59 protein-coding genes, 1 pseudogene and 1 riboswitch (2 of these 61 cut by a window edge) are annotated in these 54,897 nt (G+C 71.0%); of the genes and pseudogenes, 28 read left to right on the top strand and 32 right to left on the bottom strand.

Features of this window, described 5'->3' with window-relative positions:
* From KBO27_RS09500 to KBO27_RS09455, 10 genes are all read left to right on the top strand, one after another.
* A protein-coding gene (locus tag KBO27_RS09500; RefSeq protein WP_210969586.1) for an SDR family oxidoreductase crosses the window boundary here: on the top strand, window positions 1-137 show its final stretch. The gene continues 1,618 nt to the left of window position 1, outside the view; the window shows 137 of its 1,755 coding nt (coding positions 1,619-1,755); its start codon lies beyond the left edge, outside the window; its stop codon occupies window positions 135-137.
* A gap of 8 nt (window positions 138-145) precedes the next feature.
* Complete coding sequence (locus KBO27_RS09495) at window positions 146-1,027, top strand: metal-dependent hydrolase (RefSeq protein ID WP_210969585.1); 882 nt, start codon at window positions 146-148, stop codon at window positions 1,025-1,027.
* Window positions 1,028-2,062: a PDR/VanB family oxidoreductase gene (locus KBO27_RS09490; protein WP_210969584.1), complete on the top strand. Its 1,035-nt coding sequence runs from the start codon at window positions 1,028-1,030 to the stop codon at window positions 2,060-2,062.
* A gap of 132 nt (window positions 2,063-2,194) precedes the next feature.
* Complete coding sequence (locus KBO27_RS09485) at window positions 2,195-2,836, top strand: pyridoxamine 5'-phosphate oxidase family protein (RefSeq protein WP_210969583.1); 642 nt, start codon at window positions 2,195-2,197, stop codon at window positions 2,834-2,836.
* 62 nt (window positions 2,837-2,898) lie between these two features.
* Entirely contained in the window at window positions 2,899-6,174 is a 3,276-nt protein-coding gene (gene fdh, locus KBO27_RS09480; RefSeq protein WP_210969582.1) for a formate dehydrogenase, read from the top strand.
* 2 nt (window positions 6,175-6,176) lie between these two features.
* Window positions 6,177-7,040 carry a 4Fe-4S dicluster domain-containing protein gene (locus KBO27_RS09475; protein ID WP_210969581.1) on the top strand — a complete coding sequence of 288 codons (864 nt, stop codon included), beginning with the start codon at window positions 6,177-6,179 and terminating at the stop codon, window positions 7,038-7,040.
* Window positions 7,037-7,933 carry an NrfD/PsrC family molybdoenzyme membrane anchor subunit gene (gene nrfD, locus KBO27_RS09470; RefSeq protein WP_307870310.1) on the top strand — a complete coding sequence of 299 codons (897 nt, stop codon included), beginning with the start codon at window positions 7,037-7,039 and terminating at the stop codon, window positions 7,931-7,933. Before KBO27_RS09475 ends, nrfD begins: the two co-directional genes overlap by 4 nt.
* A 422-nt stretch (window positions 7,934-8,355) precedes the next feature.
* On the top strand, window positions 8,356-8,973 hold the full coding sequence (locus KBO27_RS09465) for a LysM peptidoglycan-binding domain-containing protein (protein WP_210969579.1): 618 nt from the start codon (window positions 8,356-8,358) through the stop codon (window positions 8,971-8,973).
* Between the two features lie 811 nt (window positions 8,974-9,784).
* Window positions 9,785-11,179, top strand: coding sequence for a Mur ligase family protein (locus KBO27_RS09460; protein ID WP_210969578.1), 1,395 nt, complete (start codon window positions 9,785-9,787; stop codon window positions 11,177-11,179).
* Entirely contained in the window at window positions 11,176-11,901 is a 726-nt protein-coding gene (locus KBO27_RS09455; RefSeq protein ID WP_210969577.1) for a type 1 glutamine amidotransferase, read from the top strand. Before KBO27_RS09460 ends, KBO27_RS09455 begins: the two co-directional genes overlap by 4 nt.
* A gap of 1 nt (window position 11,902) precedes the next feature.
* Here KBO27_RS09455 and murJ read toward each other — a convergent pair whose 3' ends face one another.
* The gene (gene murJ, locus KBO27_RS09450; protein WP_307870309.1) at window positions 11,903-13,576 is read right to left on the bottom strand and encodes a murein biosynthesis integral membrane protein MurJ; all 1,674 of its coding nucleotides are present in this window, start codon (window positions 13,574-13,576) and stop codon (window positions 11,903-11,905) included.
* A 66-nt stretch (window positions 13,577-13,642) separates the two neighbouring features.
* Between murJ and KBO27_RS09445 the strand changes: the two genes are divergently transcribed.
* The gene (locus tag KBO27_RS09445) at window positions 13,643-14,119 is read left to right on the top strand and encodes a YkvA family protein (RefSeq protein WP_210969576.1); all 477 of its coding nucleotides are present in this window, start codon (window positions 13,643-13,645) and stop codon (window positions 14,117-14,119) included.
* Here the strand turns inward: KBO27_RS09445 and KBO27_RS09440 are convergent.
* Together KBO27_RS09440 and KBO27_RS09435 are read right to left on the bottom strand one after the other, a co-directional pair.
* Window positions 14,113-14,574, bottom strand: a complete 462-nt coding sequence (locus KBO27_RS09440) for a DoxX family protein (RefSeq protein WP_210969575.1) — start codon at window positions 14,572-14,574, stop codon at window positions 14,113-14,115. The genes KBO27_RS09445 and KBO27_RS09440 overlap by 7 nt on opposite strands.
* Window positions 14,575-14,705: 131 nt before the next feature.
* Complete coding sequence (locus KBO27_RS09435; RefSeq protein WP_210969574.1) at window positions 14,706-15,860, bottom strand: acyl-CoA dehydrogenase; 1,155 nt, start codon at window positions 15,858-15,860, stop codon at window positions 14,706-14,708.
* Between the two features lie 139 nt (window positions 15,861-15,999).
* On the opposite strand from KBO27_RS09435, the gene KBO27_RS09430 reads away from it, so the two are divergent.
* Window positions 16,000-16,743: a TetR family transcriptional regulator gene (locus KBO27_RS09430; RefSeq protein WP_210969573.1), complete on the top strand. Its 744-nt coding sequence runs from the start codon at window positions 16,000-16,002 to the stop codon at window positions 16,741-16,743.
* 144 nt (window positions 16,744-16,887) lie between these two features.
* On the opposite strand, the gene KBO27_RS09425 is transcribed toward KBO27_RS09430, so the two are convergent.
* The 8 genes from KBO27_RS09425 to KBO27_RS09390 form a co-directional block, all read right to left on the bottom strand.
* Window positions 16,888-18,078 carry a macrolide family glycosyltransferase gene (locus KBO27_RS09425; RefSeq protein WP_210969572.1) on the bottom strand — a complete coding sequence of 397 codons (1,191 nt, stop codon included), beginning with the start codon at window positions 18,076-18,078 and terminating at the stop codon, window positions 16,888-16,890.
* A gap of 16 nt (window positions 18,079-18,094) precedes the next feature.
* Entirely contained in the window at window positions 18,095-18,928 is an 834-nt protein-coding gene (locus KBO27_RS09420) for an ABC transporter permease (protein ID WP_210969571.1), read from the bottom strand.
* Between the two features lie 8 nt (window positions 18,929-18,936).
* Window positions 18,937-19,872: an ATP-binding cassette domain-containing protein gene (locus tag KBO27_RS09415; RefSeq protein ID WP_210969570.1), complete on the bottom strand. Its 936-nt coding sequence runs from the start codon at window positions 19,870-19,872 to the stop codon at window positions 18,937-18,939.
* Window positions 19,869-20,519, bottom strand: coding sequence for a TetR/AcrR family transcriptional regulator (locus KBO27_RS09410; RefSeq protein WP_307870308.1), 651 nt, complete (start codon window positions 20,517-20,519; stop codon window positions 19,869-19,871). Before KBO27_RS09410 ends, KBO27_RS09415 begins: the two co-directional genes overlap by 4 nt.
* Window positions 20,520-20,591: 72 nt before the next feature.
* On the bottom strand, window positions 20,592-21,515 hold the full coding sequence (locus tag KBO27_RS09405) for an NADP-dependent oxidoreductase (RefSeq protein ID WP_210969569.1): 924 nt from the start codon (window positions 21,513-21,515) through the stop codon (window positions 20,592-20,594).
* 107 nt (window positions 21,516-21,622) lie between these two features.
* On the bottom strand, window positions 21,623-22,018 hold the full coding sequence (locus KBO27_RS09400; RefSeq protein ID WP_210969568.1) for a MerR family transcriptional regulator: 396 nt from the start codon (window positions 22,016-22,018) through the stop codon (window positions 21,623-21,625).
* 187 nt (window positions 22,019-22,205) lie between these two features.
* Window positions 22,206-22,343 carry a hypothetical protein gene (locus tag KBO27_RS09395; protein WP_165944039.1) on the bottom strand — a complete coding sequence of 46 codons (138 nt, stop codon included), beginning with the start codon at window positions 22,341-22,343 and terminating at the stop codon, window positions 22,206-22,208.
* 212 nt (window positions 22,344-22,555) lie between these two features.
* Window positions 22,556-24,103 (bottom strand): N-acyl-D-amino-acid deacylase family protein, encoded by a 1,548-nt coding sequence (locus KBO27_RS09390; RefSeq protein WP_210969567.1) that lies wholly within the window; start codon window positions 24,101-24,103, stop codon window positions 22,556-22,558.
* Window positions 24,104-24,190: 87 nt separating this feature from the next.
* Between KBO27_RS09390 and lplB the strand changes: the two genes are divergently transcribed.
* Window positions 24,191-25,240, top strand: a complete 1,050-nt coding sequence (gene lplB / locus KBO27_RS09385) for a lipoate-protein ligase small subunit (RefSeq protein WP_210969566.1) — start codon at window positions 24,191-24,193, stop codon at window positions 25,238-25,240.
* Here lplB and KBO27_RS09380 read toward each other — a convergent pair whose 3' ends face one another.
* The 3 genes from KBO27_RS09380 to KBO27_RS09370 all read right to left on the bottom strand — a co-directional run bounded on the left by KBO27_RS09380 (window position 25,241) and on the right by KBO27_RS09370 (window position 27,575).
* A complete protein-coding gene (locus tag KBO27_RS09380) occupies window positions 25,241-25,465 on the bottom strand; it encodes a DUF5703 family protein (RefSeq protein ID WP_132679919.1) in 225 nt (74 codons plus the stop codon). It lies immediately after the preceding gene.
* A complete protein-coding gene (locus KBO27_RS09375) occupies window positions 25,462-26,442 on the bottom strand; it encodes a YncE family protein (protein ID WP_210969565.1) in 981 nt (326 codons plus the stop codon). The genes KBO27_RS09380 and KBO27_RS09375 overlap by 4 nt, the downstream gene beginning before the upstream one ends.
* Window positions 26,443-26,603: 161 nt before the next feature.
* Window positions 26,604-27,575, bottom strand: a complete 972-nt coding sequence (locus KBO27_RS09370; RefSeq protein WP_210969564.1) for an aldo/keto reductase — start codon at window positions 27,573-27,575, stop codon at window positions 26,604-26,606.
* A gap of 280 nt (window positions 27,576-27,855) precedes the next feature.
* On the opposite strand from KBO27_RS09370, the gene KBO27_RS09365 reads away from it, so the two are divergent.
* Both KBO27_RS09365 and KBO27_RS09360 read left to right on the top strand, forming a co-directional pair.
* The gene (locus KBO27_RS09365; RefSeq protein WP_246536771.1) at window positions 27,856-28,668 is read left to right on the top strand and encodes an undecaprenyl-diphosphate phosphatase; all 813 of its coding nucleotides are present in this window, start codon (window positions 27,856-27,858) and stop codon (window positions 28,666-28,668) included.
* A gap of 115 nt (window positions 28,669-28,783) precedes the next feature.
* Window positions 28,784-29,461 carry a histidine phosphatase family protein gene (locus KBO27_RS09360; protein ID WP_210969563.1) on the top strand — a complete coding sequence of 226 codons (678 nt, stop codon included), beginning with the start codon at window positions 28,784-28,786 and terminating at the stop codon, window positions 29,459-29,461.
* An 83-nt stretch (window positions 29,462-29,544) separates the two neighbouring features.
* Here KBO27_RS09360 and KBO27_RS09355 read toward each other — a convergent pair whose 3' ends face one another.
* Window positions 29,545-30,153 carry a hypothetical protein gene (locus KBO27_RS09355; RefSeq protein WP_210969562.1) on the bottom strand — a complete coding sequence of 203 codons (609 nt, stop codon included), beginning with the start codon at window positions 30,151-30,153 and terminating at the stop codon, window positions 29,545-29,547.
* Window positions 30,147-30,635: a hypothetical protein gene (locus KBO27_RS09350; protein ID WP_210969561.1), complete on the bottom strand. Its 489-nt coding sequence runs from the start codon at window positions 30,633-30,635 to the stop codon at window positions 30,147-30,149. The genes KBO27_RS09355 and KBO27_RS09350 overlap by 7 nt, the downstream gene beginning before the upstream one ends.
* 173 nt (window positions 30,636-30,808) lie before the next feature.
* On the opposite strand from KBO27_RS09350, the gene KBO27_RS09345 reads away from it, so the two are divergent.
* Window positions 30,809-31,531: a M24 family metallopeptidase gene (locus tag KBO27_RS09345; RefSeq protein WP_246536624.1), complete on the top strand. Its 723-nt coding sequence runs from the start codon at window positions 30,809-30,811 to the stop codon at window positions 31,529-31,531.
* A gap of 24 nt (window positions 31,532-31,555) precedes the next feature.
* Here the strand turns inward: KBO27_RS09345 and KBO27_RS09340 are convergent, their stop codons facing one another.
* Entirely contained in the window at window positions 31,556-32,842 is a 1,287-nt protein-coding gene (locus KBO27_RS09340; RefSeq protein WP_210969560.1) for an MFS transporter, read from the bottom strand.
* 126 nt (window positions 32,843-32,968) lie between these two features.
* Window positions 32,969-33,673 carry an MBL fold metallo-hydrolase gene (locus KBO27_RS09335; RefSeq protein ID WP_246536769.1) on the bottom strand — a complete coding sequence of 235 codons (705 nt, stop codon included), beginning with the start codon at window positions 33,671-33,673 and terminating at the stop codon, window positions 32,969-32,971.
* 182 nt (window positions 33,674-33,855) lie between these two features.
* On the opposite strand from KBO27_RS09335, the gene KBO27_RS09330 reads away from it, so the two are divergent.
* A complete protein-coding gene (locus KBO27_RS09330; protein WP_246536623.1) occupies window positions 33,856-34,458 on the top strand; it encodes a CGNR zinc finger domain-containing protein in 603 nt (200 codons plus the stop codon).
* Between the two features lie 84 nt (window positions 34,459-34,542).
* Here KBO27_RS09330 and KBO27_RS33545 read toward each other — a convergent pair whose 3' ends face one another.
* Window positions 34,543-34,710: a hypothetical protein gene (locus tag KBO27_RS33545; RefSeq protein ID WP_246536622.1), complete on the bottom strand. Its 168-nt coding sequence runs from the start codon at window positions 34,708-34,710 to the stop codon at window positions 34,543-34,545.
* A 17-nt stretch (window positions 34,711-34,727) separates the two neighbouring features.
* Here KBO27_RS33545 and KBO27_RS09325 point away from each other — a divergent pair, with 17 nt between their 5' ends.
* Together KBO27_RS09325 and KBO27_RS09320 are read left to right on the top strand one after the other, a co-directional pair.
* Complete coding sequence (locus KBO27_RS09325; RefSeq protein WP_246536621.1) at window positions 34,728-35,243, top strand: TetR/AcrR family transcriptional regulator; 516 nt, start codon at window positions 34,728-34,730, stop codon at window positions 35,241-35,243.
* Window positions 35,244-35,293: 50 nt separating this feature from the next.
* On the top strand, window positions 35,294-35,698 hold the full coding sequence (locus KBO27_RS09320; protein WP_246536620.1) for a TIGR03618 family F420-dependent PPOX class oxidoreductase: 405 nt from the start codon (window positions 35,294-35,296) through the stop codon (window positions 35,696-35,698).
* A 1-nt stretch (window position 35,699) separates the two neighbouring features.
* On the opposite strand, the gene KBO27_RS09315 is transcribed toward KBO27_RS09320, so the two are convergent.
* Window positions 35,700-36,620 carry a quinone oxidoreductase family protein gene (locus KBO27_RS09315; protein WP_210969815.1) on the bottom strand — a complete coding sequence of 307 codons (921 nt, stop codon included), beginning with the start codon at window positions 36,618-36,620 and terminating at the stop codon, window positions 35,700-35,702.
* Between the two features lie 98 nt (window positions 36,621-36,718).
* Here KBO27_RS09315 and KBO27_RS34540 point away from each other — a divergent pair, with 98 nt between their 5' ends.
* The gene (locus KBO27_RS34540; protein WP_210969556.1) at window positions 36,719-37,174 is read left to right on the top strand and encodes a MarR family winged helix-turn-helix transcriptional regulator; all 456 of its coding nucleotides are present in this window, start codon (window positions 36,719-36,721) and stop codon (window positions 37,172-37,174) included.
* On the opposite strand, the gene KBO27_RS09305 is transcribed toward KBO27_RS34540, so the two are convergent.
* The gene (locus tag KBO27_RS09305) at window positions 37,162-38,172 is read right to left on the bottom strand and encodes a s-methyl-5-thioribose-1-phosphate isomerase (RefSeq protein ID WP_210969555.1); all 1,011 of its coding nucleotides are present in this window, start codon (window positions 38,170-38,172) and stop codon (window positions 37,162-37,164) included. The two genes, KBO27_RS34540 and KBO27_RS09305, sit on opposite strands and share 13 nt — an antisense overlap.
* 203 nt (window positions 38,173-38,375) lie before the next feature.
* On the opposite strand from KBO27_RS09305, the gene KBO27_RS09300 reads away from it, so the two are divergent.
* Window positions 38,376-39,179 (top strand): ABC transporter ATP-binding protein, encoded by an 804-nt coding sequence (locus KBO27_RS09300; protein WP_210969554.1) that lies wholly within the window; start codon window positions 38,376-38,378, stop codon window positions 39,177-39,179.
* Window positions 39,180-39,298: 119 nt separating this feature from the next.
* On the opposite strand, the gene KBO27_RS33535 is transcribed toward KBO27_RS09300, so the two are convergent.
* The 4 genes from KBO27_RS33535 to KBO27_RS09280 all read right to left on the bottom strand — a co-directional run bounded on the left by KBO27_RS33535 (window position 39,299) and on the right by KBO27_RS09280 (window position 43,078).
* Entirely contained in the window at window positions 39,299-40,000 is a 702-nt protein-coding gene (locus KBO27_RS33535; RefSeq protein WP_246536619.1) for a hypothetical protein, read from the bottom strand.
* A gap of 136 nt (window positions 40,001-40,136) precedes the next feature.
* Entirely contained in the window at window positions 40,137-40,709 is a 573-nt protein-coding gene (gene mug, locus KBO27_RS09290) for a G/U mismatch-specific DNA glycosylase (protein WP_210969553.1), read from the bottom strand.
* Between the two features lie 154 nt (window positions 40,710-40,863).
* On the bottom strand, window positions 40,864-42,279 hold the full coding sequence (argG, locus tag KBO27_RS09285) for an argininosuccinate synthase (RefSeq protein WP_210969552.1): 1,416 nt from the start codon (window positions 42,277-42,279) through the stop codon (window positions 40,864-40,866).
* 247 nt (window positions 42,280-42,526) lie between these two features.
* Window positions 42,527-43,078, bottom strand: coding sequence for a peptidase inhibitor family I36 protein (locus tag KBO27_RS09280; RefSeq protein WP_210969551.1), 552 nt, complete (start codon window positions 43,076-43,078; stop codon window positions 42,527-42,529).
* A 442-nt stretch (window positions 43,079-43,520) separates the two neighbouring features.
* Between KBO27_RS09280 and KBO27_RS09275 the strand changes: the two are divergent.
* Window positions 43,521-43,772 (top strand): annotated as a pseudogene (locus KBO27_RS09275) (peptidase inhibitor family I36 protein); the annotation flags it as partial.
* A 64-nt stretch (window positions 43,773-43,836) separates the two neighbouring features.
* A riboswitch (guanidine-III (ykkC-III) riboswitch) is annotated at window positions 43,837-43,901 on the top strand.
* Window positions 43,902-43,923: 22 nt separating this feature from the next.
* Window positions 43,924-44,238, top strand: coding sequence for a DMT family transporter (locus KBO27_RS09270; RefSeq protein WP_132686370.1), 315 nt, complete (start codon window positions 43,924-43,926; stop codon window positions 44,236-44,238).
* Here the strand turns inward: KBO27_RS09270 and KBO27_RS33530 are convergent.
* Both KBO27_RS33530 and KBO27_RS09260 read right to left on the bottom strand, forming a co-directional pair.
* A complete protein-coding gene (locus KBO27_RS33530) occupies window positions 44,222-44,572 on the bottom strand; it encodes a hypothetical protein (protein WP_246536616.1) in 351 nt (116 codons plus the stop codon). The genes KBO27_RS09270 and KBO27_RS33530 overlap by 17 nt on opposite strands.
* Before the next feature lie 367 nt (window positions 44,573-44,939).
* Window positions 44,940-46,064, bottom strand: a complete 1,125-nt coding sequence (locus KBO27_RS09260) for an MBL fold metallo-hydrolase (RefSeq protein ID WP_210969550.1) — start codon at window positions 46,062-46,064, stop codon at window positions 44,940-44,942.
* 804 nt (window positions 46,065-46,868) lie between these two features.
* Here KBO27_RS09260 and KBO27_RS09255 point away from each other — a divergent pair.
* Entirely contained in the window at window positions 46,869-47,912 is a 1,044-nt protein-coding gene (locus KBO27_RS09255) for a tyrosine-type recombinase/integrase (RefSeq protein ID WP_210969549.1), read from the top strand.
* Between the two features lie 67 nt (window positions 47,913-47,979).
* Window positions 47,980-48,378, top strand: a complete 399-nt coding sequence (locus tag KBO27_RS09250) for a VOC family protein (RefSeq protein ID WP_132678830.1) — start codon at window positions 47,980-47,982, stop codon at window positions 48,376-48,378.
* Between the two features lie 205 nt (window positions 48,379-48,583).
* Here KBO27_RS09250 and KBO27_RS09245 read toward each other — a convergent pair whose 3' ends face one another.
* Both KBO27_RS09245 and KBO27_RS09240 read right to left on the bottom strand, forming a co-directional pair.
* Window positions 48,584-48,979 (bottom strand): cupin domain-containing protein, encoded by a 396-nt coding sequence (locus KBO27_RS09245; RefSeq protein ID WP_210969548.1) that lies wholly within the window; start codon window positions 48,977-48,979, stop codon window positions 48,584-48,586.
* 88 nt (window positions 48,980-49,067) lie between these two features.
* Window positions 49,068-49,937 carry an EamA family transporter gene (locus KBO27_RS09240; protein WP_210969547.1) on the bottom strand — a complete coding sequence of 290 codons (870 nt, stop codon included), beginning with the start codon at window positions 49,935-49,937 and terminating at the stop codon, window positions 49,068-49,070.
* Between the two features lie 69 nt (window positions 49,938-50,006).
* On the opposite strand from KBO27_RS09240, the gene KBO27_RS09235 reads away from it, so the two are divergent.
* Complete coding sequence (locus KBO27_RS09235; protein WP_210969546.1) at window positions 50,007-50,858, top strand: LysR family transcriptional regulator; 852 nt, start codon at window positions 50,007-50,009, stop codon at window positions 50,856-50,858.
* On the opposite strand, the gene KBO27_RS09230 is transcribed toward KBO27_RS09235, so the two are convergent.
* Window positions 50,859-51,596: an SDR family oxidoreductase gene (locus KBO27_RS09230; protein WP_210969545.1), complete on the bottom strand. Its 738-nt coding sequence runs from the start codon at window positions 51,594-51,596 to the stop codon at window positions 50,859-50,861.
* A 7-nt stretch (window positions 51,597-51,603) separates the two neighbouring features.
* The gene (locus KBO27_RS09225) at window positions 51,604-52,260 is read right to left on the bottom strand and encodes a DUF6518 family protein (RefSeq protein WP_210969544.1); all 657 of its coding nucleotides are present in this window, start codon (window positions 52,258-52,260) and stop codon (window positions 51,604-51,606) included.
* Between the two features lie 140 nt (window positions 52,261-52,400).
* Here KBO27_RS09225 and KBO27_RS09220 point away from each other — a divergent pair, with 140 nt between their 5' ends.
* Window positions 52,401-53,147 (top strand): styrene monooxygenase/indole monooxygenase family protein, encoded by a 747-nt coding sequence (locus KBO27_RS09220; protein WP_210969543.1) that lies wholly within the window; start codon window positions 52,401-52,403, stop codon window positions 53,145-53,147.
* Here KBO27_RS09220 and KBO27_RS09215 read toward each other — a convergent pair.
* Entirely contained in the window at window positions 53,062-53,862 is an 801-nt protein-coding gene (locus KBO27_RS09215; protein WP_210969542.1) for a pentapeptide repeat-containing protein, read from the bottom strand. The genes KBO27_RS09220 and KBO27_RS09215 overlap by 86 nt on opposite strands.
* A 65-nt stretch (window positions 53,863-53,927) precedes the next feature.
* On the opposite strand from KBO27_RS09215, the gene KBO27_RS09210 reads away from it, so the two are divergent.
* On the top strand, window positions 53,928-54,897 hold the 5' portion of the coding sequence (locus tag KBO27_RS09210) for a coiled-coil domain-containing protein (RefSeq protein WP_246536614.1). It continues 176 nt past the right edge of the window; 970 of the gene's 1,146 nt are visible here — the first part of the coding sequence; its start codon is at window positions 53,928-53,930; its stop codon lies off the right edge, out of view.

Here is a 54,897-nt window from a genome sequence, read left to right as displayed (position 1 = left end):
AGGAGATCCTGCGCGCGACCCGCCGGGCGCCGGCCATCGCGCCGGTGACCCCGGAAGCGCGTGCCGGACTGGTGCTGTCGCGGCTGACCCCGCGCCTGCTGCGCGCCGCAGCACGGGCCGACCTTATGCCCAAGTAGGAGGAGGCATGCCGCAACTCGACCCCGGCGACCCCGACCGCGTCGCGCTGCACGCCCGCGACGTGGAGTTCGACTGGTCCCAGCTGCCGATGCACTGGATCCCCGGCGAACCCTTCGCCACGCACTGGGTGAACTTCCTGCACCTGGTGCTGCCGGAGGGCGAACGCTGGTTCGTCGAGGTGTTCAAGCAGGCGCTGCCGCTGATCAACGACGAGCGGCTCGCCGAGGACGTGCGCGGTTTCGTCGGCCAGGAGGCCGTGCACGCCGAATCGCACCAGGGCGTCATCGACCACTTCGACGCGCACGGCCTCGACACCCGGCCGTTCGTCGACCAGGTCCGCTGGATGTTCCGCAAGACCCTCGGGGACCGGCCGCTGCGCGGCAAGCGCGCCGAGTCCTGGCTGGTGCAGCGGCTGGCGCTGATCGCCGCGATCGAGCACTTCACCGCCTTCCTCGGCCAGTGGGTGCTCGACGCGGAGGAGCTCGACCTGGCGGGCGCCGACGAGACGATGCTGGACCTGCTGCGCTGGCACGGCGCCGAGGAGGTCGAGCACCGCGCGGTCGCCTTCGAGGTCTACCAGCACGTCCACGGCCGGTACTGGCAGCGCTGCCTGTCGATGCTGCTGGCGACGGCGGTGCTGACGATCCTGTGGGCGCGCGGGATGCGGTTCCTGATGGCCGCCGACCCGGTGCTGCGCGGCAGGATCAGGCCCCGCTGGCGCGACCTGATCCGCACCGGGCGCCTCGGCCTCACGCCCAGCTACCGGGCGATCTTCGGCGCGATCCCCGCGTTCTTCCGCCCCGGCTACCACCCGTCGCAGCACGGTTCCACGGCCCAGGCGGTGGCATACCTGGCGAGCTCACCCGCGGCGCTGGCGGCAGGGCACTAGATGACCGCCGAACGACAGTCGCGGCCCGACCGGCTGATGCGCGTGCTGCACCGGGTGGTCAGCGGAGTGGAATGGCTGCACCGCAACAGCCGTCTGCACGCCGGGCCACCCCGGCCGGTCAACCACGACCTCCCGCTGGTGATCTCGCGGATCAGCACCGAAGCCGACGGGGTCCGCAGCCTGCGGCTGACCCGGCCCGACGGCGGTGCGCTGCCCGCCTGGCAGCCGGGTGCCCACCTGGACGTGCTGCTGCCGTCGGGGCGGAAGCGGCAGTACTCGCTGTGCGGACCGCCGGGGGAGCGGCGGTACTACCGGATCGCGGTGCGGCGCCTGGCCGACGGCGGGGGCGGATCCCGCGAGATCCACGACGAGCTCGCCGAAGGCGACCGGATCGTGGCGCGCGGACCGCGCAACGCGTTCCCCTTCGTCGCCGGGCGCTCCTACCTGTTCGTCGCCGGCGGCATCGGCATCACGCCGATCCTGCCGATGGTCCGCACCGCCGCGACCCGCGGAGCCGACTGGCGTCTGGTCTACACAGGACGTTCCCGCGCGTCGATGCCGTTCCTGGGCGAACTCGCCGGCCTGCCCGCCGACCGCGTGTGGATCCGGCCCGACACCGAGTTCGGCATCCCCGCCGCGGGTGGCGAACTGCTCGCGCACGCCCCGCTGGGCGCCTCCGTCTACGCCTGCGGTCCGGTGCCGATGATCACCGCGCTCCGCCTGGGGCTGCCCGGCAGCACCGCGAGAGGCCTGCACTGGGAACGCTTCTCGGCCCCACCGATCGTCGACGGACGGGCCTTCACCGTGGAGCTGACACGGAGCGGACGCACCGTCGAGGTGCCCGCCGACCGCACCGCACTGGAAGCGATCGGCGACGTGCTGCCCGACATCGCCTACTCGTGCCGCCAGGGGTTCTGCGGCACCTGCCACGTCCCGCTGCTGTCCGGCCAGGTGCGCAGGCGCGGCCGGGCGCGCGGCGACGACGTGGCCCTCTGCGTGGATCGAGGGCAGGGGCACCTCGCCGTCGATCTGTGAAGCCCCGGTCGGGGGACCGGAGGGGAAGCGGGGCCGCCCGGTGGCGGGGTGCAGCCGGGCGGTCCCGCGAAAATCGCTTCCGGAGGCCGAAGCGCGGGCCGTAGGGTCGTGAGGAGCGACCTGGGAGGCACCGTGGAACTCGAAGGCCTGACCGAGATCACCTCGACCGGCGAGCTGGAGGAGGTGGTCGGCGCCCCGCTGCAGCGGGTCCTGGACAAGCAGCGCCCCGCGCTGCACGCGCTGGACCGCGAGTGGCTGGCCGCATCACCGTTCTGCCTGGTCGCGACCTCGGACGCCGAGGGCCGGTGCGACGTCTCGCCGAAGGGCGACCCGGCCGGGTTCACCCACGTCCTCGACGAGCGGACCATCGCCATCCCGGAACGTCCCGGCAACCGCCGCGTCGACGGGTTCCGCAACGTGCTGGCCAACCCGCACGTCGGGCTCCTCTACTTCATCCCCGGCCGCGGTGACACGCTGCGGATCAACGGCCGCGCCCGGCTGCTGCGCGACGCGCCGTTCTTCGATCGCATGGTCGTCAAGGGCCACCGCCCGAGCGTGGTGCTGCTGGTGGAGATCGAGGAGGTCTTCCACCACTGCTCCAAGGCGTTCCTGCGATCCGGGCTGTGGGACAGCCGGACCTGGGACCCCGAAGCCGTGCCCTCCCGAGCGCACATCGCCAAGAACCTGGAGCGCCCCAACGACTCGATGTCCGAGCTGGAGCACTACTACTCCGACGAGCGCTACGCCGAGCTCCTCTACGACGCGAAGGCCTGACCACCCGCCGGCCACCCGTGAACGAAGTGTGCGAGATCGACGAGGTGGGTAGCCTCCCGAACATGGCGGCCACGTGGCTGAACTGGCCGGTGCTGCGGCAGCTCACCGGCCCCGACCGGCTGGCCCGAGGTCCCGCGGCCCGGTCCCGGCGCACCGACGAGATGCGGGCGCGCACCAGCGACGCCGACAGCGTCACCCGCTCGGTGTGCCCCTACTGCGCGGTCGGCTGCGGCCAGCGGATCTACACCTCCGGCGGACGGATCACCCAGATCGAGGGCGACCCGGACTCGCCGATCAGCCGGGGCCGGCTGTGCCCCAAGGGCTCGGCCTCGCGCGAACTGGTCACCTCACCGCTGCGCGAGACCAAGGTCCGCTACCGGCGCCCGCACGGCACCGAGTGGGAAGACCTCGACCTGGACACCGCGCTGGACATGATCGCCGACCGGGTGCTGGCCACCCGGGACGCCACCTGGGAGGACACCGACGCCGACGGCAGGCCGCTGCGGCGCACGATGGGCATCGCGAGCCTCGGAGGAGCGACCCTCGACAACGAGGAGAACTACCTCATGAAGAAGCTCTACACCGCCCTCGGAGCGATCCAGGTGGAGAACCAGGCCCGCATTTGACACTCCTCCACGGTGCCCGGTCTGGGTGCCTCCTTCGGGCGCGGCGGCGCCACCACCTTCCAGCAGGACCTCGCCGAATCGGACTGCGTCCTCATCCAGGGCTCCAACATGGCCGAAGCCCACCCGGTGGGGTTCCAGTGGGTCATGGAGGCCAAGAAGCGCGGCGCCACGATCATCCACGTCGACCCGCGCTACACGCGCACCTCGGCGGTGGCGCACAAGCACGTCGCGCTGCGGGCCGGGAGCGACATCGCCTTCCTCGGAGGGCTGATCAACCACGTGCTGACCCGCGAGGCCCACTTCCACGACTACGTCGTCAACTACACCAACGCCGCGATGATCGTCGGCGAGGACTTCCGCGACACCGAGGACCTCGACGGCGTGTTCTCCGGCTTCGACCCCGACGCCGGCACCTACGAGACCAGCTCGTGGCAGTACCAGGGCAGCTACGCCGTCCCGCCCGTCGGCGGGCACGGCCCCGAGCGCGCTCCCAGCACCGAGCACGGCCGCGAGCGCGACACCAGCCGACCCGAGCGCGCCGGCTCCGGCGGGCCCCTCTACCACGGCCACCCAGAATCCGACCCCACGCTGCAACACCCGCGCTGCGTGTTCCAGCTGCTCAAGCGGCACTACGCCCGCTACACCCCGGACGTGGTGGAGGAGATCTGCGGGATCTCCCAGGACGACTTCGCCTGGGTCGCCGACCGGCTCGTCACCAACTCCGGACGCGACCGCACCGCGGCCATCGCCTACGCCGTGGGCTGGACCCACCACACCGTCGGAGCGCAGTACATCCGGGCGGCCTCGATCCTGCAGCTGCTGCTGGGCAACATCGGCAGGCCCGGCGGCGGCATCCTCGCCCTGCGCGGGCACGCCAGCATCCAGGGCTCCACCGACATCCCGACCCTGTTCAACCTGCTGCCCGGCTACATCCCGATGCCGCACGCCCACACCGACACCGACCTGGAGTCCTTCGTCGCCGACGACGAGCACGCCTGCGGCTATTGGGCCAACATCCGCTCCTACCTGGTCAGCCTGCTCAAGGCCTGGTGGGGCGAGCACGCTACCGCCGACAACGACTTCTGCTTCGACCGGCTGCCCCGGCTCACCGGCGACCACGGCACCTTCCAGACCGTCCTCGACCAGATCGAGGGCCGCTGCAAGGGCTACTTCGTCATCGGCGAGAACCCCGCCGTGGGCACCGCCAACGCGCGCCAGCAGCGCATGGGCCTGGCCGCGCTGGACTGGCTGGTGGTGCGCGACCTCAACATGATCGAGACCGCCACCTTCTGGAAGGACGGCCCCGAGATCGAGACCGGCGAGATGCGCACCGCCGACATCGGCACCGAGGTCTTCTTCCTGCCCGCCGCCTCGCACACCGAGAAGGACGGCACCTTCACCAACACCCAGCGGCTCCTGCAGTGGCACCACAAGGCCGTCGAACCCACCGATGACCAGCGCAGCGACCTGTGGTTCTACTACCACCTCGGCCGCCGCATCCGCGACAGAATCAGCGGCGAGACCGAGCGCGACCGCGCCCTGCTGGAGCTGACCTGGGACTACCCGACCCATGGCGACATCGACGAGCCCAGCGCCGAAGCCGTGCTCGCCGAGATCAACGGCCACGACCGCAACGGCGACCCGCTGTCGGCCTACCCGCAGCTGCGCCCCGACGGCTCCACCAGCTGCGGCTGCTGGATCTACTGCGGCGTCACCGCCGACGGCGTCAACCAGTCCGCCCGCCGCACACCCGGCCACCAGCAGAGCCGCGTGGCACCCGAGTGGGGCTGGGCGTGGCCGGCCAACCGGCGCATCCTCTACAACCGCGCCTCGGCCGACCCCGAGGGCCGCCCGTGGAGCGAGCGCAAGGCCTACGTGTGGTGGGACGCCGAACGCGGCGAGTGGACTGGCCACGACGTCCCCGACTTCGACAAGACCAAGCGCCCCGACTACCGGCCCGAGAACGGAACCGTCGGGCCGGAGGGCATCGCGGGCACCGAACCGTTCATCATGCAGAGCGACGGGCGCGGCTGGCTCTACGTGCCCGCGGGGCTCGTCGACGGCCCGTTCCCGGCGCACTACGAGCCGCAGGAATCCCCGGTCGCCAACCTGCTGCACCCCCACCAGCAGCGCAATCCCGCACGCCAGATCAACTCCCGGCCGGAGAACCGGTACCAGCCCAGCGCGGGCGAAACCGGCAGCGAGGTCTTCCCGTACGTGTTCACCACGTTCCGGCTCACCGAGCACCACACGGCCGGCGGGATGAGCCGCTGGCTGCGGCACCTCAGCGAACTCGCGCCCGCCCTGTTCGTGGAGGTCTCCCCGCAGCTGGCCGCCGAACGCGGCCTGGAGCACGGGGACTGGGCCACCGTGATCACCGCGCGCAGCGCCATCGAAGCCCGGGTGATGGTCACCGAGCGGATGCTCCCGCTGCGGGTCGCCGGCCGCACCCTGCACCAGATCGGCATCCCCTGGCATTGGGGGCCCAACGGGCTGACCACCGGGGACGCCGCCAACGAACTCATCGGCGTGGCGCTGGACCCCAACGTGCACATCATGGAGACCAAGGCCGGGGCTTGCGACATCCGGCCGGGGCGGCGACCGCGCGCGGCCGCGCTCAACCGCCTGGTCGCCGAGTACCGCGACCGCGCGGGCATCGACGAGCGCACCGGGACCGAGCACTCCGACGACCCCAGACAGGCAGGAGGCTGAACGTGACCGTCAACCGGCTGTCCGGACCGCTGCCCGACCCGGCGGGGGAGACCGGCTACCCGCCGCAGCCCCGCGCCGGCTTCTTCACCGACACCAGCGTGTGCATCGGCTGCAAGGCCTGCGAGGTCGCCTGCAAGCAGTGGAACCTGCTGCCCGAGGACGGCATGGACCTCACCGGCATGTCCTACGACAACACCGAGGCGCTCAGCGGCACGACCTGGCGGCACGTGGCCTTCGTCGAGCAGAGCGGCACCCCCGCCGAGCTGGGCATGCCCGAGTTCGGCGCACCGGACGAGCAGCAGGTGCGCTGGCTGATGTCCTCCGACGTGTGCAAGCACTGCACGCACGCGGCCTGCCTGGACGTGTGCCCGACCGGGGCGCTGATCCGCACCGAGCACGGCACGGTGCTGGTGCAGGACGACGTGTGCAACGGCTGCGGCTACTGCGTCCCGGCCTGCCCCTACGGCGTGATCGACATCCGTCCGGACACCGGCGGAGCCGCCAAGTGCACGATGTGCCAGGACCGCCTCGGAGCCGGGCTGATGCCCGCCTGCGCTACCGCCTGCCCGACCGAGTCCATCCAGTACGGCCCCCTCGACGAGCTGCGCGAACGCGCCGCGATGCGGGTCGACGAACTGCACGAGCAGGGCGTGACCAGCGCCCGCCTCTACGGCCACGAGCCCACCGACGGCGTCGGGGGAGACGGGGCGTTCTTCCTGCTGCTCGACGACCCCGAGGTCTACGGCCTGCCACCCGATCCCGTGGTCACCACGCGCGACCTGCCCTCGATGTGGCGGCACGCGGCCGCGGGCGCGCTCACCGCCGCCGCGCTCATCGCCGGGTCGTTCCTCGGGAGGAGAAGGTGACCTTCTACTACGGCCGCCCGGTCCTCAAGGAGCCGGTGTGGAAGGTCCCGGACGTGCCCGCCTACCTCTACCTCGGCGGGATGGCCGGGGCGTCGTCGACGATGGCGCTGCTGGCCGAGCTCACCGGACGGCCGCGGCTGGCCCGCGCGGGCAGGCTGGCGGCGGCGGTGGGCGCGACCACCAGCGTCGGCTTCCTGGTGCACGACCTGGGGCGTCCGATGCGGTTCCTGGCCATGCTGCGGGTGCTCAAGCCGACCTCGCCGCTGAGCGTCGGATCGTGGATCCTCGCGCCGTTCTCGGGCCTGGCCGGAGCTGCCGCGGCCAGCGAGCTCACCGGTCTGCTCCCGCTGCCCGGCCGCGCGGCCGGGGTGGTGGCGGGCGTGATCGCACCGGCCATGACCACCTACACCGCCGTGCTGCTGTCCGACACGGCCGTGCCGGGCTGGCACGAGGGCTACCGGGAGCTCCCGTTCGTGTTCGCCGGGAGCGCTGTGTCCAGCGCGGGGGCGGTGGGCATGGTGGCCGCCCCCGCCGAGTCCGGGCCCGCGCGGCGGATGGCGGTGGCCGGATCGGTGCTGGAGCTGGCCGCGAGCAGGCGCATGGAGTCCCGGCTCGGGCTGGCGGCTGAGGCCTACCGCACCGGGCGCGCGGGTAGGGTGCTGCGAACGGCGCGAGCGGCCACCGCGGTGGGCGCCGGGCTCGCGCTGGTGGCCGGACGCAGTCGCGCGGCGGCGATCGCGGCAGGCGGGTGCCTGACCCTCGGGGCGATCGCGACTCGCTTCGGCGTCTTCGAAGCCGGCCGCGAGACGGCCCGCGACCCTCGGTACGTGGTCGAGCCGCAACGCGAACGGGTGGGCGAAACAGGGTCTTCGGTCCGTGGGCAACAGCACTGATCGAATGCGGATGTTGACGTGAGGTAATCACTCACGTGAGTGAGTAGTGGTTCAACTCTCACCCTGCGTGGTTTGATTTCAGGTGAATAACGCATTTCTGATCAAGAAATGACCAGCTGAAACGTCTGCATCGTCGCGATCTTGATTACGTTTCTATGACGAGCGCCACCGCCTCACGGTTTTGCTCACGCTTTTCAGCTACGTAGCGTTGCCCGGCGTCGGCGCCCCCGAGCCGACGGCAAGACCGGAAGTCCGCAGCGCCGAACCCTGCCCGGCGGGCTCTCCGAAACCCCGAGACGCATTGCGGGCAGGGACGTGACGACCGCCGGAACCCGGCGCGACGGGCCGAACGAATCGGCCCGAGCGCCCGGGGTGCCGGAGTCGAGGCGGCACGAAGGCGCTGCTGGAGACGAAGACAGAAAATGGGCAAGCACCGCAAGTCCACCCCCAGCCGCCGCACCGTCACCCGCGTCGCCGTCGCCGGCGCCATGGTCGCCGCGCCGTTCGCGATGACCATGCCGGCCAACGCGGCCTCGGAGTCCACCTGGGACGCCGTCGCGCAGTGCGAGAGCGGTGGCAACTGGAGCATCAACACCGGCAACGGTTACTACGGTGGTCTGCAGTTCAGCGCGTCCACCTGGTCCGCCTACGGCGGCACCAGCTACGCCTCGAACGCCGCGCAGGCCAGCAAGTCCCAGCAGATCGCCGTGGCCGAGCGCGTCCTGCAGGCGCAGGGTCCGGGTGCGTGGCCGGTGTGCTCGAAGAAGGCCGGCCTGAGCAAGAGCGGCAGCGCCGAGCACCAGGACGTCGCCTCGGGCAGCAGCAAGAAGAGCACCGAGAAGAAGTCCACCACCAAGAAGAAGAACCCGGTGCGCAAGACCGTCCAGGTCGAGGGCACCTACACCGTGCAGACCGGTGACACCCTCGGCTCCATCGCCCAGAAGTACGGCGTGAGCTGGGAGTCGGTCTTCGAGAAGAACCGCTCGGCCGTCAAGGACGCGAACCTGATCTTCCCGGGCCAGCAGCTCGCCATCAAGTGACCCACCCCGTCTTCGGACCTGGGTGCGCATGAACGGGGGACCCCGCCTTCCTCTCTCCGGCGGGGTCCCCCGTCTGCGATCGCCGAAGCGCCTCTCACTTGAGCTTGCGGCGGCGCAGATCGTTGCGGATGTCCCATGCGGTCCAGCCGATTCCGGCGAAGGCGAGAAAGCCCAGCAGCAGGACGAGTTCGGTCATGTTCGGCTCCCTTCGGATCGTGACGGACGCCGTCGGGATCAAATCCGAGAGTAATTGCACATTTGTTGATCGCCGAGCGTATCGCCGCAATAGACCCCAACGGGTGAGCCGCGGGACGTGAATGATCCGCCGTTCGGCCTCAAACCTCAGCAGCCGCACCAAAACATCCGGAGATCATGAATCCGGTTCTGATCTGTTGAATCCGCGCGCTGATCACCTAGCGTGCCCTCGCGGAATCAGTGCGGGTGAAAGATCCCCGATCGCGGGAAGCCCCGGCATGTCAACCCCGCTGAGCCCCGGGATGCGGTCGGACCATGGACGTGACCGCACTCACCCCGCGTGCCCCTACCCCCGACCTTCGGAAAGGGGACCCCGATGTTCTTCGCACTTCAAGCGGACGCCGCGGCCGAATCCGGACTCGACAGCTGGGTCGGACCAGCCGCCATCACCACCGGTGTCCTGCTATTGATCGTCGCGCTGTTTCGCCGCAGCCGGGCCACACTGGCCAGGAAGCGAAGGGCGGCGCGGCCTAGTGCGGCCGATTAGCGGTGTCGCGCAGCCCTGAGCCGACCCGGCGTGCCGCGTGCGACGGCCGCCTGAGGGGGGAGGGGACGCATGACCGACACCACGCGGGACACCGACGAGCCATCGGTCGACCAGACGCCGGCCCAGCGCCAGGCGCCCGAGCAGCAGAGCACCGGACGGCACCGGCCACCTGACCAGCGCCAGAGCGTCGACCAGCACTGGAAGGTCGTCCCCGCGCCGGAGCAGCAGCCCGCCGAAGCGGGCCGCATGGACCTGCGCACCACCATGGCCATCAACGCCGGGCGGATGGCCGCCTCGATGTCGCAGCGCCTCGGTCTCGGCTCCGGCGGCATGATCGGTGGCCGTCTCGCGTTGACGCTACAACCCAACCTCCTGCAGCGGTTGGCAACCGGTCGGCGTGTCGTCATGGTCACCGGCACCAACGGCAAGACCACGACCACCCAGATGGTCGCCGAGGCCATGCGCGCGCAAACCCCGGCCGTCAGCAACGCCACCGGCGCGAACATGCTCGACGGCCACGTCGCGGCCCTGCTGACCCGGCTCGACGCCCCGTTCGCCGCGCTGGAGGTCGACGAGCTGCACCTGGCGCAGGTCACCGACCGCTTCGAACCCGCCGCGATCCTGCTGCTCAACCTCAGCCGCGACCAGCTCGACCGGGTCGGTGAGGTGCGCTCCGTGGCCGCGAGCCTGCAACGCGCCCTCGCCCAGGCCCCCGGCGCGCAGGTCATCGCCAACCGCGACGACCCCAACATCGTCTTCGCCGCCGCCGGCCACCCCAACGTCACCTGGGTCTCGGGTGGCGTGCGGTGGCGCGACGACGCGCTGAACTGCCCCCGGTGCGGCGCCTTCATCGGCGACGTCGACCGCGACTGGCGCTGCCAGTGCGGCCTGGCCCGGCCCGCGGCCGACTGGAAGGTCACCGACACCGGAGTCCTCGACGCCGCCGGCACCCACCACGAACTCGCCCTGGCCCTGCCCGGGCACGTCAACCGGGTCAACGCCACCTTCGCCCTGGCCGCGGCGCTGCACCTCGGCGGCGAGGAAGCCCCCGCGCTCGCCCGGATCCGACGCATCTCGCAGGCTGCGGGACGCTACGACACCGTCCGGCTCGGCGGACGCCGGGTCCGGTTGCTGCTGGCCAAGAACCCCGCCAGCTGGCTGGAGATGCTAGACCTGGTCTCCGGCAACGACGAACCGCTGATCCTGGTGGTCAACAGCCGCGAAGCCGACGGCTACGACGTCTCCTGGTTGTGGGACGTCGACTTCGAGATGCTGCGCGGCAGGCCCGTCCAGGTCGCGGGCGACCGAGCTCTGGACCTCGCGGTCCGCCTGCGCTACGCCGGGGTGCAGGCCAACGTCGCCTCCACGGTCGAGGTCGCCCTCGGCAGCACCTTCGGCGGCCTTCCCGACGTCATCGCCAACTACACCGCCTTCCGCGACGTGCTCACCAGGAGCCGCACATGACCGGAGAACGAGTCCGCATCGCCCTCGTCCTGCCCGACCTGCTCGGGACCTACGGCGACCGCGGGAACGCGATCGTGCTGGCACAACGCCTCCGCTGGCGCGGGATCGGCAGCGAGCTGGTCACCGTGCTCTCCTCCGACGACGCCGTGCCCGAGGACTGCGACCTGTACCTCATCGGTGGGGGAGAGGACGTCGCTCAGGTCGCCGCCGTCCGCTTCCTGCGCAGGGGCGGGGGCCTGGCCCGGGCGGTGCAGCACGGGGTCCCGGTGCTGGGCATCTGCGGCGGGCTGCAGGTGCTGGGCACGAGCTTCGTCACCGGCGACGGGCAGCGCCACGAAGGCCTGGGCCTCGTCGACGCCACGACCGAGCCCGGGAAGGGACGAGCCATCGGCGAGGTCACCACCCAGTCCACCCTGGGCGGGGTCGGGATGCTCACCGGGTTCGAGAACCACCTCGGCCGCACCACGCTGGGCCCCGGCTCGCACGCGCTGGGCAGGGTGGTGCGCGGCACCGGCAACGGCCACGACGAGGCCGAGGGCGCCGTCACCGGCCACGTCATCTGCACCTACATGCACGGCCCGGTCCTCGCGCGGAACCCGAAGCTGGCCGACCTGCTGCTGGAATGGGCCATCGGCGAGCCGCTGGCACCCCTGCCTGACCCGCCCGAGCTCAAGGCGCTGCGCACCGAACGCACCCGCGTGCACGTGCGCAACCGCAAGTAGATCAGCGACGAGCGAGCCGGCCCAGCTTCTGCAGGGCCGGCTTCAGCTCGGGTGCCCGCAGCAGCGCCAGCACCCCGAGGCTCACCGCGAGCACCACGATCCCGTGCAGCACCAGCGCCAGCCACGCGTCGACCATCGGGCTCAGCGGCCCGGTCAGCGACCGCACCCCGGCGAGCACCGCCAGAGAGCACAGCGCTCCGGCGGCTCCGGCCACCAGCGCGCGCACGCACCCCAGCAGCGTCGCGCCCGTGCGCAGCGATCCGATGCGGGCGCGCAGCCAGACCTGGCCGACCACCGCTCCCAGCAGGAAGCTCGCCGACATCGCCGCCGTCACCCCGAGCACCAGGTCCTGCGGATCGACCGCGGCCAGCACGAGGTAGCACAGCGCGCTGCGCACCACGACCATGATCGCGTTGATCCAGGTCGGGGTGCGCGCGTCGTGCATCGCGTAGAACGCCCTCAGCTGGAGCATGGTGATCCCGAACGGCACCACCCCGGCCGCCGCAGCGGCCAGCGCCCAGCCGAGCCGTCCGGCGGCGGCCACGTCGCTGGCGCCCAGCGAGAAGAACGCCACCGCCAACGGCCCGCCTGCCACCACCAGCAGCGCGCTCACCGGCATCAGCAGCACCGCGGTCATCCGCGTCCCCCACGCGACGTCGTCGACGAACGCCCGCGTCCTGCCCGCGGCGGCGGCTTCGCTGATACGCGGCATCAACGCCGTCAGCAGCGACACCCCGAGCACGCCGTAGGGGACCTGGGAGAGCAGCCAGGCGTAGTTGAACGTCGCCACGCTGCCCGGCGTGCCCTGCGCGGTGACCCGGGTGATCACGACCATCCCGGCCTGGCTGATCAGCGTGTAGAGCACGACCCACCCGGCCAGGCCGCCGAACTCCGAGAGGCGCCGGTCCCAGCCCCAGCGCCACCGGTACCGGAAACCGCTGCGCCGCAGCGACACCACCATCACCAGCAGCTGGGTGGTGATCCCCGCCAGCGTTCCCAGGCCCAGCACCAGGAGCTTCGGCTCGCCGATGCGCACCGGGTCGGTGGAGATCTCCCCGGGCACCAGCGCGTAGACGATCACGGTGGCGATGACGACGAGGTTGTTGAACACCGGAGCCCACGCGGGAGTGCCGAAGACGCCGCGCACGTTGAGGATCGCCTGCAGCAGCGCCGACATGCCGTAGCAGACGATGCCCGGCAGCAGCAGGTAGGCGAACGCCGTGGTCAGCTCCGCGTTGGCGCGGGTGTCGGCGCCCAGGTAGAGCGCGGTGAGCAGTCCGGCGCAGGCGACGGCCGCGGCGGTGGCGACCGCGAGCAGCACGCCGCCCATGGTGATCATCCACTGCGCGTAGGACTCGCCCTGCTTCGATCCCTCCTGCTGAGCCCGCACCAGCAGCGGAACGGCGATGCTGGTCAGCACACCGCCCAGCAGCAGCTCGTTGACCACGGTCGGGAGGGTGTTGGCCACGGTGTAGGAGTCGTTGACCGTGCCCAGCCCGAGCACCACCACCAGCAGCACCTTGGCGAGCAGGCCGCTGACCCTGCTGCTCGCGGTGGCCACCGCCATCGCCGCGCTCGCGCGGGCCAGTGAAGGTCGTCGGACACCGGTGTCGGCCTGATCGACCACGTAGCCCCTCCCGTCGGCGCGTTCGATGCTGAAGGTGCCACGGAACACCCGGTCTCGCCGGGTGAAGCCGGTCCGTGGCAGGCTGATTCAAACGCCTGCGGAAGGGGAGCGCGCGTGATCGTGTTCGGGGTCGTGCTGCTGATCGCCGGAGCGGTGGTGGCCGTCGTGCTCGGCGGTGACGCGGGAGGCTGGCTGCTGCCGGTCGGCCTGATGGCCGCGGGACTGGGCATCAGCCTCGCGGGCCTGGTGGCACGGCTGCGCCGGTCACCAGTGCGGGCCGCGGTGCGCGCGCACCGAGCGGGTGCGGCCGGGTCGCCGATCGACCGGATCCGCGCGGTGCCGGCGATGGTGGGCACGACCGCGCGCGGTCGCAATCCGGAGCTCCCGCGCTACCAGTTGCTGCTGTGGCTGATCGCCCTGGTCTACCTGGTCTCGCCGATCGACTTCATCCCGGAGTTCCTGCCGCTGCTGGGCATCGGTGATGACATCGGCGTCGCGAGCTGGTTGCTGACCAGCCTCTACGCGGAGTCGGGCAACTACGTCGCCGCCCGGGAGCAGCCGCGGGAGGTCGAGCCCGGCGAGCCTCAGTAGGAGTCGCCCTGCTGGTACTGCTGGGTGTCGGGCTCGTCGTCGGCCCGGCGGCGGTTCTTGCGGCGACCGAACAGCCCGTGGTCGACCGACCAGGTGCCGGCGTTGAAGCTCATCGCGAGGGTGGCGGCGCCGACGGCGAGGGGCAGCTCGAAGCCCTCGGGCGCGAACAGGCCGTGCGGCAGGTGCACGAACAGGATCGCCCCGGCCATGTCGATGGCCACCGCCAGCCCGACCAGCGGCAGCGCGATGCCGAGGATCAGCAGGATCCCGCCGGCGAGCTCCACGATGGTCGCGTACCAGGCGGCGACGTGCGGGAAGGGGATTCCCATCTTGCCGAAGTTCTCGGTCGTGGCCGGAATGCCCCAGGTCATGAGCTTCTGCCACCCGTGCGCGATGAGGATGATCCCGACCCCGATGCGGCCGAGCAGTGTGAGCAGGCTCCGAAGCGCGGTCATGGCGACTCCCGTGTTGAACACCTAGCGTGGAAGCACCAGTGTCACGGCGATCGGGAGAACCGACATCTCGGACCGCTCGGACTGTTCGGCCCCGGCGGGCAGTCCCACCGGGGCCGAACAGCGTCAGGGCCTCACTTGAGCAGGTTGCGCGCCATGACCATGCGCTGGACCTGGTTGGTGCCCTCGTAGATCTGGGTGATCTTGGCGTCGCGCATCATGCGCTCGACCGGGAAGTCGCGGGTGTAGCCCGCGCCGCCGAACAGCTGCACCGCGTCGGTGGTGACCTCCATGGCCACGTCCGAGGCGAAGCACTTCGCGGCGGCGGAGATGAACCCGAGGTTGGGCTCGCCGCGCTCGGCGCGGGCGGCGGCCACGTAGACCATCTGGCGGGCCGACTCCACCTTCATCGCCATGTCGGCGAGCATGAACTGCACGCCCTGGAACTCGGAGATGGACTTGCCGAACTGCTTGCGCTCCTTGACGTAGGCCAGCGCCTGGTCCAGCGCGCCCTGCGCGATGCCGACGGCCTGCGCGCCGATCGTGGGACGCGTGTGGTCCAGGGTCTTGAGCGCGGTCTTGAACCCGGTGCCCGGCTCGCCGATGATGCGGTCGGCCGGGATGGTGGCGTCCTCGAAGTACAGCTCGACGGTCGGGGAGCCCTTGATGCCGAGCTTCTTCTCCTTCGGCCCGACGGTGAAGCCCGGGTCGTCGGCGTGCACGGCGAAGGCGCTGATGCCGTTGGCGCCCTTCTCGGGGTCGGTCACGGCCATGACCGTGTACCACTTCGACACTCCGCCGTTGGTGATCCAGCACTTGCTGCCGTTGAGCACCCAGTGGTCGCCGTCGAGGCGGGCGCGGGTCTTCATCGCCGCGGCGTCGGAGCCGGCCTCGCGCTCCGACAGCGCGTAGGACGCGGTGGTCTCACCGCTGGCGATCGAGGGCAGGACCTGCTTCTTGAGGTCCTCGGAGGCCGACAGGATGATCGGCATGGTGCCGAGCTTGTTCACCGCGGGGATCAGCGAGGAGGAGCCGCACACGCGCGCGACCTCTTCGATGACGATGCAGGTGGCCACCGAGTCGGCGCCCTCGCCGCCGTACTCCTCGGGGATGTGGGTCGCGGCGAAACCCGCCTTGACCAGCGCTTCGAGCGCTTCCTTGGGGTAGCGCTCCTGCTCGTCGACCTCCGCCGCGTGGGGCGCGATCTCCTTCTCGGCGAGGGCGCGCACCGCCTCGCGCAGCGCGTCGTGCTCCTCGGCGAGCTGGTAGGTGCCGAAGTTCGGGTCCACCGGGTCCCTCCCTAGTCCCGTCGCATCGCCGGCGGCGGGTTTCGTCGCAATGCCGCCAGCGTCACGCGGCGGACCGATATCGCCGTCATCGTAACGGCACTGAGTGCCACTAGCAATTCACCGGTGCTATATTCCGGCCATGTCCGAGGCAGTCGCTGCGGCGCCCAAGTCCCGTTCCGGACGAACTCCGCACGGCCGCCGGAAGGTGCGCAGCGCGATCGCGGTCGCAGCGCTGGAGAAGTTCGCCGAGCAGGGCTTCGAGGCGACCACTGTGGACCAGATCGCCGAGGCCGCCGGGGTCGGCAGGCGGACCTTCTTCCGGTACTTCCGGTCCAAGGAGGACGTCGTGTTCCCCGGGCACGACGAGCGGCTGGCCGAGGTCGTCGAGCTCCTGGAGGCGGCTTCCGCCGACGCCGACCCGCTGCTGGTGCTGGGGGAGGCGGCGGAGTTCGTGCTCGGGATGTACCTGGAGGAGCCCGAGGTCTCGCGCAAGCGCTCGGAGCTGACCAGGCAGGTTTCGTCCTTGCGGGACAAGGAGATCGCGAGCATCGACCGCTACCAGCGCGTCTTCGCCCGCTACCTGCGAGCCCGCTTCGCCGACCAGCCCGATGGTGAGCTGCACGCGGCGGTGGCCGCTGCGGCGGTGGTCGCCGCTCACAACCACGTGCTGCGCCAGTGGCTGCGCAGCGGGGGAGAGCTCGACGCCAGGGCGGCGTTGCGGCACGCGACCGGCCGGCTCCGCGACGCCATCTCCGGCCAGTGGCCCGCGGGAGGCTCCGATGAGGACTCGGAGTCGGTCGTGGTGGCGGCGGTGCGCACCTCGGCGTCGGCCGAGGTGGTCCTCAAGCAGGTGCAGGAAGCCCTGCGCGGAATCGAGCGCTGAACCCACGGCACTCAGTGCCGAAGATGATCTCCACGAGTCACATGTTGATTACATTCATGGCTTCAGTGCTGAATGAAACCAGCACGGAGCGGGTGATGGTTCACCAGGACACCACCGCCCACCCCGCTCCGAAGGGGAGAGCCCTCAGCCCACGAACGCCTCGATGGCGTCCGCGCCGGCGGGAGCACCGCCCGAGGAGCGCACGACCTCGCGCATGCGGTCGAGGGTGGCGCGCACGCCCGGGTCGGCCGCCACCCGGTCGACCGTCTCGCGCAGCTCGGCCGCGGTGACGGACTCGGAGTCGAGCGCGGTCCCGAGACCCAGCTCCTCGGCGCGGGCGGCGTTGGCCGACTGCTCGGGCATCTGCGGGACGGCGATGAGCGGCACCCCGGCGTGGAGCGACTCCATGGTCGAGTTCATCCCGGCGTGCGAGACGAACGCCTCCGCGTGCCGCAGCACGGCGGGTTGCGGGAACGACCGGCGGACGTCGAAGGTCGGCGGGATCTCGCCGAGGTCGGCCAGGTCGATGCGCGAACCGACCGACATCGCGACCTGCCACGGGCCGTCGGCGAACGCCTCGATGCACAGCCGGTAGAACTCCGGGCGCTCGTTGAACGCCGTTCCCAGGGAGATGAACAGCAGCGGGCGCTGGGGATCGGCGGGGGAGTAGGGCTCGTCCGCGCGGTCGCCCAGCAGCGGCCCGATGAACCGGAAGCGCTCGTCGAAGGTCTCGTGCTCGAGCTGGAACTCCTCGGGCAGGAACACCAGGTTCAGCGCCGCCGGGGTGCCTCCGATGAAACTCGGTGCCGCGACGCCGAATTCGGCACCGAGCTCGCTCAGCTCGGATTCGAGCTGGTGCAGGGCCTCCGGTGGTGGGGAGCCCATGGCCCGGGCGTGCTCGGCCATCACCGCGGTGCGCAGGTCGAACTTCTCGTTGCCCGCGAAGTTGGGGACCAGTGCTATCGCCGGGATCCCGAGCTTCTCGGCCAGCATCCGGCCGTAGGTCGTCATGCCGTCGCTGCACACCGCGTCCGGCGGTGCGTCGCTGAAGTGGGCGAGCAGCACCGGCAAGCACTTGCGGACGTCGTCGACGAAGAACTCGGCCATGGTCCGCATGCGCTCGGCGGTGAAGTGCTGCCCGCGACCGCCGACCTCGGGGATCGTGGTCGGCAGCTCGATGACCTCGGCACCGGTGGCGCGCACGGGCTCGATCGCGTCCGCGCCGACGGCGTAGGTGACCCGGTGGCCGCGGTCGAGCAGTTCGGTGACCAGCGCCAGCGTCGGGTTGACGTGCCCGAACGCGGGCACGCTGGTGAACAGGAAGTGCTTCTTCATGGCTCCTCGAAGGTGGTCACAGCGGGCGGCGGAAGCCGCGGACCGCGATCGCGATGCCGATGGCGCACAGCAGCGCGCTGGTGCCCAGCGCGGAGATCACGCCGGTGCCGGTGGGCAGGGCCAGCGAGAGGTTGCGGGAGGCGTCCACGGCGTAGGTCAGCGGGTTGATCGTGGCGACGATGCCCAGCCAGTCCGGCAGCGCCTGGATGGGGACGAAGGCGCTGGAGGCGAACATCAGCGGGAACATCGCCAGGAACCCGATGCTCTGCATGACCTCCTCCTTGCGCAGCCAGGCGCCGAGCGCGAGGAAGATCCACGACAGCGACCAGCTGACGAACAGGGCGAGGCAGAACGCGCCGAGCGTTCCGGCCAGGCCCCCGGCCGGGGCGAAGCCGAACACGAGCGAGGCGACGGTCAGCAGCACGATCAGCTGCACCGCGGTGCGCACGAGGTCCGACAGGCTGCGGGCGATGAGCACCGAGCTCATCCCGATCGGCAGAGCGCGGAAGCGGGCGATGACACCGTTCTTCATGTCGCTGACGAGCCCGACTCCGGACTGCATGGCGGCTCCGATGCCGGTGGTGACCAGGATGGCCGGCATCAGGTAGTTGATGTAGCTGCCGCCCTGGGAGGCGACGTCGCCCATCATGGCCTTGCCGAAGACCTGGCTGAACAGCACGAGCATGATCAGGGGTTGCAGCAGGCTGAAGATCACCACGCGCGGGTCCTTGACCACGGCGCGCAGCGAGCGGCCGGTGAGCACGCGGATCTGGGTGGGGTAGGAGGCGCCGCGCCATCGGCGTGGGGCGGCCGTCTTCGCAGCGGGTGGGGCGGGGGCGGTGGTGGTCATGGAGTTCCTCAGGCGGCGGGAGCGTGGTGGGCGAGGGCGAGGTAGACGTCGTCGAGGGTCGGTTCGCCGAGCCCGAGGTCACCGATGTCGATGCCGGTGTCGTCGAGCGCGCGGACCACGTCGGCGAGCTGGCGGGAGGCGCTGACCGGGATGGTCAGGCGGGCCTGGTCGTGCGCGGGGTCGAACCCGGCGCGGCGCAGGGCGGCCAGGGCTTCGGTGGTGCGGCCGGGGTTGGTGAGGGTGGCGTTGACGGTGCGCTGGCCGACCTGGGCCTTGAGCTGCTCGGCGGTGCCGGTGGCCACGACCTCGCCCGCGGAGAGCACGGTGATGGTGTCGGCGAGCCGGTCGGCTTCGTCGAGGTACTGGGTGGTGAGCAGGACGGTGGTGCCGTCGGCGACGAGGCCTTCGACGATCTGCCAGAGGTTGAGCCTGCTGACCGGGTCGAGTCCGGTGGTGGGCTCGTCGAGGAAGATCACGTCGGGGTGCCCGACGAGGCTGGCGGAGATGTCGAGCCTGCGGCGCATGCCGCCGGAGTAGGTGCGTGCCGGGCGGCGCGCGGCCTCGACGAGGTCGAAGGTGTGCAGGAGCTCGTCGGCCCGCTGCTTGGCCTCGCGGCGGTTCGCCCCGAGCAGGCGGGCGATGAGCACGAGGTTGTCGTAGCCGGAGAGCTGCTCGTCGACGGCGGCGAACTGGCCGGTCAGCCCGATGCGGGCGGTGACCTCGCGCCGGTGGGTGACGACGTCGAGCCCGGCGATGGTGGCGGTTCCGCTGGTGGGCGGTAACAGCGTGCTGAGGATGTTGATCAGCGTGGTCTTGCCCGCTCCGTTGTGGCCGAGCAGGCCCAGCACGCTGCCTTGCGCGACGGAGATGCTGACGTCGTCGAGGGCGGTGACGTCGCCGAAGCGCTGCGTGATGTGGTGCGCTTCGATGATCGGATCGGTCATCGGGACTCCCGGGGGTCGTCGGTGGTCTCGGCCAGAGCTCCGTGCAGCAGCACGTCGACGCGGGCGCGGATCGCGGCGTGGTGGTCGACGTCGCTGGTGTGGTGCGCGGTGGCGGTGAACCGGATGCCGAGCACGAGCGCCTGCAGGTAGCTGGCGAGGTCTTCGGGCGGGATCCGCAGCTCGTGCGGATCGACCAGCGAGGCGAGGGCGGTGGTGAGGTCGCGGATGAACTGCTCGCGGACCTCCGGGAGGCCTGCGGGCTTGCCCTCGGGGCCTCCGCGCAGGTCGAAGCCGGAGGCGGCGAGCGTGTGGACGAGCTCGCCGAAGCTGGTGAAGTGGTCGAGGAACAGCTGAGCCGCCTCGGTCAGCCGGGCGGCGACGTCGGTGTCGCGGGGAACCGCGCGCACGGTGGCGCACAGCTCGTCCGGGCGCAGCGCGGCGGTCACGCAGGCGTGCAGCAGCTCGGTCTTGTCGGTGAAGGCCCGGAACACGGTGCCTTCGGCGATCCCGGCGGCGTGGGCGATCTGCTTGGTGGTGACGTGCGCGCCGTGCTCGCGCACGAGGGGCAGGACGGCCGTGACGATCGCTTCACGCCGCTGCTCGGGGCTCATCGCCGAGGCACGCCGGCGCGGTGGTTCAGAACTCACGCCATCAAGATAGGAGTGAGTGCTCACTCATGTCAATGAGCGAGCACTCACTCAGTCGTCTCCGGGCGGGTCTCATGCCACTTCGATGACGACCTTGCCCGAGGTGTGGCCGTTCTCGACGGTGGCGAGGGCGGCCGGGGCGTCGGAGAGGGGGTGGATCGCGGTGATCGCGGGAGCGAGGACTCCGTCGAGGGCCAGTCGCGCCGCCTGCTCCAGGTTCTCGCGATCGAGGCGGCGCTCGACGAAACGCCCGCCCAGATCCGGCACCGACATGTCGCCCACGGCCACGACGTTGCGGGGGCCCCGGGCCAGCGGAGCGACCGTCCGCAGCGAGGTGCCTCCGACCAGGTCGACGATCCCGTCGAAGCCGCCCGGGACCAGCTCGTGCGCCGAGGCGACGACGTCCTCGGCGGTGTAGTCGATGAACCGCACCCCGAGGGCTTCGGCGTGCTCGCGCTTGGCCGAGCTCCCGGTGCCGATCACGCGCAGCTCGCGCGCGACGGCCAGCCGGGCGACGGCGAGGCCGACACCGCCCCCGACCCCGTTGACCAGGACCGCGGCACCGGCCGGGAGGTCGAGCTGGTCGAGCGCGTCCACCGCGGTCGTTCCGGCGACGGGCAGCGTCGCCGCTGTGATCGCGGACAGACCCGCCGGGATGCGCGCGGTGTTCGGGGCGGACAGCACCGTCGTCTCGGCGTAGGTGCCGCCACCGGTGAGCGCGAAACCGAAGATCGCGTCACCCACGTCGAGGCCGTCGACGTCCTCACCCCGGGCGAGGACGACTCCCGCTGCCTCCATGCCCAGCACGCGGGGAAACGGTCGCCCGCCGTCGAGCCCGGGGACCAGACCCGCGCGCACGAGGTGGTCGAGGGGGTTCACGCCGGCCGCGGTGACCCGGAGCAGCACCTCATCGCGGCCGGGGACGGGGTCGGGACGATCGAAGAACTCCTGCACCTCGGGTCCGCCGTGCTCGCTGAAACCCCACGCTCGTGCCATCTTTCTGCTGCCTCTCGTGCGACCGCCCGGGGGATTCCAGGCGCTGTCGCCATCCTCAGCTCTGACATCGATGTGAGGGGCAACCAGTCGAGGTGCAGGTCACAGCATCAGGCCGACTCCGCCGCCGGTTCGGTGGCCGTGGACAGCGACGCCCGGTGCCGGCCGTTGGCCTTGATCAGCACGTCGAGCGCGTCCCGGGTCTCGACCAAGTGCGCGATGTCGGCGTCGATCCGGTCGCGCTCGCGCATCATCGCCGTGAACGTCTCCTCGGCGACGCCCAGGTCATCCGGGATGTCCACGCACGGCAGGACGGTCGCGATCACCCGGCTGGACATGCCCGCGCCGAACAGCTGCCGGATGAGCGACACGCGCTGGACCGCGGCGTCGGAGTAGTGGCGCTGCCCGGAGTCGGAGCGTGAGCTGCTCAGCAGGCCCTGCTCCTCGTAGTACCGCAGTGACCGCTGGCTCACGCCCGTGCGCTGGGACAGCTCGCCGATCCGCATCCCGAGAGTCTACGCCGACGGCTCGACGGGTTATTGACGTCTGTGTGTTCAGTGTCGAATGAAACTGATGCTCAGACGCCGAAGGTCACCAACGAGCTCCGAACCGGCCAGGAAGAGGAGGGGAGGGCGCGCCGCCTGGTCCTGGGAGGTGTTGCTGCGACCGTGGGCGGCGCGCCGGCTCGGTGGGTCAGTCGTAGCCGCGGATGACGTGGCTTTCGTCGTCTTCGGTCTCGACTGAGTCCCGACGGGTCTGGACCGGGAGGTCCAGGTCCACGTCCGGGTCGAAGGAGTCCTGCGGGGCGACTCGATGATCTGAGAGCGTCATGGCGGGGCTCCTCTCGGCAACGGATTTCACCGGCCGATCGTCCGTCGCGAGTGGACAGATCGCATGTGGGACGCGCCACACGCGCTGGGGAATCCCCCGGACGAGCTGGCTTTCTTCTCAGTATTAACTTCTATAGATTCAGTGGTAGCTGAAATAAATGCTCCACGTCCGCACCACACCAACCGGGTCGAAAAGAGGCGAACGAGGACCGGTCAGGCCTCGGGGGTCAGGCGGGTGCCGGCTCGTGAGCCGAGGAAGCCGCCGTCTTCGACGACGGTCTTGCCGGCCAGGCACACCCACGGGATTCCCGCCGGTGGCCGCATGGCGTCCTGGTAGTCGCCGACGTCCACGACGGTGTCGGCGTCGAAGGCCACGAGGTCGGCGACCTTGCCCGGGGCGATCAGACCGCGGTCGGGGATCCGGAACGTTTCGGCGGGCAGGGAGGTCATGCGGCGGATGGCCTCGGGCAGCTCCAGCACGCCGCGTTCGCGGACGTAGCGGCCGAGGACTCGGGGGAAGGTGCCGGTCATGCGCGGGTGCGGTCGGCCGCCGTTGCCGGGTGGCAGGCCGTCGGAGCCGATCATGGTGCGGGTGTCGCGGAGGGCGATTTCGAGGTCGTCCTCGTGCATCGAGAAGTGGATCATCGCGACGCGGAGCTCCTCGGTGACCAGGAGGTCGATGAGGGCGGTGATCGGGTCGGTGCTCCGGGATTCCGCGATGTCGGCGAGGGTGCGTCCCTCGTGGCGGTGGCTGGGCGTGGTGGCGATGAGGATGCGGTCGAAGTGGGTGGTCTCGCCGATGGCGGCGGTGAGCTCGGCGTGCGCGGTGGGGGCGGTGAGCTTGGCGAGGGTGTGCTCGGAGTCGCCGCCGAGGTAGTCGGTGGGCAGCACCGAGGTGAGGGTGGTGGAGGAGGCGGTGTAGGGGTAGACGTCCTGGTGGACGACGTGCCCGGCTTCGCGGGCCTGGAGGATGCGGTCGAGGGCGTCGGGCATCCTGCCCCAGTTGCGCGGGTGGGTGGCTTTGAGGTGCGACAGGTGGGTGCGGCCGGCGACGTGGCCGATGCGCAGGGCTTCGTCGATGGCGTCGAGGAGGTGGTCGCCTTCGTCGCGCATGTGGGTGGCGTAGAGGCCGTTACCGCCGAGGACCTCCGCCAGTGCGGTGAGCTCGTCGGTGGTGGCGAACAGGGCCGGTGGGTAGATCAGGCCGCTGGAGAGCCCGAAAGCGCCTGCGGTCATGCCCTCTTCGAGCATCGCGCGCATGCGGTGCAGCGCGTCGGCGTCGGGGGCGGCGTCGGTCATGCCGGTGGCGGCCACCCGCAGGGTGCCGTGTCCGATGAGCGGGCAGTGGTTGGTGACGTGGCCTGCGATGTCGGTGGCGTGGAAGAGCTCCGCGAAGCCGGTCCAGGTGGTGTTCAGGGGTGGGAAGAGGCGTTGCAGGAACGCGTCGTGGACGTCGGCGTGGGTGGTGGTGCGGGGTGCGAGGCTGAATCCGCAGTTGCCGACGACTTCGGTGGTGACGCCTTGGAGGATCTTGGTGGTGTCGTGGTCGGTGAGCAGGGGTGCGTTGTCGGCGTGCGAGTGGACGTCGATGAAGCCGGGTGCCAGGACGAGTCCGGTGAGGTCGCGTCGGGGGTGGTGTTCGGGGAGCGTGCCGGGTGGTTCGACGGCGGTGATGCGGTGGTCGTCGATGAGGACGTCGGCGGGTCGCAGGGGTGTGCCGGTGCCGTCGGCGATGAGTGCTCCGGTGAGCAGCTCGGTCATGGGCGTGCCTTTCTGGGAGCTGGGTCTCATCGGGAAATTCCGGCGGCTGGGGGTGGTGTTGTCGATGTTGTGGGAGAGGGGTGCGCTGTGCACGGTGAGTTGAAGGTTCCGGGTGGCAAGTTGGTGGTGGTCGACCTGGAGGTGGTCGATGGCCGGTTGTCGGACGTGCGGTTGAGCGGGGATTTCTTCCTGGAGCCGGATGAGGCGTTGGAGGCGATCAACGCGTCGTTGGTGGGTGCGCCGGTGTCGGCGGAGCCCGAGGAGTTGGTGCGGCGGATTCGGGGTGGGTTGCCCGAGGACGCGCGGTTGGTGGGGTTCAGCGCGGAGTCGGTGGCCACGGCGGTGCGTCGTGCGTTGTCGCGTGCGTCGGGGTGGGGTGATCACGAGTGGGAGTTGGTGCGTGAGGGTCCGCGGTCGCCGTTGATGCACATGGCTTTGGACGAGGTGCTGGCCGAGGAGGTGGGTGCGGGGCGTCGGGGGCCGACGTTGCGGTTGTGGGAGTGGTCGTCGGCTGCGGTGATCTTGGGTGGGTTCCAGTCGGTGCGCAACGAGGTGGATCTGGATGCGGCGGCGCGGCTGGGTGTTGAGGTGGTGCGTCGGGTGACCGGTGGTGGGGCGATGTTCGTGGAGCCGGGGAACACGGTGACGTATTCGCTGTACGCGCCGCCGTCGTTGGTGGCGGGGATGTCGGTGGCCGAGTCGTATCCGTTCTTGGACGACTGGGTGTTGGGCGTGCTGCGGGATCTGGGGCTGGATGTCTGGTATCAGCCGTTGAACGACATCGCGTCCGGTGGAGGGAAGATCGGTGGTGCGGCGCAGAAGCGGATGGCTTCGGGTGCGGTGTTGCACCACGTGACGATGTCCTACTCGATCGATGGTGCGAAGCTCGGTGAGGTGCTGCGCGTGGGCCGGGAGAAGTTGTCGGCCAAGGGTGTCGCGAGCGCTGCCAAGCGGGTGGATCCGCTGGCGCGGCAGACGGGGTTGGCGCGTGAGGTCGTCATCGAGCGGCTGATCGAGGGGTTCCGGTCGCGGTTCGGGCTCGTGGAGGGGCCGGTGAGCGCGGTGGAGGAGTCTCGCGCCGGGGCGTTGGTGGAGTCGAAGTTCGCGACGGATGCGTGGTTGTGGCGGGTGCGGTGATCAGGTGATGACGTTGGGGACGCCGGGGGTGTTGCGTTTGCGGCGGAGCCAGATCTTGCGGGTGCCGTCGGCGTAGAGGAGGACGCGGGAGAGTTCCCAGCCGGAGTACTCGGCGTGGATGCTGAGTTGGGTCGCTGCGCTGATGCGGGTGATGCCGGGTGGGAGGCGCAGCGGCCGGTATTCCCAGTCGGTGTCGGTTTCGGGGTTGTCGGTTTGTGCGCTCACATTCTCACCACCTGGTATCCGGCGCCGTTGGCGGAGGCGATGTAGAGGGTTCGGGTGTCGGGGTCGAGGGCGAGGGTGTCGGGTTGGCTGATGGTGGGGATGCGGTGGCGTTCTCGGGGTTCGCCGCCTGCGATGTCGTAGCCGACGAGTTCGTTGGTGGCGGTGAGTGTGACCCAGGCGGTGTCGGTGGTGGGGTCGTAGGCGAGTGCGTAGGGGGCGCCGGGGACGGGGTAGCGCTGTTTGAGGATGAGGGGGTCGGTGCTGAAGGCGAGGAGTGCTTGGCCGCGGGTGTCGATGGTGAGGATGCGGCCGTAGCGGTCTTGGGTGGTGTTGGTGGCTCCTTGGCCTGCTCGGAGTCCTGCGCCTTTGTCGCCGGTGGTGGTGTTGATGGGGGTGATGGCGGTGGTGAGGCGGTCGAGGACGTAGACCTGGCCGTTGTGGTGGAGGAGTTGTGCGGGGCCTTGGAACTTCTCGGTGGTGGTGCCGGGTTGGCCCTGGTTGTGGATGGTGATGGTGCCGGTGTCGCGGAGGGCGATGGCGGTGCGTTGGGGGTCGAGGTCGAGGGCGTCGACGGGTGCGCCTGCTACGGGGGTGGGGTGTGCGGTGGTGGTGCGCAGGTCGATGCGGGTGATCTGGTGGGCGTCGGGGAGTGCTGCGAGGACCTGGCCGTGTTGGGCGTGGATGTTGGCCGGGGGTGCGGGCAGGTCGAGGGTGCGGCGGGTGCCGTTGGTGGTGTCGATGAGGTGGAGCTGGGGGCCGGCGGCGAGCACGAGGGTGCGGGTGTCGCGGTCGTAGGCGGTGTGCTGGGTGGGTGGTGCGGGGTGCACGGTGCCTGCGGGTGGGGTGGTCGCCGGGGGTGAGGTGGCGGGTGTGGCGGCGGTGAGGGTGTCGGTGACTTGGAGGGGGTCTGTGCTGTCGTCCATGCCGCACCCGGTGAGGAGGGTGAGGGTGAGGCAGGTGATGACCAGACGACGCAACGAGGTCCTCCTGATGTGGTGCTGCCCTGCGGTGTTGCCGCTTCCGCTGGGTGGTTGCTGCTGCCTCCAGCATCCCTGATCGGGGGATGGGGGGGTGCAGGGTGGCCCCCTTGTGGGTGGTGACCCATCAGCTTGGCACGTCGTGGGTGTGGCGGGAAGTGCTATTGGGTTTCGGGGTAGGTGTGCTGGGGTGCGCTGATGTCGTCGAGGGCGGCGCGGATGGCTGGGGGGAGGGTGAGGTCTTCGGTGGTGAGGGCGGTTTTGAGTTGGGGTGTGGTGCGGGCGCCGAGGATGGGTGCGGTGATGCCGGGGCGGTCGCGGACCCAGGCGAGGGCGACGTGGGCGGGTGTGGTGTTGAGTCCTTCGGCTGCGGTGAGCAGTGCTTGGACGATGCGGGCTGCGCGTTCGGTGCGGTGGTGGTCGACGTAGCCGGCGAGGTGGGTGGTGGCTCCGCGGGAGTCGGGTGGGGTGGCGTTGCGGTATTTGCCGGTGAGGACGCCGCGGCCGAGGGGTGCCCAGGCGAGGATGCCGAGTCCGTGGTGTGCGGTGGCGGGGACGACTTCGCGTTCGATGCCGCGTTCGAGCAGGGAGTATTCGACTTGGGTGGAGATGAGGGGTGTGCGGGTGGGGTGGTGGTTCTGGTGTGCGGCGGCGGTGGCGGTTTGCCAGCCGGTGTAGTTGGCGATGCCGGTGTAGCGGACGCGGCCGGTGGTGACGGCGGTGTCGAGGGCGGCGAGGGTTTCGTCGAGGGGGACGCTGGGGTCCCAGGCTTGGAGTTGCCAGAGGTCGATGTGGTCGGTGCCCAGGCGGTGGAGTGATTCGTCGAGGGCTGCCAGGAGTGCGCCGCGGGAGGCGCCGCCGCCGAAGGGGCCGGGTTTGCGGCGGGCGGCGGCTTTGGTGGCGAGGATGATCTCGTCGCGGGGGATGTGGTGGGTGAGCAGGTCGCCGAGGATTTCTTCGGCGTGGCCGTCTTGGTAGACGTCGGCGGTGTCGATGAGGGTGCCGCCTGCGTCGTGGAAGGTGGTCAGCTGTTCGGCTGCGTCGTCGGCGGTGACGTCTAGGCCCCAGGTCATGGTGCCGAGGGCGAGTCGGGAGACGCGGAGGCCGCTGTGGCCGAGTTGTCGCTGTTCCACGGTGTTGCAGGGTATTGGGTGCGGGGGGTGTGGCTGGTGAGGTCGGCTCGGCGGGTCCGGTTGTGAGTGTTGTGGATCACACCGCGGGTGGTGTGTCGCGGGGTTGGCTGCGGTGGGTGACGTTTCGGTGGCTGACCTGCCCTGATGGGGTGATCAAGGGTGGGGGAGGCCGGTACTGGGTGATGCTGGAAGATCTGGGGACCGGGCCGGAAGTTTCGGGTGCGGCCCGGGGTTCCCTTTTCGATCGTGTGGAGTGGGTTTCGTGTCGTGGTTGCAGGCCATGGTGCTGGCCGTGGTCCAGGGGCTCACCGAGTTCCTGCCGATTTCCTCGTCCGGGCATCTGTCGATCGTGTCGAAGTTGTTCTTCGGCGAAGACGCGGGTGCTTCGTTCACCGCGGTGACGCAGATCGGCACCGAACTGGCGGTGGTCATCTACTTCATCGGTGACATCGTCCGGCTGGTCGCCGTGTGGTTCCGCGGGCTGTTCAGCGCCCAGGTGCGCGCCACGCAGGACTACAAGCTGGCCTGGTACGTGATCGTGGGCAGCCTGCCGATCGGTGTTCTGGGCTTCTTCTTCCAGGACTACATCCGCTCGACGCTGCGCAGCCTGTGGATCACCGCGGCGACGCTGGTGATCTTCGGTGTGCTGATGGGGTTGGCCGAGCGGTACGGCAAGCAGTTGCGCGAGCAGGCGCGGTTGCGGCTCAGCGATGGTGTGCTGATGGGTTTCGCTCAGGCGATGGCGTTGATCCCGGGTGTGTCGCGTTCCGGCGGGACGATCACCGCGGGTCTGGCGCTGGGTCTGACGCGGGCCACGGCGGTGCGGTTCTCGTTCCTGCTGGCGATTCCGGCGGTGTTCGCCGCGGGGTTGTCGGAGGTCTCGCACGTGTTCGAGCCCAGCCCGTACGGGTTGCAGCCGTCGGCGGCGCAGATGATCGTGGCCACGGTGGTGGCCGGGGTGATCGGGTACGCGGTGATCGCGTGGTTGCTGCGCTTCGTGCAGAAGCACAGCGTCTACCTGTTCGTCTGGTACCGGATCGCGCTGGGTGCGGCGGTGTTCGCGCTGCTGGGCTTCGGTGTGATTCAGCCGTGAGGCGGTGACGTCGCACAACGGTGTCGGGGCGGTCCGGTCGGGCCGCCCCGACTTTTTTGCTTCGTGCGGGCCCTGGGGGTGGTGAGGTGCGCGGCGAGGCCTACCCTCGGCGGACGTGGCGACTCTCATCCTGCTTCGGCACGCCCGTTCGGCGGCCAACGGTTCCGGTGTTCTGGCCGGGCGCACGCCCGGTGTCGGTCTCGACGAGACCGGCAGTGGTCAGGCCGCGGGTCTGCCCGCGCGGCTGGAGGGCGTGCCGTTGAGCCGGGTGGTGGTGTCCCCGCTGCAGCGCTGCCAGGAGACGGTGGCCGGGCTGGTGCGGCAGCGCGAGATCGAGCCGGTGGTCGAGGAGCGGCTGGCCGAGGTCGACTACGGCGACTGGACCGGCCGCAAGATCAAGGAGCTGACCGGGCAGGAGCTGTGGAAGGTGGTGCAGCAGCACCCGTCCGCGGCGGTGTTCCCCGGTGGTGAGGGCCTGGCGCAGGTGCAGTCGCGGGCCGTGGCGGCGGTGCGCGAGCACGACCGGCAGGTCGGTTCCGACCAGGTGTGGTTGTTGTGCAGCCACGGTGATGTGATCAAGTCCGTGCTGGCCGACGCGCTGGGCCTGCACCTGGACTCCTTCCAGCGGATCGTGGTCGACCCGTGCTCGGTGAGCGTGGTGCGCTACACCGAGACCCGCCCGTTCGTGCTCAAGATCAACGACACCGGTGGTGATGTCTCCGGGCTGCTGCCGCCGGAGGAGTCCTCGTCGTCGGACGCCGTGGTCGGCGGCAGCACCGGCGAGCGCTCCTAGCGCTCGCGCCGCGCCGCGAGCGCGGGTTCGGGTTGCCGCCGGGGGAGAACCAGCCCATCGCGGTGTGACTGGAGCACGGCTGGTCAGTCGAGGATCTCGACCAGGTGCAGGCGGGCACGTGCCGGCAGGGTGCGCTGGTGACCGCTGGTGAAGGTCACCGTGATGTGCTCGTCGTCGGTGCCGGTGATGGTCTCGACGATGCCCACTGGGCCGATCGGGCCGTGGAGCCGCACCGGCAACCCCGGGCGCAGGTTCGCCGCGGGCAGCCGGTTGATGTTGGTGGCGCGCGAGGCCGGACGCAGCCTGCGGGTGAACACCCACCAGACCAGCACCCCGGCCACGGCCAGCACCAGCGGCAGCCACGCCCACACCCAGGTCAGGGCCAGCCCGGCGGCCAACCCGCTCAACCCGGCCCACAGACCCGAGGACAGGGCCAGCGGACCGATCTGCAACCAGCCGGTGGTGCGGATCGTGCCGTCGGACTGGGTGCCCCGGGGTGGTGTCGGCGGGGCCTGATCGGGGAAGTCGAGGTCTTCGCCGACGCCGCGGTGCTGGATGTGCTCGGTGGTGATCTTGGCGAGGGTCTCGTGCCCGTGGAGCGCCTCATCGCGGATCGGGGTGAGTTCGCCGCGCACGAGCGTTTCGCGATCCGACAGGGGCGGCTGATGACGGATGTGGTCGGGGTTCACCATTCGCGCCACCTCCAGGTGCCGTCGTCGTAGTCGCACACGTACCGGTCGCCGTTCTCGCCGCGTCCCACATCACCGGGTTCGTCGCAGGGCTGACCTTCGGCGACCCCGGGCGGGCGTTGCGTCGGTGACGGGCTGGTCGTGGTCGTGGGGGTCGGTGTGGTGGTGCGCGGCGGCGGGGGCGCGCTGGTCGTCGTCGAGGTGCGGGTGCTGCTGCGCGTGGTGGTCGTGCTCGTCGTGGTCGGCGGCTGGCTGGTGGTGGGTGCCGTCGTGGTCGGCGGTGGCGGCGCAGGTGTGGTGGTCGGGGCCAGGTGCGTGACCTGCTGCGGCGGCTGCTGGGCGCGCGGGGGTTCGCCGGTGGCGGGCAGGTTGGCCACCACACCGGCCCCGGTTGCCGTGATCAGGGCCAATGCGGGCACCAGGCGCACCACCAGGGGGCTCGTCCACCACAGGCGGCGCAGTAACTCGGGGTGTTGGGCACGCACGTGCTGGCGTCTCCTTCTTGCGGGGTCCCGGGCACCTTACGCGACCCCTGTGAACTGCGTCTCGAAGGTCGCGGCGAAAAGCGTTGGTGCTGACGGACAACGCACGCGCACGCACGCAGAGTCACGGTGTCCACTGTGGCGGGAGCGTCGGTGCCGGGGTGCATCATCGGTGCATGGTGATCGAACTGCGCAGTCGGGGCGAGATCGACGCGCTGGCCGAAACCGGGGCGGTGGTGGCCGCGATGCTGACCGCGGTGCACTCCCACGTCGCGGCGGGAGTGTCGCTGGGGGAGCTCGACGAGATCGCCCGCGACGTCGCTGCCGAAGCCGGTGCGCGGCCGGTCGGCGGGCGGGTGATCTCCACGTCGGTCAACGACGAGATCACCGGCGGCGCACCCGACGGGCGCGTGCTGGCCGAGGGCGATCTGCTCAGCGTGGCCGCAGCGCTGGAGCTGCGCGGGTGGCACGCCCGCGCCGCCACGAGCAGCACCGTCGGCCCCGGCAGCCCGGGTGACCGGTCGCTGATCCAGGCCACCGGGCAGGCGCTGGCCGACGGCATCGCCGCCGCGCGCCCCGGCGCCCGGCTGGGCGAGGTGTGCAGGGCGATCGGGCTGGTCGGGCGCAGCGCCGGCTGCGGCATCCCGCCCGTGGGCGGGCACGGCGTGGGACGGCAGGCCCGCCAGGACCCGGCCGTGCCCAACGACGGACACCCGGCCCGAGGCATCCCGCTGCGCCCCGGCCTGGTGTTCAGCGTCGAACCGATCTTCACCGCAGGCGGCCACGACCACTGCGACCCCGACGGCGACGTGCTGCGCACCGGTGATGAGAGCCGCGCGGCCCACACCGGCCACACCCTCGCCATCACTGACACCGGTGCCCGCATCCTCACCACCTGAGCCCGAGGCGGTGCTGGTGCGCGGTCAGCGCTTGTAGGAGGTGGCGATGATGGCCGGCAGGAGCGCGATGGCCAGGGCTGCTCCGGTGAGGGCGAGGACGGGGTAACCGCCTGCGGCGACGACCATTCCCGAGGCCAGGCCGCCGGTGGCGCCCGCGATGGCGATGGCGACGTCGATGAGGCCCTGGGTCTTGGCTCGGGTGTCCAGCGGGATGGTCTCGGTGGCGAGCGCGGTGCCGCTGACCAAGCCGAAGTTCCAGCCCAGCCCGAGCAGGACGAGCGCGAGGGTCAGCAGTGCGACCGAATCGGCCGGTGCGGTGGCGGCCAGGACGCCGGCGACCACGAGCGTGATGGCGGCGGCCGTGACGACGGTGAGGGGCCCGCACCGGTCGACGAGCAGCCCGGTCAGGGGCGAAGGCAGGAACATGGCCCCGACGTGGACGGCGATGACGAGACCGGAGGCCGCCGCGCCGAGACCGTGGGCGTGCATGTGGACCGGCGTCATCGTCATGACGGCGACCATGACGAGCTGGCTGAGGACCAGGACCAGCACACCCAGCGCCAGACCCCGGGCCCGGCGCGCGGAGCGCGGCGGCGGGGAGGCATCCGAGTCGCTTCCCGGGTGCTCTTCGGCGGGCAGGGAGCGGGCGAGCAGCAGCGGGTCGGGGCGCAGCCAGAGGATCAGGACGACAGCTGCGAGCGCGAACGCCGTGCTGGAGAGCAGGAAGAGGCCGGTCGGTCGGGGCAGGCCGAGGGCGACGGCGAGCTCGCCGGTGGGGGCGGCGAAGTTGGGGCCGAGGACGCCGCCGAAGGTGGTGGCGACCAGGACCGTGGAGACGGCGCGGGCGCGGTGGGCCGGAGCGGCCAGGTCGGTCCCGGCGTAGCGGGCTTGGAGGTTCACGGCAGTGCCGGCGCCGTAGAGGAACAGGGACAGGAACAGCAGGGCCGGGTCGTCGAGCGCGGCCGCGGCGACGACACCCCCACCACCGAGGGCGCCGACGAGGTAGCCACCCGCCAGCCCCGGGCGCCGACCGCGGGCCTGCGAGACGCGGCCGACGAGCACGGCCGCGACCGCGGACCCGGCGGTGAGCAGGGCGATGCCCAGACCGGCCAGCGCGGTGATCTCGAGCATGTCCTGCAGCAGCAGGGAAGCGACGGTGACGCCGGCGGCGAGTCCGACACCGCTGAGGACCTGGGAGACCAGCAGCACCGTCAGGATGCGCCGTTGCGTGCTTGCCACCGGGGTTCCGGTCTCCGGTGCGGTGCCCTGGTCGGCGGGGTCGGTGGCAGGGGCGTGTGCGTGGCGGGGCATTGCTTCTCCGGGGGCAGGCAGGGCGTTGGGGCTGCGCCGAGTGCGGAACGCGGTGTCGAGGAAAGGGGCCATGCGGTGCCCGGCCGGGGTGGGCCGGGCACCGCATGCGCGAGAGCGGCGGTGAGCTCAGCTCCACTGCAAACGGTCGGACAGGCCCGCGGCGGCGAAGGCGGACACGAGGTCCTCGCGGCCCTCGGTGAAGTGGGCCCAGCCCTCGAAGTGGACCGGAACCACTCGCCGAGCGCGCAGAATCCTGGCGGCCTCGGCGGTTTGGGCGCTGTCCAGGACGATCGGCTCGCCGCCGAAGAGTGCGGAGAAGCGGGGAGCGCCGGCGAACAGGACGGCGGTGTCGACCGGGGCGAACCGGTCGGCGATCCGCTCAACAGCATCGAGCGAGGCGTTATCGCCGCTGACATAGACCGTGGGCAGGCCTTCTCCGGTCAGGACGAAACCAACAACCTGGCCGGTGATCGGCTCGATGTCTTCGCGGTTACCGGGGCCGTGGATGGCGGGCACGCCGGTCACCGTGATCGAGCCTCCGTCGGGACGGTCCAGCTGCACGGACTCCCAGTCGGCCAGGCCCCGGGCCTTGTTCCCCAGGTGTTCGCCCAGACGCTCGCCGCCGCCGGGCGTGGTCAAGGTGAGGGGTACATCGGCGAGCAGAGCCCGGCCGGAGTGGTCGAGGTTGTCGTCGTGCTCGTCATGGGACAGCAGCACTACGTCGATGGGGCCGAGGTCGGCGGGGATGCTGGCGGAGGGGGTGGTCTTGGTCAGGAATCGGCCGTCGGGACGGGGGTAGTCGCCGGGTTCGTCGAAGGTCGGGTCGGTCATGAACCGCAGTCCGCCGTACTCGAACAGGGCGGTCGGCCCGCCGAAGGCGTGCACGGTGAACTGGTCGGTGGAGATGGGGGCAGAAGACACGAAAACACAAACCTCACGGTTGTCGAACGTTTTATCCGTGAACCGACGCTAGCCCATCCTCACGGATGGACGCAACGCGTACCATGAGAACCATGGGAGAGACGCTGATGACAGACGACCCCGCCCTGCCACCCGCGCCGGGCGAGGAGCAGTACCCCGCCCTCGCCCTGGCCAACAGCGCCATCGCACTGCCGGGCGGGCACACGGCCGACCTCCTCGGGACCCCTGCGCAGACGAACCACTGGCTGACCGAACACGGCCTCGCCCCGGTCGACATCGACATGCGGGAGATGTGCGCCGCGCAGCTGCGCTCGCTGCGCGAGCAGATCAGGGCCCTGCTCGCCTCCCGCACCGCCGGGCTCCCCGCCCTTCCCGCCGCCCTGTCGGCCATCAACGAGGCGCTGACCCGGGTCCCCACAGCCCGGCTGCTGCAGTGGGACGACAAGACCGGCCCCTACCGCGCGACTCCCCACCCCACCACCGAGATCGTCGACCACGCGCTGGCGACCCTGGCCGCCAACGCCGCCGACCTGCTCACCGACCCCGACGCGGAGCGGCTCACCGCCTGCGACTCCACCCCCTGCAACCGCTACCTGCTCCGCCACGGCCGCCGCCACTGGTGCTCGACCCGCTGCGGCGACCGCGCACGAGCCGCCCGCGCCTACACCCGCCGCACCCAACCCCGGACGAACTGACCAGCAGCCGCGTACTGGTCCCGATGGCCGGTGGCACGCCGTTGACGTCGCCGCTCGTTCGCCTTGCGCCGGAATCCAGGACGGTCAGGACGCGCGGGCGCCGGCCACCGGTAGCCGGTCCAGGGCCCGCCATGCGGGAAACAGCAAGGGGCACAACGACATCGCCGCAGCCGCTGCGGTGCACAGCGCGAACGCCGGCATCAGCCCGAACCGCGCGCTCAGGGTGCCGGCCAACGCCGTGCCCAGCGGCATCCCGGCCAGCCGGGCGGTTGCTGGCCGAGGGTGGGCATGAGGCGGTGTCCACGCGGGCGGTCAGCGCCGCCGCCGGAGTGCAGGCGCCGACGATTTACCGGCTCTTCGGCGACAAGCAGGGACTGCTCGACGCCGTGACCAGCGAGGCCTTCCGGATCTACCTCGACGGCAAAGCTCAGCTGCACCGCACCGACGACCCGGTCGCCGACCTGCGCCACGGTTGGGACCTCCACCTCGCCTTCGGCCTGGCCCACCCCGCCCTCTACGCCCTCATGTACGGCGCACCGCGCACAGGGTCGCCGCCGCCCGCGGCGCTGCAGGCCGAGCAGGTTCTCGCCGAGCACGTGCACCGCATCGCCGAGGCCGTGATCACCGCGATCACCACCGACGCACCCGCGACCAGCGATCCCGGCCCCATCGCCGCAGCCCTCGCGCTGGCGGCGAACCTGCCCGAGGACACGGCGCTGAGCACCAACGAGAAGGCGATGCTCGGCGAATGGCTCGACCGCATCGCACACCCCACCGGCCCCTGAGCCGCACGCCGCGCCTCAGGTCCGCATCCCCCTCGAACCAGGAGACACCGTTGTCCACCACGCTTCCCGAAGGCCTGCTGGCGCTGCTGCGCCGCCCCAGTCCCTGCTTCATCGCCACCGTGATGCCCGACGGCTCGCCCCAGCTGACCCAGACCTGGGTGCACACCGACGGCGAGCACATCCAGATCAACATCGTCGACGGCATGCGCAAGGCCAAGAACATCGCCCGCGACCCGAGGGCCGCGGTCAACATCGCCGACCCCGACAACGTCGCCCGCTACTACGCCGTGCGCGGCCGCGTCATCGGCTCCACCACCGAAGGCGCGGCCGACAACATCGACGAGATCTCCCAGAAGTACCTGGGAATCGACTACCCCGGCTTCGGAGGCACGCCCACGGCCCGCCGGCTGCTGACCATCGCCGTGGACTCCATCGCCCACGCCCCGCAGGACTGACCTAGTCCGCCACCAGCACCACCTTGCCGAGGTTGGCGCGGGACTCGATGACCTCGTGCGCCCGCGCCGCCCGAGCCAGCGGGATCTCGGCGTGCACGCGCGTGCGCAACCAGCCCTCCCGATGCCAGTCCCACAACTCGTCCCGCCAGCAGGCGTGCAACGACGGCATGGCGGGCGAGCCCATGCGAAACCCCGTCGCCGAAGCACCACGCGTCATCAGCTCCCCCGAGCAGATCGCACCCGGCTGGGCGCCGAAGGCCACCAACCGCCCGCCGCGGCCCAGCGCCCGCACCGCCTTGTCCAGCACCTCGCCACCGACGCACTCCAAGACGACGTCGACCGGCTCACCCCAGCTCGGGTCGTCGTAGCCCACCACCGCCTCCGCGCCCAACGTGCGCACGAACGCGCCCTTGTCCTGCGCGTCGCCGACCGCGGCGACCACACGAGCCCCGTGAGCGCGCACCAGCTGGATCGCCATCGTGCCCACCCCGCCCGCCGCCGCGGTGATCAGCACCGACTCGCCCCGCCCGATCAAACCCGCCGCGCACGCCCGGCGCGCCACCAGCCCGCTGCGCACCAGCGCCACCGCGGTCACCGCGTCGGCGTGCTCGGGCACCCGCGAAGCCCTGTGCTCGGCCAGCACCGCCCGCTCGGCGTAGGCGTGCTCGAAGCACACACCCGTGACCCGGTCGCCGAGCCGGAAACCCCGCACCCCCGGGCCCAGCGCCTCCACCACCCCGGCGACCTCCCCGCCCAGCGGTACCGGCCCGGGCCCTTCGCGCACCCGGCGCACCGCCGGCCAGGTGACCCCGACCGCCTCGCACCGCACCAGCAGCTGGGAAGGACCGGGCACCGGGGTGGGGACGTCTTCGACGAACAGGACCTCCGGGCCACCGTTGACGACGTAGTTGACGCGTCGCATCACGCACACTCCTCGAAATCGATTGGGTCCACCAACGAAATCGAGAGTAGATGTCAGGCCATTGGGGAGTCCAACGAATTTTCGGCTAGGGTGGGGCGGTGGCCGAACAGCACAGCACCCGCGCTCTGCAGCACATCCAGTCCCTGCCCAGCTGGCTGACCGGGCGCGTCGCCGCGCGCGGCCGCGACCTGGTGGCCCGCGCTCTCGCCGACGAAGGGCTGCGGCTGAGCCAGCACGCCGTGCTGGCCGCCGTCGCCGAACACGGCCCGCTGGCCCAAGCCGAACTGGTGCGACGCCTGGAGATCGACCCCAAGGACGTCGTCGGACTCCTCAACGAGCTGGGGGACAAAGGCCTCGTGCAACGCCGGCCCGACCCGCGCGACCGCCGCAAGAACGCCGTGTCGGCCACCTCCGAAGGCCTGGCCACCCTCCAGCGCTGCGCCGCGCTGGCCGACCAGGCCAACCGGGAACTGCTCACCCCGCTCAGCGCCGCCGAACGCGAACTGCTCATCACCCTGCTGCAGCGCCTCCACCACGCCGATCAGGCCCAGTAGCGGCGCACCTCACCGGGAGCGAACGCGCCCCGATCGGTGACCACCGCGGTCACCAGATCCGGATCGGTCACGTCGAACGCCGGGTACAGGCCCCGCACCCGCGCGCTGGCGCTGCGGTGACCCAGGGTGTGCAGGACCTCGTCGCCATCGCGGAACTCGATCGGCACCTGCGCACCCGACTCGGTGTCGGGATCCGGGGCGTGGCACAGCGCGTGGAACGGCACCCCGAAGACCTTCGCCGCCGTGGCCAGCTGCAACGTCCCCACCTTGTTGATCACCGAGCCGTCCATGGTGATCCGGTCGCTGGCGGTCACCAGCGCATCCACCCGGCCCTCCCGCATCAGCGACGCCGGCATCCCGTCGGTCACCAGCGTCGTGGGAACCCCCATCTCCGCCAGCGACTCCGCGGTCAACCGCGCCCCCTGCAGGTACGGGCGGGTCTCGGTGCAGACGAACTCCGGGCGCTTGCCGGCCGCCACCAGCGCCTCCACCAGGCCCAGCAGGTAGAGATCGCCCCAGCAGTGCGTCAGCACCCGCGCGCCCTCTCCCAGCAGCGCCGCGCCCGCCTGCCCCATCTCGCGGCACCGCCGCCGGTAGTCGGCGTCGCCCGCCCGCGCGCCGTCCCACGCCGCCGCGGCGATGTCCTCGCGCCCGGCGATCTCGGCGAGCACGAACGCCGCGGCCTTGCGCGGCTGGTCGTTGGTCGGGCGCGTGGCGATCAACCGCTGCGCCGCCTCGCCCACCCGGCGGCGAGCCTCCTGCGGGTCCTGGCCCTCGGTCTCCCGGGCGGCCAGCACCAACCCCCACAGCACCGCGAAGTACGGCCCGGAGGACTGGGTCACCATCTCCTCGATGGCGCGGGCGACCTCCTCCACCGTGCGCGCACGCACCCACCGGCGCTCGAACGGGAACACCCGCCGGTCCAGGATGTGCACACCGTCGTCGTCGAGCCGGACGCTGTCGGCGAGAACCGGCACGGGCACAGCGGAAGAAGACATCGAATCCTCAGGTCACAAGTCCGGGAAAAAGCTGACGAACGAAAGCCTAACCAGCCGCGCGCACCCGCCCGGCCACCACCAACTGGTTTGCTAGGCTCACGACACCGCGCTGATCGCCGCAGCACGCAGGCTTGATCACCCGAGGCCCCGCGACACCCGCGCCACCTCACCCACGCACCACCCGGCGCCCCGAAGGAACCCTCGTGAACCACCCCCGCCCCAGCGACACCGGACCCGTGCTGCACGCCGACGACGTCGACGTCGTCCGCGACGGCACGCACCTGCTGCGCTCGATCACCCTGCAGGTCCACCCCGGCCAGCACTGGGCACTGCTGGGCGCCAACGGAGCCGGCAAATCCACCTTGCTCAGCCTCCTGGGCGCCCACCAGCACCCCACCCGCGGCAGCGTCGACGTCCTCGGACACCGCCTCGGCGCCGTGGACATGCGCGCCCTGCGCAGCCTCGTCGGCCACGTCAACCCCCGGCACCCGCTGTCCAGCCCGCTCACCGTCGGCCAGGTCGTGCTCACCGGCGCCACCAACACCACCGAACTCGTCCCGCGCCGGCAACCCACCGACGCCGAAACCGCCCACGCCGACCGGCTGATCAGCCTGCTGGGCATCGCCGACCGCACCCACGCCCGCTGGAACACCCTGTCCCAAGGCGAACGCGGCCGCGCGCTCATCGCCCGCGCCCTCATGCCCGCACCCCGCCTGCTGCTGCTCGACGAACCCGCCACCGGACTCGACCTGGCCGCCCGCGAACAACTGCTCACCAGCCTCGACGACCTGCGCACCCAACACCCCGAGCTGGCCACCGTCCTGGTCACCCACCACCTCGAAGAACTCCCGGCCGGCACCACCCACGCCATGCTGCTGCGCGAAGGGCAATGCCTGACCGCCGGGCCCGTCGAGGAGGTCATCACCAGCGACCACATCAGCAAGTGCTTCAACCACCCCGTGCACATCACCCGCGACCACGGCCGCTGGCACGCCCGCGCCCGATGACGCCCGCCGCCTACCGCCGCTCGAAGCAGCCCCGGGCATGAAAAAACGGTGGTCCTGGCACGGGCGCAGGATGCAGGTCTGCGCCCGTGCCAGGACCACCGACGAGGCGAAAGAGGGCTCTAGCGGCGCTTCTTCGGCGGGTCCTTGCGCAGCAGGTCCGGCCCGATGATGCGGCGCATCACCCGGCGCATCAAACCGCGCTTGCGCGGCGGGGCCGTCGCGGAGCGCTCGGTGACCGCCGGCTGCGGCCCCGTCAACGCCGTCGGAGACGCCGCGGCCTGCGGGTTGAGGCGCTTGGCGAACTCCGGCTGCTCGTCCCGAATCGCGGGGATGTAGGGCTGCGTGACCTCGACGTGCTCGGGAATCGGCGGCGGCGCCATCGGCGGACCGGCCGGCGGGATCGAGGGCATCGACGCCGGTTCGTCGCTGTAGAACGCCTGGAACGCCGTGTCACCGGCGATCGGGTCCTGCGCGGCGGAATCCGGGCCGGGGGAGAAGTGCTGCTGCGAACCGGGATTGAGCGCCTCGGCGAAGGTCGTGCCTTCCGACATCGCCGTGCTCGGCCGCGGCGGCAGGGAGTTCTGCGGGGCTTCGTACATCGGGGGCTGCGGGGCGGGGGCCTGGAAATCAGCCCGCTGCGGTGCACCGTTCGGGGCGGGCATCGGACCGGGTGCCGGCGGGGCGGGATCGATCGCCTCGTCGACGGGCAGCTGGCCCATCATGCGTGTCGTCGGCGGTCCCGGATCCGGCTGCTGCTGTTGCGCTTCCGAGGGGACCACGGGCTGGAACCACGGTCGAGCAAGATCGTCTTGAATAGTCATCCGTATCGACTCTGCGTCAGCAAACGGCCAATGTCACCGGATCGGGGACTTCCGTTCCGGCGGAGCAGACCCTACCGGTCACGGACCGGTAAAGCACACCCCCGTGTTCCCTAACCCACCCGGACCCGTCGATCACTCACCCGCAGCGGCACTCATCGCCGGCCATGACCGCCTGCCTGAGCTGGCCGAACTCCGCGGCCAGCGTCCCGGCGCTCCAATGCGCGTTCAGGCCACTGGGATTGGGCAACACCCACACCCCCGCATCACCGATCGTCCGGTCCTGCTCACCGAAGGTAGCGCGCTTGGCGCCGAACGCCGCCCGATATGCCGTGATCCCCACGACCGCCACCCACCGTGGCCGGTAGCGGCGCACCTTCGCGGTCAACGCCTCCGCCCCGGCCTGCAACTCCCCCTCGGAGAGCTCCGCGGCCTTCGCGCTGGCGCGAGCCACCAGGTTGGTGATGCCCAGACCCAGACCCAGCAGCTCGGACTGCTCCTGCGGAGCCAGCTCGCGCGGCGTGAAACCGCTGGCGTGCAGCACCGGCCAGAACCGGTTGCCCGGACGCGCGAAGTGATGCCCCGTGGCGCCCGACCACAACCCCGGGTTGATCCCGCAGAACAGCACCTTGAGATCCGGCGCCAGCACATCGTCGATCGTGGCGCCGCTCGCGGCCTCCAGCTCCTGCGTACTCGGCCGGTCACCCGACAACTCGCACCTCCGCAACGCGACCCCGGTCCATCATCGGACCCTAACCACCTCGCCCGGAGCCGCCGCACCCAGCGCCCCCGCACGCGCTCGGAGCGGGGCAGATGCGATCATGGCCGTCCGCGCGGATCGTGCTGCGCGGACGGCCACGGGGTCGTCAGTCGGTGCCCGACTCCATCGCCGCGCGATCCAGCGCCTGCGACTCGGACTCCTCGGCGCCCACCGAGGCGATCGCCTCCGCGCCACCGGCCTGCAGCGATCCCACCAGCTCGGTCTGGGCCTTGCCGACCAGCCCCAGCTGCGCGTAACCCTCCAGCTTGGCCCGCGAATCGGCGATGTCGAGGTTGCGCATGGTCAACTGGCCGATGCGGTCGGTCGGACCGAACGCGGCGTCCTCGGTGCGCTCCATCGACAGCTTGTCCGGGTGGTAGGAGAACGCCGGACCGCGGGTGTCGAGGATCGAGTAGTCCTCACCCCGGCGCAGCCGCAACGTCACCTCACCGGTGATCGCCGAACCCACCCAGCGCTGCAACGACTCCCGCAGCATCAGCGCCTGCGGATCGAACCAGCGGCCCTCGTACATCAACCGGCCCAGCTTGCGGCCCTCGTTGTGGTAGCTGGCCACCGTGTCCTCGTTGTGGATGGCGTTGACCAGCCGCTCGTAGGCGGTGAACAGCAGCGCCATGCCCGGCGCCTCGTAGATGCCGCGGCTCTTGGCCTCGATGATGCGGTTCTCGATCTGGTCGCTCATGCCCAGCCCGTGCCGGCCACCGATCGCGTTCGCCTCGTGCACCAGGTCGACCGGCGAGGAGAACTCCTTGCCGTTGATGGCCACCGGCCGGCCCTGCACGAAGGAGATCGTGACGTCCTCGGGCGCGATGACCACCGACTCGTCCCAGAACCGCACACCCATGATCGGGTCCACGATCTCGATGCCGGTGTCGAGGTGCTCCAGCGACTTGGCCTCGTGGGTGGCGCCCCAGATGTTGGCGTCGGTGGAGTAGGCCTTCTCCGCCGAGTCGCGGTAGGGCAGACCGTGCTCGACCAGCCACTCCGACATCTCCTGCCGGCCACCCAGCTGCTGCACGAAGTCCTCGTCCAGCCACGGCTTGTAGATGCGCAGCCGCGGGTTGGCCATCAGCCCGTAGCGGTAGAACCGCTCGATGTCGTTGCCCTTGAACGTCGACCCGTCACCCCAGATCTGCACGTCGTCGGCGAGCATCGCGCGCACCAGCAGCGTCGCGGTCACCGCACGGCCCAGCGGGGTGGTGTTGAAGTAGGTGCGCCCACCGGAGCGGATGTGGAACGCTCCGCACGACAGCGCGGTGAGCCCCTCCTCGACCAGCGGCTCGCGGCAGTCGACCATGCGCGCGATCTCGGCGCCGTAGTCCTTGGCCCGGCCCGGGATCGAGGCGATGTCGGACTCGTCGTATTGCCCGATGTCAGCGGTGTAGGCGCACGGAACAGCACCCTTGTCGCGCATCCAGGCCACGGCGACGGAGGTGTCGAGACCCCCGGAGAAGGCGATGCCGACCCGCTGGCCGACCGGCAGTGACGTCAGAACCTTGGACATGCGGAAAGTTTATGCGACCGACTGTATGGTTATCCACCCGGGTCGCCCATCGGTGTGCAACCTCACCCCACCGCAGGCCACCACCCCCACCCACCCGGCCACCAGATGCGCCCCGACGCCCGTGACGCCGGGGCGCATGGTCCTGGAATTCCGGGCGACGCAGCACCACACCTTGTGTGGTTAGTCCCCTGCGCGCTCACCGGTGGGTGCCGCGCGTGGCGACACCCACCGGCGCTCCCGCTCGGGGTTAGAGGTGGACCTTGTCCACTCGGTCGTTCCAGTTCGAGCCCGGGCCCGGATAGCTCTGCTTGCTGAGGTTGACGTACTGGCCGACACCGACGAACAGGTGGCGGTCGGGCTGGAAGGAACGCACGTCGATCAGCTCGAAACCGTAGATCTCGCGGTTGTTGTACGCGCCGGTCGCCTGGTCCCGGAAGTCCCAATCCCCGAGGTCGGTCGTGCCCGAGTCGTGGAACTGCAAGCGCCGTCCCTCGGCACCGGCATGCGCCCACAAGCACGCGTAGGTGTGCGGGCAGTCGTCGAGAGTGCCCCGCGTGCCCGGCTCCGTGCCCAGCTTCGCCTCGGCCGGCAGGTCGTAGCAGGTCACCGCCCCCGGGGCGTCCTGCGAGCACACGTCGGCGCCCTGCCAGCCCTGCGCCAGGTCGATCTGCCTGCCCTGGTAGGTCGCCAGGACACCCTGCTGCTGCGTCGGGCCGGTCGCGGCCGCCGTTCCCGCTGTCAGCATCCCCAGCATCGCCGCGATCGCCGTTCCGGCGGCGGCCACTCGTCGCACGCGCATGGTGCGGTCCTTTCTCTCCCCAGTTTCCGCCGGGCCCCGATGAGCCCGACGGCCGGAGCCGATCGGCTCCCAGGCCACCGACCGTGCCAGGAATCCGGGCGAACAGCCCCGGATACGTCCCTGGATCACCCGAAATCCCTCCGGAACAACGACTTCGGTCGGACATCGGTGCAACGCACGTCGTGGTGGTCATCAACTTTCGGATGATCCCGCGGCCGTTCCTGCTCTGCCGTTCCGGTGAACCCCGACGATTCGGCTCGTCGGCCGGACGCGACCTCGGCATGGTGAGGGCCTCGACCGAACACCGACACACCGGGGACGCACATGAACTCACCTCGGCGCAACCGATCCGAGAAGGCACTCCTGATCATCGCTCTGACGCTGTCCCTTTCGGCCCTGATCGCATCGCCCCGCCGGCGCTGCCGACACCTCGGCCGCCGCGTCGTGCCGCGACGGGTCGGTCTGCACCTGGTCGGAGAACGACTTCGGCGGCACCAAGCGCACCAGCCGCGTCGACCCGTCGCCGGGCTGCAACCCGTGGGGCGGCAAGACCGTGTCCAACCAGACCGCACGAACCATCCGGGTCTACAGCAAGACCTCGTGCACCGGGGAGTACGTCGACATCAAGTCCGGCAACTGGGGGCAGACGAAGCCGGGGGCGACCATCAACTCCATCGCGGTGCTGGGGCCGTGATCCCGCGCCGGTGACGTGCCCGAACTCACCACCCCGCGTCGAGCCACCGGCGCGGGGGTTGGGCACAATCAGAGGTGAATCGGATCCGGACGAGGCGCACCGTACCTGGCCATGCAAAGACGGTGCAGGCGCGTGAGGAGCGCGCACCGTCATGGCGTGGATCGTTCTCATCATCTCCGGCATGTTCGAAGCCGTCTGGGCGCTCGCCCTCGGCAAATCCGAAGGCTTCAGCCGACTCGCGCCGTCGCTGGTGTTCGTCGTCGCGCTCGCGATCAGCATGGGCGGACTGGCGATCGCGATGCGGACGCTGCCCGTGGGCACCTCCTACGCGGTGTGGGTGGCCATCGGCGCCGTGCTCACCGTCGGCTACTCGATGGCCACCGGCGACGAATCGATCTCACCGGTCAAGATCGCGCTGCTGCTCGGTCTGATCAGCTGCGTGGTCGGCCTCAAGCTCGCCCACTGACCTCATCCCGGGGTGCACCGTCCCAGCGCCAGGTCACCAGCCTGGGACGGCCCGGCAGGTCCGCGCGGCCGGTGGACCACAGCAGCACCGCCCACGGATCGGTGGAGGCCGGGGCTTCGGGGAACAGGCGGTCGAGCACGCGGGTGCACAGCTCGGCCGGCGGGTTCCACTCCAGGCCGAGGTCGTCGGTGACGTCGTGGGTGTGCACGAGGGTTTCCACGATGCCCATCGCCGCGAAGCCTTCGGGATCGGCGTTGCCGAACACGTGGTAGGAGCGCACCTGCGGCGATGCCGTGCGCACCATCGCCACCAGCAGCGCGGCCGTGGCCTCCAACGTCTGCAGCAGACCCGACGGCCCGGCCTCGGGGTCGGCGCACGGCGTTCCACGGCCCGCCCTCCCGGCGCGGTTGCCACACGAACGGCACGAGACCGTCCAACGCCGGTGCGGCCGGACCGAGCTGCACGGCGTAGGAGAACAGGTCGTCGCTGAGGTGCTCGACGGTTTCCCAGCGGTCCCACTCCAGCGACCCGGCCCGCGCCCGCCACGCCTCCGCGGGCACCTCCCGCAGCGCCGCCACGGCCCACCGCACGGCGAGAGCGAGGTCATCGGCGCTCACCACTGACCCGGACATGCCCGAAAACCTACCGTCACCAGGCCCGATCCCACCTCCGATTCCCCGGAGTCCGCCGCCGGGGCCCGCTCAGGCGAGCACGAAGGTCTGCAGGTCCCGGCCCACCACGACCTCCCCGTCATAGCCCTGCTGCGCCCAGTTCTTCCAGGCGTTCTCATCGATGGGGTTCTGCGCGAGGTCCGAGATGTGCGACAGGACGAGTGTGCGCGCGTTCGCCGCCTGGGCTACGTGACCGGTCTCCTGCACTTCGACGTGCGACTGGAGCATGTGGTCCAGCACGGCGGGCGGGATGTCGGCGCCCTGCACGCCGATCGCCTCGTGCACCAGGATGTCGGTGTCCTTGGCCAGCTCGATCAGGTTGGGCGTCTTGGCCGTGTCCCCGGAGAAGGTCACCGAGCCGTGCTCGGTGTCGAAGCGGAACGCGAAGGCGGGAAACACCGGCCCGTGCGGGACCAGCGTGGCGGTGACGCGAACCCGCTCGTCCCGCATCACCTCGAACGGTTGCATCGGTGGCGCGGTGTTCTGGAAGTTCGCACCGACCTCCGGCACCTCGATCTCGTGCACCTTCGGCAACGTCCGGACGTCCCGGATGTTCATGTCGCGCAGGAAGATGTTGTCGCTGTAGGAGTAGGCGGCGTGCAGGCGTTCGGTCATCTCCCGCGTGCCCGGGGTCGGCGCTTCGGGATGGACCATCGGCGCTTGGCCGCCGCCGAACTTGGGAGGCAGCCCGCCGGCCGGGCCGGGACCGTAGACGTCGATCGGTCCGGGCAGGTTGTCGCCTCTGGGGTTGGGGATGTGCCCGGCGAGCAGGAAGAAGTTGTAGTAGTCGGCGAGGTGATCGGCGTGCAGGTGGGTGAGGAAGATCGAGTTGAGGTTCCGGAACTGCAACCCCGCGCGCAGGTACTGCGTCGTGGCGGCACGTCCGCAGTCGACGACGTAGACGTGGCCGTCGACGACCAAGGCCGAAGCAATACCGGCGCGGTCGGCCACCACCGGCGGCCCGGCCTGCGTTCCCAGCAGGGCCAACCCGAGCTTGGCGTCACCGATCGCCTGATCAGGGCCCGTCGCCGCCGCGTCACGGACCTCGCCCGCCGAAGTGCACGCGGACAACCCGACCAGTGCCGCTGCGCTCCCGAGTCCACCGAGGACCGAGCGGCGGTTGAACACGCCGTGGCCTTCGCCGGAGGTGGTCAACCCGGTCGAGGAATCACACAGGGAGCACACGTCGGTTGCCCTTCGTTGAATTTTCTGCGGATTTTCGCAGCGGAATGGGCAGTGATCGTGACATGAACCACGCATCCGAGTGAAATACAGGCTGCTTATCAATTGCTGCGCGCGGTGTCTCAATGCGTCCTCGGCCAAGACCCGCGGCAGAAAAAGCCCTTCGCGCTGAGGAGCTGACTTCCTCGCAGCGGACGTTCCGCCCGTGCCTTCCCATCCGAGCTGCGTTGATTCGCCCACGGCAGCAGGGTGAGTCGGGCCGGGGCCGTGGTGCCGTGGGCGATCTCGATGATGCGCGCGCCGTCGGGGCCAAGCGGGGCGGGGGAGTCGGTGGCCAAGCGGAACGATCGTGAGTCGCCTTCGGGGCTGAATCCCGGCGGGGTCGTGATCGCGTCGACGAGTTGGATCTTCCGGTCCCGTTCTCGCCGACGAGAAACGTCACTGATGAATCCAGTTTCCACTCCGTCGCTGACGGGCGGGTGGGAGACCACCGACAGCGTGAAGAGGTAGGGGGCCGGTGCCCGGTCCCGGTTCCAGGCGGGCGTGGCGGATGAAGGCGCCGGTGGCCTGATGCGAATCCCAGCTCTGACGCATCGCCCGGCACTAGCGCGCCCGTGTGCTCCGGGAAGTCGCCTCGGCAGTTCTCGCACGGTTTCGCCCACCCGCCAACTAATTACGTTACTAACGTTAATAATCCAACGAAACGTAACCGCAACCAGGGAAAACGGACAGAAGGGTGGCGCGCATAATCGCGCTTATGTGCGGTAGAGTGGGGTTATGGAGATCGAGATGGGGCGCGGGCCGGATGCGGTGGAGAAGCGGGCGCAAACGGAACTCCTCGCGTCGGCCACGCGCACGGGGCACACGCTGGCCGCGCTGATCGCCTCCTGGCTGGGGTCGTTCTCCGAGTCCGCCGACACCCGGGGGGCCTATTCGCGGGACCTGCGCGAGTACCTCGACTGGTGCACCCGGCGCGAGCTGGACCCGCTGGGCGTGCGGCTGCCCGAGGTGCAGATGTACGGCGCGGAACTGGCCGCCACCTCCAATCCGCGCACCGGGCGCCCGCCGGCGGCCTCCACGCGCGCCCGCAAGCTCGCGGCGGTCTCCAGCTTCTACACCTACCTCGTGCGCGCCGGTGCGATCGACGCCAACCCGGCCCGGGATGCCGCCCGCCCGCGCTACGACCGCAGACACTCGCCGACCGCCAGCGTCTCGGCGGAGCAGGCCGGCGCGATGCTGGCCGGTAGCCGCGACTACCGCCACCGCACCCTCGGGTCGCAGGCGTCAGCGCTGGTGATGGCCTTGCTGATCGACCTGGGCGTGCGGGTGTCGGAGCTGTGCAACGCCGATGTGTCCGATCTCGGTCAGCGGGAGGGGATGCGGGTGCTCACGGTGCGGATGAAGGGCGGCAAGGTGCGCACCCGCCCGATCCCGCACGCCCTGCACGGGGTGCTGGACGCCTACCTGCAGCAGCGTCCCGACGCCGACACCGACGCGTTGGTGATCACCCGCGACGGAAGCCGGGTCAACCGCCACCAGATCTACCGCCTCGTGCAGGCCATGGCCGCCCAAGCCGGTGTCGCGATGCCGCAGCGCATCACCCCGCACTCGATGCGCCACACCTTCAACACCATCGCCCGCCAGCACGGGGCCGCGCTGGAAGACCGGCGTGACGCCCTTGGGCATTCCTCGGCGGCGGTCACCCAGCTCTACGACCACGTGGCGCTGTCGCTGAGCCGGGACCCGGCGCACCTGGTCTCCCGCGCCACGGCAAGCCGGGAAGAGCCCGAAAGCGGGGGAGCGGGAACACCACTCGAATGAGTCACGGTGACGAAAAGAATCTTGGTGGGCAGCGGTGATTTCCGGGCGCGGGGGTAGTCCATAGTGCATGGCTACCAACACGCAAGCATCCACGACCGTCAACAACATCGGCGTCATCATGTTCACCGTCGCCGACCAGGACGCAGCACTGGAGTTCTACACCGGCAAGCTGGGTTTCGAGGTGCGCGGTGACACCCGCTTCGGCCCCAACGACGAATACCGCTGGCTGGAGGTCGCCCCGCCCGGATCCACCGCGCGCCTGGCCCTCAACCCCCCGATGGGCGGCGGGGAACCCGGCGGCTCCGGAATCGGAGTCGAAACCCCCGATGTGCACGCCGAGTACGAGCGGCTGCGTGCCCTCGGCGGTGTCCAGATCGACTCCGAACCCGAATCCAGCCCCGGAGCTCCGCTGCTGTTCATGGTCAGCGACCCCGACGGCAACCACATCGCCATCGTCGAAGTCTGAAAAACCCGTCACACCACACCGTCCCGGAACCGGGCAAGCAGATGGGGTGGTCACCGCCGCACGGACCTGCAGACCAGCGGCGGTGGCCACCCCATCTGCGCGTGCGTGCACTTGGCGTTTTGTCGAGCTTGGAACCCGTGGCTGAAGCAGGCGCGGGTGGTGAGGGCTCGAGCTGTCGGCCAGTCCACTACCAGTGCGAAGGCTGTTAGGGCGTGGTTCGGGGTGGGGGTGCGTCGAGGACGAGTGATTGCCGGCGTTGGTGCACGGTGAGGTAGCGCAGCCCGTCGGGTCCGGCGGTGAACTGGCGGCGGGACCGGCGCGGAAGCCAGACGAGCGCGCCGGGGGTCAGCTCGAGGGTGTCGAGGTCGGTGGCCAGCTGCCCGGATCCGGCCAGGACGTGGATGAGGACGTCGAGGTCGGGGCCGGAGTGCGCGTCGATCGTGCCCTCCGGAGCCAGGGCGATGATGTTGGAGTCCAGGTCGCGGTGGTCTTCCTGGAGTTTCCAGATCGCCCCGGTCTCGCCCTCGCCCGCGGTCGCGGTGAGCTGATCGGTTCGGGCGAGGATTCGAGGCACCGCGGTGGTGTCTTCCGGGCTGGGCACAGCAGGCCTCCTGAGCGGGTGTTCGTGCGAGGTGGTGCTGTGCGCCAAGCTAACCCATCGCCGAGCCGGCGAACGTGGTGGAGGCCGTTCACCGGCGGGTCAGGACGGTGGTGGTGTTGGCGGTGACGATGGCGGCGATCGACGCCCATTGCCAGAGGTCGAGGTGCTGGCCGAGGATGAGCAGGCCGGCGGTGGCGGCCAGCACCGGGTTGAGGCTCATGAAGATCGCGAACAGCGGTGCGGGCACGCGGCGCAGCGCCAGGGCGTCGCACAGGAACGGCACCGCCGAGGACAGCACTCCCGCGGTGACGGCGAAGCCCAGGGCGCTCCAGGTGGGCGGGTGGGTGAGCAGCACGCCGATGCCGATCGGCACGAACAGCAGGCCGGAGAGCCCGCAGGCGGTGGCGGTGCCCTGCGCGCCGGGCAGGGTTCGGCCCAAGGCGTGGTTGAGCAGGATGTAGCAGGCCCAGCAGGCCGCGGCCAGCAGCGCCAGCCCCATGCCGAGGTAGTCGGCGCTGGGTTGCGGGCGCATCAGCACCGCCACCCCGGCGGCGGCCAGCAGGGCGCAGGCCAGGTCGGTGCGGCGGCGCGATCCGGCCAGGGCGACCGCCAGTGGGCCGAGGAATTCCAGGGTGACGGCCAGGCCGAGCCCGATGCGGTCGACCGCGCTGTAGAGGGCGAGGTTGATGACCGCGAACACCCCGGCCAGGGCGATCACCAGCCGCCACTGCGCGGCGGTGAACTCACGCAGGCGGGGCCGGGTGGTGGCCAGCAGCGCCACGGCGGCGATCCACTGGCGCACCGCGACGACCCCGGCGGGGGTGATGGTGTCGAAGGCCAGCGATCCGATCGCGGCACCGGTCTGGTTGGACACCGCGCTGCCCGACATCAACGCCACCCCCGCTCCGCGCGACGAAGTGGCTGGGGCGGTGGGTGCTGGGGTGTGGGTGGTGGCCATGCCGCTCACCTTCCCGGGCGGGCATCGTTGCGCCAAATGCATCCGCCACGCCGCCGATACGCTGAACGCATGGATGTGGAGTTGCGGCAGCTGCGGTGCCTGGTCGCGATCGTGGAGACCGGCACCTTCACCGACGCCGCCGGCGAACTCGGCCTGTCGCAAGCGCAGGTCTCGCGCACCCTGGCCGGGCTGGAGAACGCCCTCGGCGTGCGGTTGTTGCGGCGCACCAGCCGCCAGGTCACCCCCACCGCCGCGGGCACCCGGATCCTGGCCCGCGCTCGGCGGGTGCTGGCCGAAGCCGAAGACCTGGTGCGCGAGGCCACCACCGGCGACGCCACCGTGCGGGTGGGTCATGCCTGGTCGGCGATGGGCCGGCACACGGTGGCCTTCCAGCGGCGCTGGGCGGCGTCGTGGCCGGAGGTGCGGTTGCAGCTGGTGCGCACCAACTCGGCCACCGCGGGCCTCGGCGAAGGCGCGTGCGATGTGGCCGTGGTGCGCACGGAGCCCGACCGGCGCCGGTTCTCCGGAGTGGTGGTGGGTTTGGAGCGCCGCTATTGCGCGATGGCCACCGATGACGCGTGGGCGCGGCGCCGCTTCGTGCGGTTGGCCGACATCGCCGAGCGCACCGTGCTCATCGACCGCCGCGCCGGATCCACCACCCCGCAGCTGTGGCCGGAGGACCAGCGCCCCGGGTTCGACTACACCGCCGACGTCGACGACTGGCTGACCGCGGTCTCCAGCGGGCGCGTCGTGGGCATCACCTCCGAGGCCACCCTCACCCAGTACCGGCGCAGCGGTGTGGTGTTCCGGCCGGTGCGCGACGCCCCACCGATCCCGGTGCGGGTCATCTGGTGGCGCGACGAGCGGCACGCCCACGCGGGCAAGGTCGTCGACCTGCTCACCGAGCTCTACCGGCGGTGATCACAGGCCTCCGGCCACGCGCAGCACGGCGCCGCTGGCGTAGGTGGCCTGCTCGCTGAGCAGCCAGGCGATGGCCGGGGCGATCTCCTCGGGCTCCCCGGCGCGGCCGGCCGGGACGCGGGCCACGGCGGTCTCGACGCGCTCGGGTCTGCCGGCCCCGGCGTGGATTCCGGTGCGCACCAGCCCGGGGGCCACGGCGTTGACCCGGATCCCCTCGCCGGCCAGCTCCTTCGCCAAACCGGTGGTGAGCGCGTCGACTCCGGCTTTGGCGGCGGCGTAGTGCACGTACTCGTGCGGGGAGCCGAGGGTGGCGCCGCTGGAGGAGACGTTGACGATCGCCCCGCCCGCACCGCCGCGCCGGGTCGACATGACCTGGGCGGCGCGGCGGGAGCACAGGATCGTGCCCAGCAGGTTGACGTCGAGGACGTGCCGGATGACCTCGGTGGGGGTGTCGGCGAGATCGGCGATGTGGGCGGTCAGCCCGGCGTTGTTGACCAGCCCCGTCACCTGGCCCAGTTCGGCCGCCGCGGCGAACAAGCCGTCCACATCGGACTCGCTGGTGACATCGGCGCGCACCGCCACCGCCCGCACGCCTTCGGCGCGGGCCTGTTCGGCGACCGCCTCGGCCTGCCCGGTCGCGCTGCGGCTGCCCAGGACGAGGTCGTGGCCTGCGCGGGCCAGCACCAGCGCGGTGGCCGCGCCGATACCGCGCGAACCACCGGTGACGATCGTGATCATGCGCTGATCATGGCACGAGCAGCATCAACGCCGGTCCGTGCGTGTAGCCCACCACGAACACCATCGCCACCGCCGCGGTGAACAGCACCGCCTGCACGAGCAGACCCACTCCGCGCAGCTTCCAGCCCGCCCCGGCGGTCAGCAGCAGCGCACCGATGAGCCCCTGACCCCACCAGTACACCGGCGAGGTGCTCTCGGAGATGACCAGCAGCCCGTACCCGGCTTCGCCGATCAGCACCCCGCACGGCGCCGAAAGCCCGAGCGCCGCGCGGGTTCCCGGCCGCTGACGCAGCCATTGCGCTCCCACGCCCAGCAGCGGACCCGCGACCAGCGCCGCAGCCGACCAGAACACCATCAGCCCGGTGGAGGCGGGGTAGCCGCGCAGCAGGTCGGTGAGCACGTAGCCGGTTAGCATCGACAGCAACGCCCCGGATCCGCACGCCGCCCCGGACACCGCGGTCGGGGCGGGCAGGGCCAGCAGGAAGGCCAGCAGCGTCCACGATCCGCTGGAGTTGGCCAGCGACGACAGCCAGACGGGCAGCGTCCCCTGCGCGATGGCCGTGACACCACCCGCGATCAGCCCCCACACCACTGCCGGCACGATCGCGCGCGCGGTGCCGCGACGACGGTGCATGCCGCCGCGTCGTGCTGCGGTCTGGTCCATGCCCAGCAGTTTCCCAGCAGGAACCGGTGGTGGAAGACCGGTTCGGACCAACCCCGGGGCCGCAGGATGGCGGATTGTCGGCCCCGGCACCGGCGAGGAGGCTGGAGAGGTTTTGTCCAGCTGGGCGCGGGGAGACCGTGATGGACGGGATCGGGATCGTGGGCGCGGGTGTGGCGGGCCTGCACCTGGGGATGCTGCTGCGCCGAAAAGGCGTTCCGGTGACGCTCTACAGCGAACGCGCACCGCAGCAGCGGGGCTCGGGCCGGTTGCCCAACGCCGTGGCCCACCACCACGTCACCCTCAGCCGCGAACGAGCCCTGGGCGTGGAGCACTGGGACGCGGGCGAGTTCGGCTACGGCGTGCACCACCACTACCTCGGCGGCCCGTCACCGTCGCGGTTCATCGGCAGGTTCAGCGCTCCCTCCCGCGGGGTGGACCAGCGGATGGTGCTGCCGCGGCTGGTGCACGACTTCTGCGACGCAGGAGGCACTGTCGAACACCGCCGCATCACCCCCGCCGAGGTCGAGGAGCTGGCGCGGCGCCACGACCTGGTCGTGGTCGCCACCGGGCGCGGCGGGCTGTCGGAGCTGTTCCCGCGGCGCGCTGATCTCAGCCCGTTCGACCGGCCGCAACGCCGGTTGTGCGTCGGGCTCTACGACGGCATCGCCCCGGCCGAACCCCGCGGCGTGACGCTGAGCATCGCCCCGGGGCACGGGGAACTGCCCGCCAGTGGGACATCCTCGCCACACCCGAGCGCACCCGCGCCTACCTGGCCGGCCACGGCCTGGGCTGACCTGGTGGTCAGCGCCAGTGGTCCGGGCGTTGCAGTCCGGCGGGCAGGCGGGTGGTGTCGTCGCCGCGCGCGGCCGAGACCTGCGGCTGGGTGAGGAACAGGGCTCCGGTGAGGTCCGCACCCCGCAGGTCGGTGTCGCGCAGGTCCGCGCCCAGCACGTCGGCCAGGCGCAGGTCGGCGTGACGGGCGTCGGCGGCGATGAGCAGCGCGCCCCGCAGGTTGGCCGCCCGCAGGTCCGCACCGCGCAGCGAGCGGCCCATGAGATCGGCGCCGCGGTGCTCCGGGCCGGGATTCTCGCCGCGCGCCAGGCGGCTTGCCTGGCCGAGCAGATCACCGGTCCGGGCGCGCTGGGCGTTGAGGTCGACGGCGGTGAGATCCTCGGCACCGAGCTCGGTCAGAGCGGTGACCTCCTCGAGCCGTTCCCGCAACGCCTGGTGCAAGGGCGCGGTGTCGGCCCGCTCGAGGGCGTCGGTGAGGTACCAGAGCAGTTCGTGCAGGCCGCGCATGACCGGGAACGCGGCGAACATCGGCCCGGCGATGCCGGGTTCTTCACGCCACGACGCGCCGCCGAAGGTGTGCTGGGTCAGGTGCTGGCCGGCGCCGAAGCAGTCGAAGACCGTGCAGCCGGAGAAACCGCTCTCGCGCAACCGGGTGTGGATCCCGCAGGAGTGGTCGGCCAGCAGGTTGGCGCACGGTGTTCCGGCGGGCTTGTCCACCGCGAACTCCGCCGAGGCCGGGAAGGGCAGCGCCACGCAGCACAACCCGACGCACCGGCCGCACTCCGCCCGCAGTTCCCGCTGTTGCACCATGAGCTGGATTGTCCTCTCACCAGCGGTGATCGCCTCCGGCGGGGGCGTTGGTACCGTCACTGATCGTGAGCGAGCAGCCGGAGCAGACACGCGAGACCGCTGAGGGCATCTGCCGTTTCCCGGGGTGTGAGCGGGCGGTGGAACGCCCCAGCGGTCCGGGACGTCCACCGGAGTACTGCGACCTGCCCGAACACACCCGCTGGCGGGCGTGGAAGCAACGTCAGCGCCTGCAGGCCGTGGCCGAGCAGACCCCCGCCGCGGCACCGGAGGGCTCCAGTGAGTTCGACGGGTCCCGGCTGCGGGCCGAGGAGCTGCTGCGCCAGTACCGGCTGCTGTCCGAGCAGCTCGGCCGCAACCTGCGCGCCGGTCTGGACGAGCTGGCGACGCTGACCGATCCGTCGGCGGCCGAGGCCCAGATCCAGGCCGCCCAGGCCGAGGCCGCGCACCGCATCGCCCAGGCCGAGCAGGCGCTGGCCACCGCGCAGCAGCAGCGCCGCGACGCCGAGCAGGCCCGCCAGGCCGCCGAAGAGGCGGCCGAGGACGCCATCGCCCAGGCCGAATCCGCCACCGCCGAGGCCGAAACGGCGCGAGCCGAACGCGACCAGGCCACCACGGAGGCCGAACGGGCCCGCGAGCAGGCCGCCGCCGACGTCGAAGCGGCGCGCAACGAGGCCGAGGTCGCCACCGCCGCGGCCCGCCGCGAAGCCGACGACCTCGTCGCGAAGGCCCGCCAGGACGCCGACAAGCAGATCGCGCAGGCGCACGAGGAACTCGACAAGGCTCGTGAGCAGGCCGCCGCGCAGGTGCAGGCCGCCCAGCAGCAGGCGCGCCGGGACGTCGCCGAGGCCGACTCCCGCCGGTCCGAGGCCGCCGAGCGGGCCGCTCGCGCGGAGTCGGCGGCCGAGACGGCCCGGGACCAGGTGGCCGAGCTGCGCCAGGCCGCCGAAGCCTCGCGCGCCGAGATCGAGCGCCAGCGCACCGAGCTGACGGCGCTTCGCCAGCAGCAGGCCGCCGAGCTCGAGCGCGTGCGCGAGG

The sequence above is a fragment of the Saccharopolyspora endophytica genome (assembly GCF_018070075.1).
Classification (GTDB): Bacteria; Actinomycetota; Actinomycetes; order Mycobacteriales; family Pseudonocardiaceae; genus Saccharopolyspora; species Saccharopolyspora endophytica.
The sequence above is the reverse complement of the archived record's forward strand: the minus strand, read 5'-3'. Positions and strand labels throughout refer to the sequence as shown.

Excerpts from the sequence above, each read along its gene's own strand:
- KBO27_RS09455 (WP_210969577.1), top strand. The coding sequence starts at position 11,176 with ATGACCGGAGAACGAGTCCGCATCGCCCTCGTCCTGCCCGACCTGCTC.
- KBO27_RS09315 (WP_210969815.1), bottom strand. The coding sequence starts at position 36,620 with ATGCGACGCGTCAACTACGTCGTCAACGGTGGCCCGGAGGTCCTGTTC.
- KBO27_RS09220 (WP_210969543.1), top strand. The coding sequence starts at position 52,401 with ATGGACGGGATCGGGATCGTGGGCGCGGGTGTGGCGGGCCTGCACCTG.
- KBO27_RS09340 (WP_210969560.1), bottom strand. The coding sequence starts at position 32,842 with ATGCCCCGCCACGCACACGCCCCTGCCACCGACCCCGCCGACCAGGGC.
- KBO27_RS09400 (WP_210969568.1), bottom strand. The coding sequence starts at position 22,018 with ATGCGGATCGGCGAGCTGTCCCAGCGCACGGGCGTGAGCCAGCGGTCA.
- KBO27_RS09355 (WP_210969562.1), bottom strand. The coding sequence starts at position 30,153 with ATGGTGAACCCCGACCACATCCGTCATCAGCCGCCCCTGTCGGATCGC.
- KBO27_RS09420 (WP_210969571.1), bottom strand. The coding sequence starts at position 18,928 with ATGACCACCACCGCCCCCGCCCCACCCGCTGCGAAGACGGCCGCCCCA.
- KBO27_RS09405 (WP_210969569.1), bottom strand. The coding sequence starts at position 21,515 with ATGGCACGAGCGTGGGGTTTCAGCGAGCACGGCGGACCCGAGGTGCAG.
- KBO27_RS09425 (WP_210969572.1), bottom strand. The coding sequence starts at position 18,078 with ATGAAGAAGCACTTCCTGTTCACCAGCGTGCCCGCGTTCGGGCACGTC.
- KBO27_RS09490 (WP_210969584.1), top strand. The coding sequence starts at position 1,028 with ATGACCGCCGAACGACAGTCGCGGCCCGACCGGCTGATGCGCGTGCTG.
- KBO27_RS09335 (WP_246536769.1), bottom strand. The coding sequence starts at position 33,673 with ATGACCGACCCGACCTTCGACGAACCCGGCGACTACCCCCGTCCCGAC.
- KBO27_RS09460 (WP_210969578.1), top strand. The coding sequence starts at position 9,785 with ATGACCGACACCACGCGGGACACCGACGAGCCATCGGTCGACCAGACG.
- KBO27_RS09235 (WP_210969546.1), top strand. The coding sequence starts at position 50,007 with ATGGATGTGGAGTTGCGGCAGCTGCGGTGCCTGGTCGCGATCGTGGAG.
- KBO27_RS09305 (WP_210969555.1), bottom strand. The coding sequence starts at position 38,172 with ATGTCTTCTTCCGCTGTGCCCGTGCCGGTTCTCGCCGACAGCGTCCGG.
- KBO27_RS09280 (WP_210969551.1), bottom strand. The coding sequence starts at position 43,078 with ATGCGCGTGCGACGAGTGGCCGCCGCCGGAACGGCGATCGCGGCGATG.
- KBO27_RS09230 (WP_210969545.1), bottom strand. The coding sequence starts at position 51,596 with ATGATCACGATCGTCACCGGTGGTTCGCGCGGTATCGGCGCGGCCACC.
- KBO27_RS09415 (WP_210969570.1), bottom strand. The coding sequence starts at position 19,872 with ATGACCGATCCGATCATCGAAGCGCACCACATCACGCAGCGCTTCGGC.
- KBO27_RS09440 (WP_210969575.1), bottom strand. The coding sequence starts at position 14,574 with ATGACCGCGCTTCGGAGCCTGCTCACACTGCTCGGCCGCATCGGGGTC.
- KBO27_RS09240 (WP_210969547.1), bottom strand. The coding sequence starts at position 49,937 with ATGGCCACCACCCACACCCCAGCACCCACCGCCCCAGCCACTTCGTCG.
- KBO27_RS09255 (WP_210969549.1), top strand. The coding sequence starts at position 46,869 with ATGGAGATCGAGATGGGGCGCGGGCCGGATGCGGTGGAGAAGCGGGCG.
- KBO27_RS09345 (WP_246536624.1), top strand. The coding sequence starts at position 30,809 with ATGGTGATCGAACTGCGCAGTCGGGGCGAGATCGACGCGCTGGCCGAA.
- KBO27_RS09215 (WP_210969542.1), bottom strand. The coding sequence starts at position 53,862 with ATGGTGCAACAGCGGGAACTGCGGGCGGAGTGCGGCCGGTGCGTCGGG.
- KBO27_RS09270 (WP_132686370.1), top strand. The coding sequence starts at position 43,924 with ATGGCGTGGATCGTTCTCATCATCTCCGGCATGTTCGAAGCCGTCTGG.
- KBO27_RS33535 (WP_246536619.1), bottom strand. The coding sequence starts at position 40,000 with ATGACTATTCAAGACGATCTTGCTCGACCGTGGTTCCAGCCCGTGGTC.
- KBO27_RS09330 (WP_246536623.1), top strand. The coding sequence starts at position 33,856 with ATGGGAGAGACGCTGATGACAGACGACCCCGCCCTGCCACCCGCGCCG.
- argG (WP_210969552.1), bottom strand. The coding sequence starts at position 42,279 with ATGTCCAAGGTTCTGACGTCACTGCCGGTCGGCCAGCGGGTCGGCATC.
- KBO27_RS09225 (WP_210969544.1), bottom strand. The coding sequence starts at position 52,260 with ATGGACCAGACCGCAGCACGACGCGGCGGCATGCACCGTCGTCGCGGC.
- KBO27_RS33545 (WP_246536622.1), bottom strand. The coding sequence starts at position 34,710 with ATGCCGCTGGGCACGGCGTTGGCCGGCACCCTGAGCGCGCGGTTCGGG.
- KBO27_RS09365 (WP_246536771.1), top strand. The coding sequence starts at position 27,856 with ATGGTGCTGGCCGTGGTCCAGGGGCTCACCGAGTTCCTGCCGATTTCC.
- KBO27_RS09250 (WP_132678830.1), top strand. The coding sequence starts at position 47,980 with ATGGCTACCAACACGCAAGCATCCACGACCGTCAACAACATCGGCGTC.
- KBO27_RS09465 (WP_210969579.1), top strand. The coding sequence starts at position 8,356 with ATGGGCAAGCACCGCAAGTCCACCCCCAGCCGCCGCACCGTCACCCGC.
- KBO27_RS09390 (WP_210969567.1), bottom strand. The coding sequence starts at position 24,103 with ATGACCGAGCTGCTCACCGGAGCACTCATCGCCGACGGCACCGGCACA.
- KBO27_RS09495 (WP_210969585.1), top strand. The coding sequence starts at position 146 with ATGCCGCAACTCGACCCCGGCGACCCCGACCGCGTCGCGCTGCACGCC.
- KBO27_RS09395 (WP_165944039.1), bottom strand. The coding sequence starts at position 22,343 with ATGACGCTCTCAGATCATCGAGTCGCCCCGCAGGACTCCTTCGACCCG.
- KBO27_RS09430 (WP_210969573.1), top strand. The coding sequence starts at position 16,000 with ATGTCCGAGGCAGTCGCTGCGGCGCCCAAGTCCCGTTCCGGACGAACT.